Here is a 55,078-nt window from a genome sequence, read left to right as displayed (position 1 = left end):
CGCAGGGTTCGAGCGTCACATAAAGAGTCAGCCCGGTGAGCCTGTAGTTGCCCAGCTTTTGGGCGGCGGCGCGCATGGCGACGATCTCGGCGTGGGCGGTCGGGTCATGGGCGCCGATGGGGCCGTTGCGACCCTCGGCCACCACCTGACCGGTGGATTCGTCGACGATCACACAGCCGACCGGAGTCTCTCCGTTGTCCGCCGCCGCTTGCGCGCAGGCCAAGGCCATGCGCATGAACCGCTCATCATGGCCTTCCATCCCCGAGACAACGACAAGAAGCCGCGCCCGCGTCAAGACGGCGACCGCGACGGCCCCCGCAAACCCTCCGCCAAGGGCCCCCGCGCCGACGGCCCGCGCGGTGACAAACCCGCCGGAAAGTTCGGCGCGAAGCCGGGCGCCAAACCGGGCGGCAAGCCCGCCGACGAGGCCCCCAAGCGTAGCGAGCGCATCGCCAAGGCCATGGCCCGGGCGGGAATCGCCTCGCGCCGTGAGGTCGAGCGCCTGATCGGCCTGGGCCAGGTGGCGGTGAACGGCAAGATTCTGGACACGCCGGCGACGCTGGTGACCCGCGACGACGTGATCACGGTCAACGGCAAGCCCATCGGGGCGGCGCAGGCGACGCGCGTGTGGCGCTATCACAAGCCCGCCGGGCTGGTGACCTCGCACGGCGACCCGCAGGGCCGTCCGACCGTGTTCGACGCCCTGCCCAGCGGCCTGCCGCGGGTGATCTCGGTCGGTCGTCTCGATCTGAACACCGAGGGCTTGCTGATCCTGACCAACGACGGCGAGTTGAGCCGGGCGCTGGAGCTGCCGTCGACCGAACTGGTCCGTCAGTACCGGGCGCGGGCGCGGGGTCGCATCACCCAGGCCGAACTGGACAAGCTGAAGGACGGGGTGACCGTCGACGGAATCCGCTACGGCCCGATCGAGGCCACCCTCGACAAGGCAAAGGAGAAGGCCGAGGGCGAGAAGTCGTCGGCCAATCTGTGGATCAGCGTCTCGATCACCGAGGGCAAGAACCGGGAAGTCCGCAAGGTGCTGGAGAGCATCGGCCTGACCGTGAACCGGCTGATCCGTCTGGCCTATGGCCCGTTCCAGCTGGGCACCCTGCCGGTGGGTTCGGTGGAAGAGGTCGGCCCGCGGGTGATCCGCGAACTTCTGAGCGAGCATATCCGCCCCGAGAACCTGCCGACCGGCAATACGGTCAGCACGCCTGCGCCGATCCCCGGTCGCCGCACCTCGGCGCCCATCGTGAAGGGCAGCTCGGGCTCGGCCATGTCGGACCCGTCGCGCAAGCCGAGCCGCGTCCGCGCCGCCGAGGCCGCCGCGACCGAAGGCGGCGAGACCGGCCGCCGGGCGCCGAAGGGCGAAGGCTGGGCCAAGGCCAAGCCGAAGTTCGAGCACACCAAGACCTTCAAGCCGCGTGAGCGCACCGCGCCCGCCCGCAAGGACGACCGCACCGGGGACGGCGAGCGGCCCAAGCGCGCCTTCACGCCGCGCGACGACCAGTTCATCGACGACCGGCGCAAGCCGGCGGGCGGCCCCCGCAAGACCGGGGGCAAGCCTGCGTTCGGGGACAAGCCGCGTAGCGGCGGCGCCGGTCGTCCTTCGGGCGGCTTTGGGGCCAAGCCGGGTGGATCGCGTCCTTCGGGCGGCGGCTTCGGCGGCAAGCCGGGCGGCGGCGGTGGTCGTGGCGGGCCGCGTGGTCCGCGCTCGGGCGGCTGATCCATGCGGATCGTCGCAGGCAGCCTGAAGGGGCGGGCCATCACCGCGCCCGAGGGCCAGAACACCCGTCCGACCTCGGACCGGGCCCGTCAGGCCATCTTCAACGTGCTGGAACACGCCAGCTGGGCCGAGCCGCTGAACGGGGCCCGGGTCATCGACCTGTACGCCGGCTCGGGCGCGCTGGGCTATGAGGCCATCAGCCGGGGGGCGGCCTTCGCCCTGTTCGTCGAGATCGAGGACGAGGCGCGTGGCGCCATCCGCGAGAACGCCGACGCCTGGGGGCTGATGGGCCGGACCCGCGTGCATCGCCGCAGCGCCACCGACCTGGGCGTCCGCCCGGGCTCGGCGGGCGAGGCCTTCGACATCGCCTTCCTCGATCCGCCCTACCGCAAGGGACTGGGGGAGCAGACGCTGGCGCGACTGCTGGAAGGAAACTGGCTGAAGCCCGGAGCGACCGTGGTGTTCGAGCGCGGTTCGGACGAGCCGGAGATCGAGACGCCGGGTTATGAGCGGCTGGACGCCCGCGACTATGGCGCGGCGCGGGTGCTGTTCCTGCGGGTCAAGGCGGCGTCGGAGAGCTGATTTCAGGCTCAGGGACCGCCGGGTGGACGGCCTTCGCGGCCCCTGAGGCGGCGGGCGGCCCGTTTCGAGGGGCGGTCAGTCTCCAGAATGTGCACTCCGGAAAAAATGGAGTGCACATCGTGCACATTTTCTAGCGTGGCGGGGGCTGACGAGGGCGACTCGCGCACAGGTGAGGACAAGGCCACGGCTTCATCCGGATGTTCGTCGTCCGGCGTATCCGCCGCCAGCAGGGCGATGATCTCCCTGCGGCTCATGCCCGGAAAGAGGTCGGCGTCCAGGGTGTCGCGCTCGTCCCGCAGTTCGTACCAGAGCCGGCGCCAGCGCAAAGCCTCCGTCGACTTGCCGTGTTCGAGCGCATGGATGAAACGCAGGCGGGCGATCTCGATCTGCTCGTCGCCATTGATGTCGCCGTAGATCGAGAAGTCCGGGTCGGTCGGCGACGGATCGTCCTGATCCACACGACGCCAGCCGTATTTGCGGGCGCGTCGACGGAAGGCCGATAGGCCCAGGTCGTGGCGGCGGCAGACCGCTTCGGCGTTGAGACCCGCAACGTAGTCATCACGGGCCTGGGCCCAGGTTTCAGGTGAGCGGATGCGGTAGGGTTCGGTCATCTGCATATCGTAGAACGTCGGTACGTCATTTTTGGTCGTACGGGATCGGACGCGCGCGCTTTTGACGTCGCGCGCGTCCTTGGCCCGCTACCAGCGGCGGACCGTCACCCGGTTGTCGAGTTGGGCTCGCATGCGGCTCAGGCCGTCACGGTTGACCCGGTAGGGGCCGCCGTTGCGGCTGACGATCAGCCCCTTGGTCTTCAGCTTGCGCCAGACCGCGAGGGTGCAGTCCTCGAGACGGTAGCCGTCGCGGGTGATGCAGTCTGCGCTGACGAGGCGGCCGTCGTCGTCGCGTTCGAGGATGATCCCGCCGCCCTGGGCCAGGGCGTGCAGGGTGCGTTGCTCCGCACGGGAGATGTTCATGTCGGAATGTCCGGAAAGGCATGAAGAGACGCGCCAGCGCAGTCACGCTGACGGGCGGTTCAGAGGCGTTTCACAGGCGATGCTGCGAGGCCTCAGGCCTGTCGCACAATCTCGGACATACACTTCCCGACGGGGGTTGAGGTCGGGGATATAGCGCGGATGGGCGTTGAGGGCGAGGGGAGCTCAGAGCACCTCGTTTACACCGAGGGGGCCGGGGCGTCTGGCGCAGACGCGAGAAGCCGTGTCAGGGTGTCTGCATGACCCGGATCGACCGCCGCGCCTTCATGGCCGTTTCCGCCGCTTCCGCCGCCGTGATCGGCGCGGGCTCCCGTGTTCAGGCGAAGGAGGCGGGCTGGACCGCCCGCGCGTCCCTGCCGTGGATGGCGCAGGAGATCTATGCGGCGGTGCATGAGGGGAAGATCGTCACCGCCGGCGGGCTGGTGATGCGGCGGGGCCAGCCCCTGCACGTCGAGGACCGCGTCGGCGCCTACGATCCGGCGGCGGACGCCTGGAGCGAACTGCCGCGCCTGCCGGAGGCCCGGCACCATCCGATGATCGTCTCGGCGGGCGAGGCGGGGCTGTATGCGCTGGGCGGCTATGCCCGGGTCGGCGGGGACGAATGGGTCAATACGACGGACTGTCTGGTGCTGGAGGGGGACAGCTGGCGACCTATGACGCCGATCCCCGCACCGTTGAGCGAAACGGTGGGAGCCTGCGTGGACGGGCGCATCCATCTGATTGGCGGTCGCACGCCGGGCGGATCGGCCAACGGCGACTGGAACGATCAGGCCGACACGCCGATCCATCGCGTCTTCATCCCGGCCGAGAACCGCTGGACCGACGCCCGCCCCCTGCCGATGGCGCGCAACAGCGCCGCGGCGGCGGTGCTGGACGGGGCGATCTGGGTGGCGGGCGGCCGCACGGTCGGCGGCGGCGGGACGGGACGGCTGGATCGGTATGATCCGGCGGCGGATCGCTGGGACACGCTGGCGCCCATCCCCCGCTCCTATGCCCAGAACAGTCAGGTCGGCGGCGGGCTGGCGATGGCGCCAATTGGTTCGGGGGCGGGCGGCAAGCTGGTCGCGTTTGGCGGCGAATGGTTCGCACGCGGGGGCGGCGGCGGAGTCTTCGCCGAGACCTGGATCTACGATCCGGCGCGCGACGCCTGGGCGGCGGGACCGGATATGAAGACGCCGCGGCACGGGCTGGCGGCGGCGGCGGTGGACGGGGCGGTCTATGCGATCGCCGGCGGGGCCGTGGTGTCCGGCGGGCAGGCGGTCGGGGTGGTGGAGCGGTTCACCCTCTGAACCTGATCACTCAAGCTCGGCCAGCGCGGCTTGATGGCGGGTGATGCGGGCGCGGCAGCGGCGGGCGTGGCGCTCGTAGAAGGCGGCCATGGCGGCGATGAAGGCGAACGAGATCAGATAGATCACCGGCAGGGCCGTGCTGGGGTGGCTCAAGCCGAGCACGAGGATGAAGGCCAGGGCTCCGGCGCAGATGGCTTGACCCGCGCGCGCCCAGTGGACGCCCGAACGGGCCTGACGGATGGCGGCGTGAAGGGCGGCGGCGGGGGTGTCCGCCTCGCCGGGACGGGCGCCGCGACGGGCCCAGAGGGTGGCGGCCAGGGCGAAGACGCCGAAAGCCGCGCCGGCCAGACCCAGCACGGGCGCGTCATGGCGCAGGGCCACCCAGACGGCGACGCCCCCGGCGGCCACGGCGCCCCAGGCCTCAAGATGGAAGTTCAGCGTCGCCAGCGTCGCCCGGCGGCGCACGGCGCGGGCGAGTTCGGGCGCGGGCTCCGGCGTCTCAGCAGGCGCGGTCCAGACCTCGGCCAGATCGGTCCAGTCTTCCGGTTTCGGATCGGTCATCGGGAGGCCTCCGGGTTCATCAGGGCGCGCAGTTCGGCGCGGGCGCGGGTCAGGCGGATGGAGACGGTGTTGGCGTTCATCCCCAGCATCTGGCCGATCTCGGCGGGGCTGAAGCCTTCCAGCGTCAGGCTGGCGGGCTGGCGCAGGGACAGGGGGAGGGCGCGGACGGCGGCGGCCAGCCGTTCGCGCAGATCCTCGGCCTCGACCCGGTCGTGCGGGGTGGGCTCGCCGGAGGGCAGGGCCTCGTCCAGCGGCGAACGGCGCGGGGCGGCGGCCTCGCGCGAGACATGGGTGACGGCGCGATTGTGGGCGACGCGGGCCAGGAAGGCGCGCACCGGGGCGTCGCCGCGGAAGCGGGGCAGGGCGCGCCAGACGGCCAGCAGGATGTCCTGCTCCAGCTCGCGACGCACCTCCGGATTGGCCTCATAGCTGCCGGCGATGCGGCGCAGCATCGGGCCGTGTTCGGCGACCAGCGCCTCGAACCCCTGATCCCTGCCCAAATCGTCGGCCCTCATACGCGACGCCGCCGGAATGCGCCGTCGATGTGAAAGACTCTCCGAACGGGCGGGACTTTCAGATCGAGAGCGAGATTTTCACAGGAGCGTATCGCCATGACCGCCGACCATATCACCCCCGTCGAACCCGCCGCCGCCTCCGAGACCGGAGCGGGCGTGCGAAAGGGACGCAAATTCCTCTGGACCCTGGCCGGGCTGGTCGGCGTCTGCGCCGTGTGCGGCTGGGTCTCGCTGGGCGTGGGCTTGTATCTGGACGTGCCGAAGAGCACCCGTCTGATCCTCGCCGTGGTGGCGGCGGTGGCGACCGAGGTGACGTTCTGGACCTGCGCGGCGGCGCTGGGCATGTCGGTGTTCGAGGCCCGCACGCGCATCTGGCGCAAGATCACCGGTCGCGCCTGAGCGCCTCCGCCAAGGTGCGGGCGGCGGCCGAGACCTCGGCCCAGGTAATCTCGAACCCGGCCTCCTCGCCGAACCAGGGATCGGTCACCGCCTGCCCCTCGCGCCCGGGGACGTGATCGAGCAGCAGGCTGAGTTCGGCCGTCGCATCGGGCGGGGCCAGCTTGCGCAGGTTGGCCAGGTTCTCGTGGTCGAGGGCGATGATGTGGCTGAAGCGGCGGAAGTCGGCCCGGGTCACCTGACGCGCGCGCAGGGCCGAGATGTCGACGCCGTGCTTCAACGCCGTGCGCTGCGCCCGCTCATCCGGGGGCTCGCCCGCATGCCAGTTCCCGGTGCCGGCGGAGTCGACGATCAGGTCGAGTTTCAGCCGCGCGGACTCGGCCCGCAGGGCGCCCTCCGCCAGCGGCGAGCGACAGATGTTGCCGAGGCAGACGAAGAGGATGGAGGCCATGGGGTCAGGGTGAACAGCCCCGTGTCCCGCGGCAAGTCCGGAGGGGAAGGATCGGCAGGGGGCGCCGATCCTTCCGTTGTCGATCAGGCCTGACCGTCCGGGGCGGCCCGCTCGGTCAGCGCCTGGGCCGAGATGGCCAGGACGAAATAGGCCGCGGTGGCGATCAGGGCGGTCACGGCGAAGGCGGCCTTGAGGCTGTCATAGGCCGGTCCGGTGTCGGCGTCGGCGACCCGCCAGGCCGCAAACACCATCACCGCCAGCGGAAGCCAGGACGCCCAACCAAGCAGGGCACCCAGCCGGGACGGACCGTGGGGCTTGTCTCCGGCCTCGGCCCGGTCCTGTTCGAAGGCGGCCAGGGCGTTCTCGCGGGCCGTCTCGCGCGCCTCTCGGCGCGGGAAGCGTTCGCGGGCCCCGGCGATCGCCGCCAGCACCGGATAGAGGGCCAGGGCGAACACATAGTCGACGGCGAAGACCCAGTAGTAGCTGACCCAGCCGGTCAGGATCAGCACCGCCGCAAGCACCAGGGTGGCCGCCCAGGTAGCGACCGCCGGCCAGCTGAGCGTCAGCCCGCGATGCTGCACCCAGTAGCGGGTCAGGCCCATGCGCGGGAAGAGATAGTGCTCGGCCATGACGATGGCCCCGATCGGCGACAGCAGGATGCCCGAGTAAACTAGGATGGGCAGGGCTGCGCGATAGACGGCCGGGAAACAGGCCAGGGCGACGATGAAGACCCCCAGGGCCAGGGTGGCGGTCCGGCGGTCGAGCTTCGGCGCCAGGTTGGAGGCGGCGAGGCCGGCGCGATACAGGCTGGCGTTGGCGGTCGTCCAGCCGGCGACGATCACCACCAGGATGCCGGTGATGCCGAGGGCGGCATGGGCCACATCGCCGGTGTCGAGCCGGGCCAGGCTTTCGCCCGCGACCAGGGCAGCCCCGGCGCCCATGACGCCGGCGGCCAGCCAGCCGATCACATGGCCCAGGAACATGCCGACCGACGACAGATAGCCGTAGGAGGCCTTTCTGGCGAAGCGGAACAGGGCCATGTCGACCAGGCCGAGGTTGAGGGCGGCGATGGCGCCGAAGGCGTAGCCGGCCACGGCCCACATGCCCACGCCGGGCTCGCCGTCGGGGTTCAATCCCGTCCAGATGGCGCCATTGGCGATGCCGCCCAGTTCGGACAGGGCGCCGATGTGGGGCGTCCCCGTCACCGACTGGGCCAGGGCCGGCATCAGGGTCAGGGCGCCGCAGACGAAGGCGGCCAGCATCCAGGGGGCGCAGGCGCCGGAGAAACGGGCCAGGATGTTGAAGCCGAAGGCGGCGACGGCGACGACCACGGCGCCCAGGCCGATGACCACGGCGACGAAGCCGAGGCTCTGCGGATACCACTGAAGCTGGACCGGAATGTCGAGCAGGAAGCGAACCGCGGTGGCGGAGACGTTGATCATCGCTGCGGCGATCGCGCCATAGACGATGATATTGGCCAGGTTGAACAGCTTGGTGATGCCGGGGCCGGCGATTTTCTCGAGGTAGGCGTAGAGCGACAGCCGGGTCTTGACCGCGATGGGGGCGGTCAGCAGGGCCCAGGCCAGAACGGCCATTCCGTTGCCGATGACCAGACCCAGCAGGAGGTCGCGGGTCGAGACGCCCATGGCGACGAAGGCGGCGCCGATGACGAACTCGGTGGCGGCGATGTGCTCACCGCCGAACATGCCGGCGAAATGCTTCCAGCCGTGCTGCTTGCGGGCCGCTTCGGGGATGATGGGGGTGGCAGGAGCGCCGCCGGGCAGGACGGCGTCCGGGGCGATGGGAAGGGAGGGATCGCGCAAAAAGGCTTCGCGCGCGGGCGGGGGAGCGCTCGCGACTACAGTCATTCATTCGTTTTGTTGCGCCGCGCGATCAGACCTGGCCGGAAACCGCGCGCCTGGGACAGAAGATACAGGCTGCTGGCCCCCGGCAGGGTCGCCCGCGATCACGGGCGCAGCACGTATATGAACACCGTTTAGTTATAGTCCCGCCACGAAGCAAACCGTCACGGTTCACGATCGCTCACGGCGGCGTGTTTCAGCCCTGACATCCGGCCGAAACGCGGACCCTGTCCGGATGGGGCGTTTCCAGCGGGCCCGCGCGGGGCGCCGGCGTGTCGAGGGGGATGTCATGAGGAGAACACGGGGCCTGCGGACCTCGCTCTGCCTGCTGCTGGCGGTCGCCACGGCGGGCTTCACCGCGCCGCCACAGGCGGAACCGGAGGCGCAGCGCCACTCGCTGCAGCTGGATCCGGCGGTGCTGGTCAGCGTGGCCCAGGTCTGGGCGGTCATCGGGTCGGACGACAATCCGGTCTGGCCGGGCTGGAACGCCGCCGAGACGCCGGTGCTGGTCTATTTCCCGGGGGAGCAGGAGCTGCTGTTCAACCACCCCGATCCGCCGGAGGGATTTGTCCCGCCCGGCGATCTTGTCCCGCTGGCCCGGGCGCCGCTGGAGCGAGCCTGGGTGCGCAACGGGGTGACGCATTTCCCTTCGGACGGGCAGAACACCCGGACCGAGATCAACGGCGTCTCGACCCTGGTGCTGGCCGACACCCTGTCGAACCGGCGGTCGTGGATCAGGGGGTTGCTCGGGGCCCCTGGCACGCCGGCGGAGCGGGGCGAGCGGCTGACCCTCGCGCGGCTGTCGGGCGATCCCTACAGCCAGATGGCCATGGTGGCGCATGAGGCCTTCCACGTCTTCCAGCACGCCCGCGCGCCGCACAAGGCCGTGCCCGAGACGGCCCTGCTGACCTATCCAACCCTGTCGGTCGACAACAATGTCGGGGTGGCTTTGGAGGGACAGGCCCTGGCCCGCGCCCTCAACGCCGGAAGCCCGGCGGAGGCGGTGCGGGCGGCGCGAGAGGCGATCGCCCTGCGCCACTGGCGGCGTCGCCAGCTGACCCCGGACCAGATCGCCTATGAGGACGGCACGGAGTTCACCGAGGGACTGGCCAAATTCGCCGAATACCGCCTGACCTCGGCGCTGGAGGGGCGGACGCCGATCCCGGAGATGCGTTGGGTGCGGGGTTTTCAAGGGTTCGACGGCATGGCGGCCGTGAGGGCGGCGTTGATCCAGGACCTGCTGGACACGACCGACGGCACCCGCGTCGTCAACAACGACGCTCACGGCGCCGCCCCGGTGCGCTTCCGCCTCTATTCCAGCGGCATGGCGATGGCCGCGACCCTGGACCGGCTGGAGGCGCCCGGCTGGCGCGACCGGATCCTGCAGGACGGGACGACGCTGACAGGGTTGCTGGCGGAGCATCTGGGCGTCTTTGACGAGGCCGGGGTGCTGGCCCCGGTTCTGGCGACCGAGGAGGCGGCCCGGCAGCGGGCGCGGGCGGAGCAACTGGCCGAGACGGGCGAACAGGCCAACGCGGCCCTGCTGGCCTCCATCTTCACCGCCGCCCCGGACGGCCCCAGCTGGCGTCTGGTGCTGGACTACAGTGCGCTGGGGCCCGAGGTGGAGCCGGGGTTCGGCTACACCCCCTTCGGCACCACGGCCATCGCCCCGGACCGGATCATCTACCGTCAGGTGCTGATCTCGGGCGAGCTGGCGGGGGCGGGGCGATTCCGGCAACAGCGCGCCACGCCCCTGCTGCATGACCGGACGGCGCGGACCGTCACCTTCCGGATCGAGGGCGCGGCGCCGACCCTGACCGGGCCGATGGCGACGCCGCGCGCGCTGGACGGTCTCGCCCTGCCCGGCGTGGACTTCGCCTTCCGCTATGGCCGGGTGGAGACGGAGGGGGGTGTGGTCACGGTGCGGCTGCTGAAGGCGCCGGGCGGGTCAGGGGGCGCCGGGACCGGGCCATAAAAGGGTGGCGTCCGGAAAGGCGGCTGCGTAGCTTCGCCGCCCGGGGGGATACGCATGACAGAGGCTGCGCCTGAAGAGGTCGTGAAACGACGGTTCAGTTGGCCGATGAGCCGGCAGCGGCTGATCGAGCTGGGCGTCGTGGTGTTCGGCGTGATGATCGCGCTGGCGCTGGAGAATCTGGTCCAGGAGGTCCGGCTGCGCGGCGACGCGCGCGATCTGGAGCGCGCCTTTGACCAGGAGGTGATGGCGGCGGTTGTCTACAGCTTGGAGCGTCAGGTCTCGGCGCCCTGTTTCCGGCAGGACCTCACCCGGATCGAACAGAGGGTCCTGCAGTCCGGCGGCGCGGCGGAGGCGATGACCTTCCCGCCGGCCGTGGGGAACTACGTCTATGTCATACCGCAGCCGTATCGGCCGGTGACGCGATTCTGGACCACGGCCGCCTTTGACCGGGCGCTGGGCAGCGAGGCTTTCAAGCGCATCCCATCAGAGCGCGCCGCTGAGTACGCGATGATGTTCGCCCTGATCACACGGCGCGGCGTCGAAAACGGGGAGGAGTTCATGGTCGCCTCGCGCCTGACGCCCGCCGCCTACGCCCAGGCGGAGATGGGCGAGGAGGTGCGGGCCGACACCCTGCGCGACCTGTCGCTGCTGGACCGGTACAACGCCATCGCCGCGGGTTCGGCCGACCAGTTGATCGCTCTGGCCCTGTCCATGTCGGGCGGCAACCGCATCGCCGCTTCGATCGTCGGGGGGGAGGCCGACATCCGGCGGATGATCACCCCCACGCGCCCGGACTACGGCGCCTGCGCCGACCTGGGCGCGATCGACCGGCTGATGGAGCAGGCGAGGCAGCGGGTGGGGTGAGTTCGGGCGCTCAGCAGCCGGGAATGAGGCCGGCGGGGTAGTTGTCGACTTCCCCGGCGTACCAGACGTCGGTCGCGCCGATGCCATGGTGGGTGACGGACCAGCGGCCGTTGCGTTTGGTCAGGATGGCCTCGGTGCGAACGCCGTCCATCTCCTCGCTCGGCGTGGCGATGACGCCGCCGCCGGGGCGCTGGGGCGTGACGATCAGGAAGGCGTAGGGCTGGATCACGCGGATCTGGGTGACGACGAACTCCACCGGCCCGCCAAGCTCTTTCACCACCACGGGCCGCAGGGCGTCGAGGATGGCGCGCCGCTCGACGGGGCTCGGGAGCAGGGCCGGGGGCTGGGCGCAGGAGGACTGCGGTTGCGCCGGCAAGAGAGCCAGCCCGGGCGCCGGGGACGTGGAGGTCAGCGCGGTCAGGACGGCGAGGGCGAGGGCGGTCATGGGCGTCAGCCTGTCAGAAGGGCGCCGATCCGGGGCCGGCCGCATGCTCGCCGAGATCGGCGGAAGCGACAAGCGGGGCGCGACGCCCGCGCTCCGCCGCCGCACTTCCTGCCCATCCGCCGGTGACGTTCGGTCGCACCCCCGCTAAGGAGGGGCCCCGTCCTCCCCCCGGTTCGTGTCCATGCCTGCAACTCGTCGCCTCGCCCCCGTGTGGATCATCGCGGGCATATTGCTGTTCGCGGCCAATCTGAGGGGGCCGTTCACGGCGGTGGGGCCGGTCCTGGATGTGATCCAGTCGGCGTTCGGGATTGGAGCCGGGGCGGCCGGAGCGCTGATCACCCTGCCGTTGCTGACCTTCTGTCTGGTGTCGCCGTTCGCGGCGGGACTGGCGCGGCGGCTGGGGCTGGAGCGGGCGCTGTTCCTGGCGCTGGCGCTGATCGGCGGCGGGATCGTGGTGCGGTCGGTCGGGCCGATCGGGCTGCTGTATGCAGGGACGGCGGTGCTGGGGGCCGGCATCGCCATCGGCAACACCCTGCTGCCCAGCCTGCTGAAGCGCGACTTTCCCGACCAGATCACGAGGCTGACCGCCGTCTACGCCCTGACCATGGGGCTGGCGTCGGGCGTGGGCTCGGCGGTCGTGGTGCCGCTGACCGAGGCGTTCGACTGGCAGGTGTCGCTGGGCGCCTTCATCGTCCTGCCGCTGGCCGGGGCGCTGCTGTGGGCGCCGCAGTTGCTGCGACGGACCGATCCGGCGGCGGAGACGGCGGAGGCGGGCAAGGGGCGGCCGATCTGGCGTTCGCCGCTGGCCTGGCAGATCACCGTCTTCTTCGGGGTCAACTCGTTCCTCTACTACGCCATGGTGTCCTCGCTGCCGTCGGTGCTGGTGGCGGCGGGATACGCGCCCGAGGCGGCGGGCGGCCTGCATGGGGTGATGCAGCTGGCGACGGCCTTCCCCGGACTGGTGCTGGCGCCGCTGGTCAAGCGGATGAAGGATCAGCGGGTGTTGGCGGCGGGACTGGCCCTGATGGCGTTGACGGCCATCGGCGGGCTGTTCCTGGCGCCGATGCTGGCCGTGGTCTGGGTCGCCCTGTTCGGCTTCGCCAACGGCGGCACCTTCATCCTGGCGCTGGCCTTCGTGGGGCTGCGGACGACGACGGCGCCCCAGACGGCGCGGCTGTCGGGCATGACCCAGTCGCTGGGCTATATGCTGTCGGCGATGGGGCCGCTGGTGGTCGGGGCGCTGCATGACGCGACCGGCGGCTGGTCGGCGTCGCTGACCATCTGCTGCCTGCTGTGTCTGGTGCTGGCGGGGCTGGGACTGGCCGTCGGGCGCGAGGGCCGGCTGGCCGACTGACGGCTCAGCGCCGCCCGAACAGCTTTTCCAGATCCCCCAGCTTGAGCTCCACATAGGTCGGGCGACCGTGGTTGCACTGGCCGGAGTGGGGGGTGGCTTCCATCTGGCGGAGGAGGGCGTTCATCTCGGGGGCGCTCAGGACGCGGCCCGCGCGGACGGAGCCGTGGCAGGCCATGGTGCCGCAGACCTCGGCCATGCGTTCCTTGAGCGACAGGGCGGCGCCGTGTTCGGCGAGGTCGTCGGCGATGTCGCGGATCAACCCTTGTACATCTGTGTCGCCCAGCAGGGCCGGGGTCTCGCGGACCAGGACGGCGCCGGCGCCGAAGGCCTCGACGATCAGGCCCAGCTCAGCCAGTTCGTCGGCGCGGGCGGCGACGCGTTCGGCCTCGGCGGGGTCGAGCTCGACCACCTCGGGCGCCAGCAGGGCCTGACGGGTGACCGAGCCCTCGGCCATCTGGGTCTTCATGCGTTCGTAGACCAGCCGCTCGTGGGCCGCGTGCTGATCGACGACGACCAGGCCGTCGCGGGTCTGGGCGACGATGTAGGTGCCGTGCAGCTGGGCGCGGGCGGCGCCGAGGGGGAGATCAAGCTCGGACGGCGGCGCGTGGGGCGTGGGGTATGGGGTGCGGGGTGTGGGGACGAAGTCCGAGATGGTGTCGAGGGTCTCGACGCGGGCCGAGCGGTCGTTGAGGCCGGGGAGGATCTGGGCGGCCTGGCTGGCCGGGGCGGCCCATTGCTGCCAGCCGGACCAGCCCTGCGCCGAGGGGGCGCTGGGGCTCCAGGCGGGGGCGGCGACGCCTTCGTGGGCGCGAAAGCCCGAGAGGGCGTCGGCGGCGACCGTGGTGGAGGCGCGGTGCCCCGCGGCGGCCAGCGCGTGGCGCAGGGCGCCGACGATGAGGCCGCGGACGAGGGCGGGGTCGCGGAAGCGGACCTCGGCCTTGGCCGGGTGGACGTTGACGTCGACATAGAGCGGGTCGATGTCGAGGAAGAGGACCGCCGCCGGGTGGCGGTCGCGGGCGAGGAAGTCGGCGTAGGCGCCGCGCAGGGCGCCTTGCAGCAGGCGGTCCTTCACCGGGCGGCCGTTGACGAACAGATACTGGTGGGCGGCGTTGCCCCGGCTGTAGGTGGGCAGGCCCGCGTAGCCGCTGAGGCGCACGCCGTCGCGCTCCTGATCGATGAGCAGGGCGTTGGCCTCGAAGTCACGCCCCAGCAGGGCGGCGAGGCGCTTGAGCCGGCCGTGGTCGCCGGGGTGTTCGGCGGGCAGGCGCAGGGTGGTCTTGCCGTCGAGGTCGAGGGTGAAGGCGACGCCTTCGTGGGCCATGGCCTGGCGCTTGATCTCCTCCGAGATGGCCATGGCCTCCGACCGCTCGGACTTCATGAATTTCAGGCGGGCGGGGGTGGCGTAGAAGAGGTCGCGGACCTCGACGCGGGCGCCGTGCGGACCGGGGAAGCCGGCGGGGGCGACGGCCTTCTGGTCGCCGCCCTCGACGGTGATCTGGTGGGCGTCGCCGCCTTCACGCGGGCGGCTGGTGATGGTCAGGCGGGCGACCGAGCCGATGGAGGGCAGGGCCTCGCCGCGGAAGCCGAGGGTGTGGATGCGCAGCAGGTCCACGTCGCCGGCGTCGTCGGGTTCCAGTTTGGAGGTGGCGTGGCGCTCGACGCACAGGGCCAGCTGGTCCGGGGCCATGCCGTGGCCGTTGTCGGCGATGAGGATGCGCGACAGGCCGCCGCCGTCCGCCTGGATCTCGATGCGGGTGGCGCCGGCGTCGAGCGCGTTCTCGACCAGCTCCTTGATGGCGCTGGCCGGGCGTTCGACCACCTCGCCGGCGGCGATGCGGTTGACGGTTTCTGGGGGGAGGCGGCGGATCGGCATGGATTCGGAAGTATGGCCTGGTCCGGGGGGCGCAAGAAGGTGTTGCGCCCTGTTTTCCCTCCCCGCCTCGGGGAGGGATGTCGGCGCGCAGCGACGACAGGGTGGGGGCGGCCCGGCGACGAGAACGCGGATGCCTTGCCTCAGCCCTCCCCACCCGGCTTCGCCTGCGGCTCAGCCACCCTCCCCGGGACGGGGAGGGAGAATTCTGCTCACCCCGCCTCCGCCACGAACGTCAGCGTGTGGCTGTAGCTCACATACGGCGTCGGCGATCCCGCCGGGGCCGCCATGCGGTGGCGGATCAGGGTCATGTAGGCGCCGGGGTCGCCGGCCTTGAGGGTGAAGCGTCCATCGGGGCCGGTGACCAGATCGGCCTCGACCTTGCGGCCGTCCCAGCGGCCGGCCTCGCGGAAGACGGTGACGGGGGCCCCGGCCAGCGGCTGGCCGTTCAGCAGCAGTTCGAAGACGGCGTCCTCGCCGGCGATGATCTGGTTCGGGTGGGTGACCGGCTTCAGCTCAAGGCCCCGGCCCGTGGGCTGCAGCGCCTCGGTCGAGGCGGCGCCGCGGGTGACATAGACGTCGGCGACGGTGATGCTCTGGACGTTGACCAGTTCGGCGCCGGGCGGGGGTGTGCCGTCCTCCTCGCCGACCATTTTCCACTCGCCGGCGGCGTTCTGGTACATCTGGGCGGTGCGGCCCTGACGCGGGCCGGAGGACAGGCGGTAGGTGCCGTCCACGGGCGTCGCGGCCTCGAACACGGCCAGGTCGCGCAGATAGGTGACGCTGGCGATGGGCGTGTCGCCATTGGGGCCGACAACGTGGAAGAAGTCGGAGCGCATCACCACCTCGGCGGCGAAGACATCCTCGGTGAAGGAGGCCTCGACGGTGACGTGGTCGCGGCCGGTGGCGTCGAAGACGTTGGGGCGCAGATAGGGCTGGTGGGCCAGGGCTGCGCCGCCGTTGAGGGCCAGCATCACCCCGGCGAGGAAGGCGGCGGTCAACTTTGTCTTGGTCATGGTCGGAGCCCCGAAATGTTCGGTGGGAAACTATAAGATTGCGAGGCGTTTGCAATGGAGGAGGCTTGCGCGAAGCGGGAGCGTCGGCTCAACCTGAGGGTCTTCGAAAACCCCCGTTTTGAGGTTCCCATGCCCGTGAAGACCGTCGCCGAGTTCGTCGCCGCCTACAAGGAGAAGGATGTCAGCCCTGAAGCCTTTGAGCTGGAGAGCCAGTATCTGCTGGAGGTGAAGCTGAACGGGTCGATCTGGGCCAAGGCGGGCGCGATGGTGGCGCGCACCGGATCGGTGAAATTCACCCGTCAGGGCCTGATGGAGCAGGGCATCGGCAATCTGCTGAAGAAGGCCGTCAGCGGCGAGGGCATGGTGCTGATGAAGGTGGAGGGGCAGGGCCGCGTCTACCTGGCCGACACCGGCAAGAAGATCACCCTTCTGCGCCTCGACAACGAGACCATCTTCGCCAACGGCAACGACGTGCTGGCGCTGGAGACCGGCGTCAGCAACCAGATCACCATGATGAAGCGGGTGGCCGGGATGATGTCCGGCGGCCTGTTCAATGTGAAGCTGAGTGGCAGCGGCATCGTGGCGATCACCAGCCACTACGATCCGCTGATCCTCAAGGTCAGCCGCGAGACCGGTCCGATCTTCACCGACCCGAACGCGACGGTGGCCTGGTCGGGCAATCTGTCGCCGGAAATCGCCACGGACATCTCGTTCAAGACCTTCGTCGGACGCGGCTCGGGCGAGAGCATCCAGATGAAGTTCGAGGGCGAGGGCTGGGTCGTCGTCCAGCCGTACGAGGAAACCTACATGCAGCAGGGCCAGTCGTAAGACCCTGACGGATCTCCTCCCCGTCGCTGATGGGGAGGAGACGCTCGGTCAGTTCGGAGAGGACGGGACCGGCATTAGCGGGACGATGTTCATTCGCAGAACATCTCCGGCCTCGTCGCCGATGCCGATGCCGGCGCCTTGGTTGCGCAGGAAGGTCAGACGCGGAGCCGCGATCTGCTCGTTGTCCCGGGACAGCTTCGCCTCGACCATCATCTGGGTGTCCGTGCCGTCGCCCTGGACGGTGAACAGATTGGCCTCAAAGTCGTAGGTCACGTCGCCAATGACGGCGGTCGCGCTGGCCGGAGCGCCTTCGGCGATCTGGGTGCGGGTGGAGATCACCGTCACGCCATTGCGGACGACAGACATCTGGAGCTGGTAGCCATCGACGGTCGGCTCCTGCGCAAACGCAGGTGTGGCGACCAGCAAGGCGGCGGCAGTCAGGGCGGCGCGGATCATGGGATGGCTCCTTCAGGTTGTATGGAGCATCCGGAGATTCGCGTTAGATGAACATTACCGCCCGCCCGGCTTCTGTTCGAGGCCGTAGATGAGGTCGGCGACGTCTTCGGCCTTGGCGGTGAAGACGGTCTGGGCGTCGCGGAGGCCGCGATTGTAGAAATAGCTGCCGACCTCGCGGCCGAAGAACTCGATCAGCATTTCGGCGGGGAGGGCGGGCAGTTCCTGATCCAGCTCGGCGTCGAAATAGTCCTGCACGCGGCGGACCATGTCGCGCATCTCTTCCTTCGAAAATTTGATTGGCTCGACGGGCTTCACGCGGTGGCCTCGGCGAGGGCTTCCTCGGCCTCCATCCAGGCGGCCTCGGCGGCGTCGAGGTCGGCCTGGGTTTTCGCGCGAGAGCGGCTGAGGCCTTCCAGCTTCTTCGGATCGGTGGCGGCGGCGTTGGCGAGGTCGTCGTCGAGACGGCTGAGATCAGCCGCCAATTGAGTCATCTTCTCCTCAGCTTTCTTGACCGCATGGCGCAGCGTGGACGGCGACGGCCCGCCCTTCTTCTGCTGGGCCTTGGGGGCGGGAGAGGCGGCGGCCGGAGCGGCTTCCGCCGCCGGTTCATGCTTCACCTGCGACGGCTTCATCCCGGCCTGTTTGGCGCGGTCGAGGACGAATTTGGCGTAGTCATCCATGTCGCCCTCAAACGGGGTCACGGTGCCGTCGGCGGCCAGCCACAGGCGGTCGGCGACCAGTTCCATCAGCGAGCGGTCGTGGGTGATCAGGATGACGGCGCCGGTGTACTCGTTCAGGGCGTCGAGCAGGGCCCGGCGGCTGTCGATGTCGAGGTGGTTGGTCGGTTCGTCGAGGATCAGGATATGGGGCGAGTCCATCGCCACCAGATTGAGCAGCAGGCGGGCGCGCTCGCCTCCGGACAGGCTGGCGACCGTGGTCTCCTGCTTCTGGAAGGGCAGGCCGAACTGGGCCAGCTTCGAGCGGCGGCTGGATTCCGACGCTTCCGGCATGGCCCGGCGGATGATCTCCAGCGGGGTGTCGGTCGGGTCCATCGCCTCGATCTGGTGCTGGTGGAACCAGCCCACGCGCATCTTGCCGTCGCGGTGGAACTCGCCGGTCTCGACCGTCAGGGCCTTGGCGATGAGCTTGGCGAAGGTCGACTTGCCGGCGCCGTTGACGCCCAGCAGGCCGATGCGGTCGTCCAGGTCCATCCGTAGGTTGAGATTGCGCAGGATCGGCTTGCCCGGCTCATAGCCGACATTGGCCTTCTCCAGCCGGATCAGGGGCGGGGGCAGGGGACGTTCGGGCGAGGGCAGGACGAAGGGCGCGACGCGCTCCTCGGGCGGCAGCTCGATCCGCTCCATCTTCTCCAGCTTCTTGACGCGCGACTGGGCCTGGGTGGCCTTGGAGGCCTTGGCCTTGAAGCGGTCGATGAATTTCTGGAGGTGGGCGCGCTCGGCCTCCTGCTTGGACTGGGTCGCCGCCATCAGGCGCAGCTTCTCGGCCCGCGTCTTTTCGAAGGTGTCGTAGTTGCCGGTGTAGAGGTCCAGCTTGCGGTTCGAGAGGTGCAGGATGTGGGTGCAGACCTCGTTCAGCATCTCGCGGTCGTGGGAGATGATCAGGGCCGTCGCCGGATATTTCTTCAGGCGGGCCTCAAGCCACAGGGCGCCTTCCAGATCGAGGTAGTTGGTCGGTTCGTCGAGCAGCAGCATGTCCGGCTCGGCGAACAGGGCCGCGGCCAGAGCCACGCGCATCCGCCAGCCGCCCGAGAAATGGGCCATGGGGCGGTGGATGTCTTCCTGGGAGAAGCCCAGGCCGACGAGGATTTCGGAGGCCTTGGCCGGGGCGGCGTCGGCGTCGATCTCGATCAGGCGGCCCCAGATTTCGCCCATCTCCTCCGGCTCGGCGGTCTCGAGGCGGGTGAGCAAATCGTGGCGCTCGACGTCGGCCTCCAGAATCGTCTCCAGCACGGAGACGGGGGTGGCCGGGTGCTCCTGATCGACCGAGCCGATGCGGGCGGTCTTGGGCAGGGAGACCTCATCGCCGCCCGCGACCAGTTCGCCGAGGATGACCTTGAACAGGGTCGACTTGCCGATGCCGTTGCGGCCGACCAGACCGACCTTGGCGCCCGGCGGCAGGCTGACGGAGGCGTCGTCGAGGAACGAACGGCCCCAGGCGTTGAGGGTCAGGCGGTTGATCTGCAGCATCGGTACGTCGTTCTTCGCGTCACTCCCGCGAGACGGGAGCGATCGAGGCAAAATTGTGAGGCGGTTGGAAACCGGGGAGGTCGCGTCTATAAGCCCGCGACCTTCAATCTCCCAAACCAGAAGTCATCCCATGACCGAACGCACCTTCTCGATCATCAAGCCGGACGCCACCCGCCGCAACCTGACCGGCGCCATCAACGCCGTGATCGAAGGCGCCGGCCTGCGCATCGTCGCCCAACGCCGCGTCAAGCTGTCGACCGACCAGGCCAAGAAATTCTACGAAGTGCACGCCGAGCGCCCGTTCTACGGCGAGCTGGTCGAGCAGATGACCGCCGAGCCGGTCGTCGTTCAGGTGCTGGAAGGCCCGAACGCCGTCGCCGCCTACCGCGAAGTCATGGGCGCCACCAACCCGGAACAGGCCGCCGAAGGCACCATCCGCAAGCAATTCGCCCTGTCGATCGGTGAAAACTCGGTCCACGGCTCGGACAGCCTGGAGAACGCGGGCATCGAGATCGCCCAGTTCTTCACCGAAGACCAGATCGTCGGCTAAATCCGACGTCGCTTCGGCGACTGATGCGACGGCCGGACCTGAAAGGGTCCGGCCGTTTTGCATTTCGGGTCAGGTCTTCAGACGGGGCGGCGACGCACGGCGACGATGCCCGCCACCGTCATGCCGGCGAAGCCCCCGGCGATCAGGCACAGGAGCAGCAGAAGGACCGACGGCTGCGGCAGGAAGGACGGCAGGGCCGAGCCCAGTCCCTCTTGCAGTCCGCCTCCATCGCTGTTCGAGGCCCGCGCCGCGACGACCAGGGCGGGCGCCACGCCGCAGGCGAGGCCCTGCAGACTCCCGATCAGCATCTTGTCGGTGGGGCGCAGGAACAGGTTCAGGATCAACGCCAGCAGAGCCCAGAGCAGGGCCGCGAAAGCGATGACGGGCGCGAACGACGCGAGCAGCGGCAGGATGATGACCGGCCCGGCGGGCACGGTCAGGATCGCCCAGCCGATCTGGCCTGAGTCCTCGGCCATGACCCAGCCGGCCCAGAAGCCGAAGACCAGCCACACGGGGATCATCAGGCCAAGGCCGGAAAGGGCGCCGGCAAGGGGCGTCCAGAGTGGAAAGTCGCGTCGGGCGGCTGTCATGGCCCCGACCCTGACAGCCTTGCCCTAACGGACGATTGCGGCCTGTCCGGAACCGGACGCAGACCTGCGCCGTTTTCAGAGGGTCTTTCTCTCCCAAGGAACAGAACCATGAAAACGATTCTGAAGCTGACCCCCGTGATCGCCGTCGTCGGCCTGCTGGCCGCCTGTGGCACCACCATGGAACAACGCGCCGCCACCGGCGCCATCGGCGGCGCGGTCGCCGGTCAGGCCATCGGCGGCGACACCGGTGCGACGGTCGCCGGCGCGGCCATCGGCGCGGTGGCCGGCGCCGCCACCACCCCGCAGCGTCCGCGCTAAACGGCGCAGAATGAAGAACGGCCCCGGTGAGCGATCGCCGGGGCCGTTGTCATGTCAGGAAAGCTGCAGTCCGCGACAGAAGTCGGCGAGCGCGCGCGGATAGAGTTTGTGTTCCGCCACCAGCACCCGCTGGGCCAGGCTTTCCGGTGTGTCCATGGGCAGGACCGGCACCGTCTCGTGATCCAGAACCGGGCCTTCATCGACGCCTTCGGTGACCAGATGGACGGTGCAGCCGGCCTCGGCGTCGCCCGCCGCGATGGCGCGGGCGTGGGTGTCCAGCCCCGGATATTTCGGCAGCAGGCTGGGGTGGATGTTGATCATCCGCGCCGCCCACAGCCGGACGAGGAAGGGCGTCAGCAGGCGCATGTAGCCCGCCAGCGCCACCACATCGATCCGGTGCTCCATCAGGGCGGCGTCGATGGCGCGCTCATGCGCCTCGCGATTCTCGCCGTGGAGGCGATGATTCACCACCAGCGTCTGCACGCCCTTGGCCTGGGCGATCGCCAGTCCGCCCGCGGTGGGCTTGTTGGAGATCACCAGCGCCACCTCGAACGGCGCGCCGGGCTTCTGCGCGGCGTCGATCAGGGCGGCCATGTTGGAACCGGCCCCGGAGATCAGGACAGCGACACGGGTCGGGCGCGGCGGGGAGGATGTCATCGCCGGGCCTTTCGCGCGGTTCAGGCGGCTTCGAGCTGGCCGCAGACGAAGGCGACCTCGCCCACGTTGAGCAGGGCGGCCAGAACCGGTTCGGCGTCTTCCGGCGCGACGATCAGGATGAAGCCGACGCCACAGTTGAAGGTGCGGCGCAGCTCGTGATCCGAGATGCCGCCGACCTCGCCCAGCCACTGGAAGACCTTCGGCATCGGCCAGGCGTCCCAGTCGAACTTCGCCTGCAGGCCCTCGGCGATGCAGCGCGGCGGGTTCTCGATCAGACCGCCGCCGGTGATGTGGGCCGCGCCCTTGACCAGACCGGCCTTCATCAGCGGCAGGACCGGCTTCACATAGATGCGGGTCGGCTCCATCAGGGCCTGGGCCAGCGAGCGGTCCTTGGCGAAGGGCGCGTCATCGGCCCACGACAGGCCGGACTTCTCGACCACCTTGCGGATCAGCGAATAGCCGTTGGAGTGCGGACCGGACGAGCCGATGCCGATGATCAGGTCGCCCGCCTGCTGGCGGTCCAGATAGGGCAGGGCCTGACCGCGCTCGACGGCGCCGAGGCTGAAGCCCGCGAGGTCATAGTCGCCGCCCGAGTACATGCCCGGCATTTCGGCGGTTTCGCCGCCCACCAGGGCGGCGCCGGCCTGGCGGCAGCCTTCGGCGATGCCGGCGACGACGCGACGGGCCGCGTCGATCTCGAGCTTGCCGGTGGCGTAGTAGTCGAGGAACAGCAGGGGCTCGGCGCCCTGGGCCAGCAGGTCGTTGACGCACATGGCGACCAGATCGACGCCGACGCCGTCGTGGCGGCCGGTTTCGATGGCGATCTTCAGCTTGGTGCCGACGCCGTCCGTGGTGGTGACGATCAGCGGATCTTCAAAACCGGCGGCCTTGAGGTCGAACAGGGCGCCGAAACCGCCCAGCGAAGGCTCCGATCCGGGGCGGGCCGTGGACTTGGCCAGCGGCTTGATATGCTCGACCAGCATCTCGCCGGCGTCGATGTCGACCCCCGCATCCGCATAGGTCAGGCCGTTCTTGAGGCTGTCGGAAGTGTCGCTCATCGGTCACGGGCCTGAATCAGTGGGCGGAAATATGCTGCGGCTCTTGCCACAACGGGCGCGCGGGGGGCTATAGCATCCGAATGACGCCGATCACCACCACCGAGGCGCTGCGCGAGTTCTGCGCGCGTCTGGCCACCGAGCCCTTCATCACCGTCGACACCGAATTCATGCGGGAGACGACGTACTGGCCCAAGCTGTGCCTGATCCAGGCCGCTTCGCCCAAGGACGCCGCGATCATCGATCCACTGGCCGAGGGGCTGGATCTGGAGCCCTTCCTGGAGCTCCTGCGCGACGAATCGATTCTGAAGGTCTTCCACGCCGCCCGTCAGGACGTGGAGATCTTCGTGAAACTGGGCGCCATGCCCAAGCCGATGTTCGACACCCAGGTGGCCGCCATGGCCGCCGGATTCGGCGATCAGGTCTCCTATGAGGCGCTGGTCCGCCAGATGATCCGGCAGGAAGTCGACAAGGGCAGCCGCTTCACCGACTGGGCGCGGCGTCCGCTGTCGGAGGCCCAGTTGGTCTATGCGCTGGGCGACGTGACCCATCTGGCGGCCCTGTATCCCAAGCTGCGCGACCGCCTGCAGAAGGACGGCCGTCTGGAGTGGGTGACGGCCGAGATGGGCGACCTGACCGACCCCGAACTCTACAACACCGATCCGGAGAAGGCGTGGAAGCGCCTGAAACCGAAGAAATTCTCGGCCAAATACCTGGCGCCCTTCGTGGCGACCGCGATCTGGCGTGAGCGGGCGGCGCAGGAACGCGATCAGCCGCGCGGCCGCATCCTGAAGGACGAGGCCATCGACGAGATCGCCGCCCAGGCGCCGCTGGACCCGGACGCCTTCAACCGCCTGCGCTCGGTGCCCAAGGGCTTCGGCGCCTCGCGGCTGGGTCTGGAGCTGATCGCCGAGCTGAAGCGCGTGATGGCCGATCCGGAGGCCCATGCGCCCAAGCTGGAGCGCCCGGCGCACAACCAGCCGGCGCCGCCGTCTGTGGTGGAACTGCTGAAGGTGCTGCTGAAGGCCAAGAGCGATAACGCCGGCGTGGCCACCAAGCTGATCGCCAATGTCGCCGATCTCGAGAAGATCGCGCTGGACGACAACGCCAATGTCGAGGCCCTGAAGGGCTGGCGCCGTCAGCTGTTCGGCGAGGACGCGCTGAAGCTGAAGCGGGGCGAGATCGCCCTGGTCCTGAACGGACCGCGGGTCGAGGTGGTGGAGATCGAGTAGAACGAAGGGCCGTCCGGTAGGGCGGCCCTTTCGCTTTCAGGCCGTGAGCTCGGCGATCTCGCGCGCGATGTTGGCGCGGGCCTGCGCCTCATACCGCTCCGCCCAGGCCGGATCGGCGTAGAGCGCCGGGCTTTCCAGAAAGCGGCCCATGATCGCCGCGCGGCCGGCGCGATACAGCGGCTCGGGGACGTGGGCGTACTCCTCGCGGATGGCGCGGGCGTAGGCGTCGTAGCGGTCGGGCTCGGAGCCGAGGATCGACAGGTCGATGGAGACGAGACGGGCGCCCAGGGCGTCGCCGTCGCCGACCGAATGGCCCGCCGTCAGCAGGATCAGCCGCTCGACCTCGGCGACAAAGGCCGGATCGGCGCCGTCAGCGGACAGTTGCTCGCGCGCCAGAACGGCGCTGGCGGCTTCGTTATCGTTTCGGGTGGGGTCGTAGATCGCGTCGTGGAACCAGATCGCGGTCTCCAGCAGGTCGCGCTGGTCGGCGGTCAGGTCGGTCGAGGCCCGGATCTGGGTCAGGCAGTCCTCGATATGCGCCATCGCGTGATAGCGCCGGTGCGGTTCGCTGTAGCGCGCGATCAGCGCATCACGAACCGCACCGGAGATCATGATCAGGCCACCGTGGCCTTGACGATCTTGCCCGGAGCGCGCGGCGGCTCGCCCTTCGGAAGGGCGTCGACGTGTTCCATGCCCTCGATGACGTTGCCCCAGACGGTGTACTGGCGGTCCAGGAAGGTGGCGTCGTCGAAGACGATGAAGAACTGGCTGTTGGCCGAGTTCGGGTCCGAGGTGCGGGCCATCGACACGGCGCCGCGGGTGTGCGGCTCGGCCGAGAACTCCTGCTTGATGTTCGGCTTCTTGGAGCCGCCGGTGCCGGTGCCGGTCGGATCGCCGCCCTGGGCCATGAAGCCCGGGATCACGCGGTGGAAGACGACGCCGTCGTAGAAGCCTTCCGACGCCAGGTCGGTGATCTGCTTGACGTGGTTCGGCGCCAGGTCCGAACGCAGCTTGATCACGACGTCGCCGCCGGCACCGTCGCCGTTGTCGAGAGTCAGGGTGAGGGTTTCGGCCATGGGCGCGCTCCTTTGAAATATCGCGGGGTCATAGCCCGCAAACGCTGTCGCGGCTATGTGGGTGTCATGAGTGAAGACGAAAAGCCCGCCGAACGCCGCAGAATGGTGCGTCCCCCCTCGGGCGGCACGGCCGCCGGGCGCGGCATGGGCACCAAGATGAAGACGGCGGACACCAAGTCGATGTCCAGCCAGCAGTGGATCAAGCGCCAGCTGTCGGACAAATGGTCCGAGAAGGCGCGGGCCGAGGGCTGGCGTTCGCGTGCGGCCTTCAAGCTGATCGAGATCGACGACCGGTTCCGCCTGATCCGGCCGGGCAGCCGGGTGATCGACCTGGGCGCGGCGCCGGGCGGCTGGGTGCAGGTGGCGCTGAAGCGCGGGGCCAAGGCGGTGGTGGGCGTGGACCTGCTGCCGATCGAGCCTGTCCCGGGCGCGGAACTGATCCAGGCCGACTTCACCCATCCGGGCGTGGATCAGCAGATGATGGACCTGCTGGGCGGGCCGCCCGATCTGGTGCTGTCCGACATGGCCCACAACACGGTCGGCCACCGCAAGACGGACCACCTGAAGATCATCGCCCTGATCGAGATCGCCGCCGACTTCGCGATTCGCACCCTGCGGCCGGGCGGGAATTTCGTGTCCAAGAATTTCCAGGGCGGTGACGCCGGCGGCGTCCTGGCGCGCCTGCGCGAGGAGTTCGAGACGGTGAAGTATGTGAAGCCGGAATCGAGCCGCAAGGACAGCGCCGAGGTGTTCCTGGTGGCGCTGAACAAGCGCTAGGCGGAGGCCAGCTTCTCCGCCGCTCGCCGGGCCTTGCGGGCCTCGATGCCGGTCCAGATGCGGTCGTGCAGGGTGAAGAAGACCGTCTGCACCAGCGGCTCGACCAGACCGATGGCCAGGGCGATGCGGATGTCCCGCGTCAGGGCGAAGGCGACCAGCACCGCGACGGTGAAATGCATGGCGCCGTAGGTCATCGACTTCAGCGCGATCTGCTTCAGCGAACGGGGCAGGGCGTGGCTGTGCCCGTGGTGGCCATGGCCGTGATGACCGTGGGCGCGGCTCTGCTCTTCGGGGTTCATGACGCCCAGGCGGGCGGTGAAGGCCTCGGACGCCTCCTCGACGCCGGACAGCATCCGGCGGCGCTCGATCCGGTGCCAGACCCGGTCGTGGATCGAATAGGCGATGGTCTGGAAGAAGGGCTCGACCACCCCGACCGCCAACGCCAGCCGCCAGTCGCGCGTGATGGCGAAGGCCACCAGGATGGCGACCACGAGGTGCATCACGCCATAGCTCGCGATCTTGAGCGCGAGCTGGCGGGCCGTGGTGAGCAAGATGCGAACCATTATCGCCAGATTGGGTCTAACGCCCCGCGACGCAAGGCAATTTTTCTTATCAGTCCAATAGGGCGTCAGCAGGCCTTGCGGTTCCGCCCCCGCTGCGGTTATACGCGGCCCGCAAAACGGAGACTCCTCATGGAGATACGCGAAGGCTTCACCTTCGATGATGTTTTGCTCGAACCCGGCGCGTCCGAGTTCATGCCGGCGATGGTCGATGTCTCGACCCAGCTGACCCGCGACATCAGACTGAACATCCCGCTGCTGTCGTCCGCCATGGACACGGTGACCGAAAGCCGTCTGGCCATTGCGATGGCGCAGGCCGGCGGTCTGGGCGTGCTGCACCGGAACATGACCATCGAGGAGCAGGCCGAACAGGTCCGCGCCGTGAAGCGCTATGAAAGCGGCATGGTGGTGAATCCGGTGACCGTCGGGCCGGAGACGACGCTGGGCGAGGTTCGCCAGATCGTCGAGCGCAAGAAGATCACCGGCTTCCCGGTCGTCGATCCTAAGACGGGCAAGCTGGTCGGCATGCTGACCAACCGCGACATGCGGTTCGAGAGCGATCCGACCATCAAGGCCGCGGCCCTGATGACCACGGGCGACCTGATCACGGTGCGCGAAGGCGCGAGCCGCGAGGAAGCCCGCGAACTGCTGCGGACCCGCAAGATCGAGCGGGTCATCGTGGTGGACGAGGATTATCGGGCTGTCGGCCTGATCACGATGAAGGACATCGAGAAGGCCCAGGCCTTCCCGAACGCCGCCAAGGACGAGCAGGGCCGCCTGCTGGTCGGCGCCGCCTCGACGGTCGGCGATTCCGGCTTCGAGCGGGCGATGGCGCTGGCCGACGCCGGTTGCGATGTGGTGGTGATCGACACCGCCCACGGTCACTCGGCCTCAGTCGCCGCCGTGGTCGAGCGCATCAAGCGCGAGAACAACCGCCTGCAGATCATCGCCGGCAACGTCGCCACCTATGACGCCACCCGCGCCCTGATCGACGCGGGCGCCGATGCGGTGAAGGTCGGCATCGGTCCGGGCTCGATCTGCACCACCCGCATCGTCGCGGGCGTGGGCGTGCCGCAGCTGACCGCCGTGATGGACTCGGCCCGCGCGGCCAAGGGCACCGGCGCCTCGGTCATCGCCGATGGCGGGATCAAGTATTCGGGCGATCTGGCCAAGGCCATCGCGGCCGGCGCCAATGTGGCCATGATGGGCTCGATGTTCGCCGGCACCGACGAGAGCCCCGGCGAGGTGTTCCTGTACCAGGGCCGGAGCTACAAGTCGTACCGCGGTATGGGCTCGGTCGGCGCCATGGGCGCGGGCTCGGCGGACCGCTACTTCCAGAAGGAAGTGTCGTCCGAGAAGCTGGTGCCCGAGGGCATCGAGGGCCAGACCCCATACAAGGGGCCGATCAGCCCCGTCCTGCACCAGCTGGTCGGCGGCCTGCGCGCCTCGATGGGCTATGTGGGCGCCGGGACCATCAAGGACTTCCAGGATCGGGCGCGCTTCGTGCGCATTACGGGGGCGGGGCTTCGCGAGAGTCACGTCCATGACGTGATGATCACGCGCGAGGCTCCGAACTATCGTCAGGGCTGAACCAGAGAGGGCAAGCCATGGATATGACGCCTGAATTCATTCTGCTGGCTTTCACCCTCATCCTGGCCCTGATCCAGATCGGCGCGGCGGGGATGGCCCGCACCGCCGAGCTGGGGGCGAAGTGGAACGCGGGCCCGCGCGACGGTGAGAATCCGCCGCCGGGCAAGCTGGCCGGTCGCCTGATGCGGGCGCAGTCCAATCTGTTCGAGACCCTGCCGCTGTTCATCGGCGCGGTGCTCATGGCGCATGTGGCGGGGAAGGACGGGGGAACCCTGACCTTCCTCGGCACGCACCTCTATTTCTTCGGGCGGCTGATCTATCTGCCGCTCTACGCCTTCGGCGTTCCCTATGTCCGCTCGCTGGTCTGGCTGGTCGCCACCGGGGGGCTGGTGATGGTGATCGCCGCCCTGTTCGTTTGAAAGACCTGACTTGACCCCAGCCGCCCGCCTCGCCGCCGCCGCCTCGATCCTGGACAGCATCGCCCAGGGCCGTCAGCCCGCCGAAGCCGCCCTGAAGGCCTGGGGCGTCGCCAACCGCTACGCCGGGTCGAAGGATCGGCGGGGCATTGCCGACCGGGTCTACAAAGTGCTGCGCGCGCGCGGCCGTCTGGCCTGGGCCATGGGCGGGCGCGAGGACGGCCGGGCGCTGGTGATCGGCTCGCTGAGCCTGATCGACGGCCTGTCGCTGGACGAGATCGAGGCCCTGCACTCGGGCGACGGCTATGGCCCGCGCCCGCTGTCGAAACAGGAGCGCTCGCGCCTGACCGTCGCTGGTGAGGGTGATCTGCCCGGCTGGGTGACTTCGGGTTTGCCCGAGTTCGTGGTCGAGGACTTCAAGACGACCTACGGCGACCGCTGGGCGGAAGAAGCCCGCGAGCTGATGGCGCCGCGCGCGCCGATCGACCTTCGGGTCAACGGCCTGCTGGCGACCGTCTCGGACGTCGAGGCCGAGTTGAAGGATGCGGAGCTGGCGCCGGAGCCGACGCCCTTCTCGACCTTCGGCCTGCGCCTGCCCAGCGAGCCGCCGCCGAATGTGCAGGCGCTGGAGGTCTTCAAACAGGGCCATATCGAAATCCAGGACGAGGGCAGCCAGATCGTCGCCTGGCTGGCGGGCGCCAGGCCGGGCATGACGGTGGTCGACTATTGCGCGGGTGGCGGCGGCAAGACGCTGGCGCTGGCCCAGGCCATGCAGGCGCAGGGCACGCTGGTCGCCTGCGACGTGGTGCAAAAGCGTCTGGACAACATCCGGCCGCGACTGGCCCGCGCGGGCGTGGCGGCCGACCTCTGCCTGCTGGGCCAGAACGGCGGCGGCATCGAGGATCTGAACGGTCAGGCCGATCTGGTTCTGGTCGATGCGCCGTGCAGCGGCTCAGGCACCTGGCGTCGTCGTCCGGAGGATGCGTGGCGGCTGACCCCGGAAGAGGTGGAGCGGCTGCACGCCCTGCAGGTCCGCATCCTGTCGCAGGCCTCCCAGCTGGTGAAGCCGGGCGGGCGTCTGGCCTATGTGACATGTTCGATGCTGAGCCGCGAGAACGAGGCCTCCATCACGGCCTTCGAGGCGGCGCATCCGGAGTTCACGTCGGTGACGGTGGCCTCGGCCCTATCGGAAGCCGGTCTGACGGTCCCGGGCGGCGAGACGCTGGCGGCGAAGGCGGACGGACATCGCCTGCGCCTGTCTCCGGCGTCCACGAACACCGACGGCTTCTTCGTCGCCCTGTACGAGCGCGCTTCGTGAGCGGCGGCTGGCGCATGGAGCGATACGGCGACGTCTCGGTCCTCTGCGTCATGGCGGCCCCGGCGGAGTACGGCGTCCATCTGAAGGCGCGCATCCAGCCGCTGATGACCGGCATCGGTCCGGTGGAAGGCGCCGTCGCCCTGACCGCCGAACTGGCGCGGCTGGAGGCGAGGGGAGCGCTGCCCGATCTGGTGCTGTCGCTGGGCTCGTGCGGCTCGCCGACGCTGGAGCATGCGGCGGTCTATCAGGCCTGGTCGGTCGGCTACCGCGACATGGACGCCAGCGCCCTCGGCTTCGAAAAGGGGAAGACGCCCCTGCTGGACCTTCCGGCGGTGATGCCCCTCCCGTGCCCGATCCCCGGCGTGCCGACGGCCACCCTTTCGACTGGCGGCAATGTTGTCTCCGGCAAGGCCTATGAGGCCATCGAGGCCGACATGGTGGACATGGAGACCTTCGCCCTGCTGCGGTCGTGCCAGACTTTCGGCCTGCCTCTGGTGGCCCTGCGCGGGGTGTCGGACGGGCGCGCCGAGTTGAAGGCGCTGGAGGACTGGACGTCCACCCTGCATCACGTCGACGAGAACCTGGCGGCGGCGCTGGATCGCCTGATCGCCGTGCTGGAGGCCGACGGCCTCGCCGCCCTTGCTATTGCCGTCTCAGACGGCCAAGACCCCGCCCATTCCACGCCCTCCCCGGAATCGCTCGCATGACCCAGCCGACCCACCAGAAAGTCCTCATCGTTGACTTCGGCAGTCAGGTGACTCAGCTGATCGCGCGGCGCCTGCGCGAGGCGAGCGTCTATTGCGAGATCCATCCCTACGCCAAGGCCGAGGCGGCGATGGCGGCGATGAACCCGGCGGCGATCATCCTGTCGGGCGGACCGGAGAGCGTGCACGAGGAGGGCAGCCCCCGGGCGCCGCAAGGCGTGTTCGAGGCGGGCGTGCCGGTGCTGGGCATCTGCTACGGCGAAATGACCATGTGCGAACAGCTGGGCGGCAAGGTCGAGGGCGGCCACACCCGCGAGTTTGGTCGCGCGGCGATCACGGTCGAGAAGACCTCGCCCCTGCTGGCCGGTCTGGCTCCGGTCGGCGAGGACGAGGAAGTCTGGATGAGCCACGGCGACAAGATCGTCGCCATCCCCGAAGGTTTCGACGTCGTCGCCTCGTCGTCGGGCTCGCCCTATGCGGTGATCGCCGATGAGAAGAGACGCTTCTACGGCGTTCAATTCCATCCGGAAGTCATGCACACGCCGCGCGGCCACGAAATGCTGAAGAACTTCACCCACGGCATCGCCGGGCTGAAGGGCGACTGGACCATGGCGGCCTATCGCGACGAGAAGATCGCCCAGATCCGCGAACAGGTCGGCGACGCCAAGGTGATCTGCGGCCTGTCGGGCGGCGTGGATTCCTCGGTCGCTGCGGTGCTGATCCACGAGGCCATTGGCGACCAGCTGACCTGCGTCTTCGTGGACACCGGCCTGCTGCGCAAGGACGAGGCCAAACAGGTCACGACCCTCTTCCGCGAGCACTACAACATCCCGCTGATCCACGTTGATGCGTCTAAGGAATTCCTCGGCGAGCTGGCCGGCCAGTCGGACCCGGAAACCAAGCGCAAGACCATCGGCCGGGTGTTCATCGAGATCTTCGATCGCGAGTCCGCCAAGATCGAGGGCGCTGAGTTCCTGGCGCAGGGCACCCTGTATCCGGACGTGATCGAGAGCGTCTCGTCGTCCAGCGGCAAGGCCCACGTGATCAAGAGCCACCACAACGTCGGCGGCCTGCCGGACTATATGAAGCTGAAGCTGGTCGAGCCGCTGCGCGAGTTGTTCAAGGACGAGGTCCGGGCGCTGGGCCGCGAACTGGGCCTGAGCGAAGCCTTCGTAGGCCGCCACCCGTTCCCCGGGCCGGGCCTGGCCATCCGCATCCCGGGCGAGATCACCCCGGAGGCGGTCGCCACCTTGCAGGACGCGGACGCCATCTATCTGGAAGAGATCCGCAAGGCGGGCCTGTACGACGACATCTGGCAGGCCTTCGCCGTACTGCTGCCGGTCAAGACCGTCGGCGTCATGGGCGACGCCCGCACCTATGAGAAGGTCCTGGCTCTGCGCGCCGTCAGCTCGACCGACGGCATGACCGCCGACTTCTACCAGTTCCCCTGGGATGTGCTGGGCAAGACCGCCACGCGCATCATCAACGAGGTCCGCGGCGTGAACCGCGTTGTCTATGACGTGACGTCGAAGCCGCCCGGGACGATCGAGTGGGAATGATTCAGAGCCTTCTGAATCTTTCCGGAGCGCTTTCAAAAGTCACTTTAAAGCACTGACTTATAAGATAAATGATTTCGCAGCCTCTCGATACCTTTCGAGGGGCTGCTTTCGTTCGCGTCGGTCAGTCTGACGGTCCCGCCGCCATTGCCCGCCCGGACTCCGCTCCGTACCGTCAGAGGGCCGAGAGAGTCCCGACGGTCTTTTTTTGAGCCAAGATACGGATTTGGCGAAGGAAAACGATCCCGAAAGACCTCGAAAGCGCCTGACGGTCTTTTGGAGTCAAAACGGCATGCTTACCGACGCCGCACTGCGGAATATCCGCCCAAAATCAAAAGCTTACAAAATGACCGACAGGGACGGTTTGTACCTGCTGATATCGCCCAAGGGCGGCATCGCATTCAAGTACGACTACCGGTTCAACGGGCGGCGAGAGTCGGTGACCCTTGGCTCCTATGGGCCGGCGGGCCTGTCGCTCGCCAAGGCCCGCGAGAAAGTCATCGATGCCAAGCGGATGATCGCCGAAGGCGTCTCGCCCGCTCTGGAGAAGCAGCGGGCCAAACGGCGCCTGCAGCAGGCCCGCAGCTTCGAGCATGTGGCCCAGCGCTGGATGGATCACGCGCCGATGGCGGACAGCACCCGCAACATGCGGCGGTCCATCTTCAACCGGGAAATCCTGCCGCATTGGCGCAACCGGCTGCTGAACGAGATCACCCCGAACGACCTGCGGGCCCACTGCAAGACGATCGTCGATCGAGGGGCGCCGGCGACGGCCGTCCATGTCCGGGACATCGTCAAACAGATCTACGCCTACGCCATCCTCCATGGCGAGAAGATCGAGAACCCCGCAGACGGGGTCGGGCCGGCCTCCATCGCCACCTTCCGGCCGCGGGACCGTTCGCTGTCGCCGACGGAGATCCGCATCGCGCTGAACCTGCTGGGGGAGGTGGCGACCCTTCCGACGATCCGCCTTGGCCTGAAGTTCATCCTGCTGAGCATGGTCAGGAAGAGCGAGCTCCAGGATGGGGTCTGGGACGAGGTCGATTTCGCCAACGCGGTCTGGTCGATCCCCAAGGAGCGTATGAAGCGATCGCGGCCGCACAACGTCTACCTCTCGACCCAGATGCTCGACATCCTGATCGCGTTGAAAACCTGCGCCGGAAACTCCCGCTACATCCTGCCGTCCCGCTATGACGCCGATGCGCCGATGTCGCGGGCGACCTTCAATCGGGTGACCATGGCGATCGCCGAACGAGCGCGGGAGCGGGACCTGCCGCTGGAGCCCTTCACGGTCCACGACCTGCGGCGGACGGCTTCGACGCTCCTGCACGAGATGGGCTTCAACTCGGACTGGATCGAGAAAAGCCTCGCCCACGAGGAGCGGTCGTCGCGCGGGGTCTACAACAAGGCTGAGTTCGAGGCCCAACGTCGGCACATGGCCCAGGAGTGGTCGAACGCGGTGGACGCGTGGGAGGCGGGACGGGCGTTCACGCCCGTGCTGGTCATCCCGGAAACGGCCGGTCCTCGGTTCGATCCGCGGCTCTGACGGGTCGCGTAATCCGCTTGCGAACATCCGGCGGCGGCGCCCGCCGGATGGGTTTGGCGCGACGGAGAGCAAGCCAGGCCTCGACCTCGGCCAGGTCCCAGACGACGCACCGCGGCGTCAGCAGGAACCGCCGGGGGAACTGACCCCGCTGCTCCATCTCCCAGATGGTGCTGTCGGCCAGCGGCACCATCTGACGGAGCTGCGGCTTCTTGATCGTGCGCTTCAGCGGCGGGTCGGCCTGGGCCATCGGTCTCTCCTGGCGTTGCGACTCGATGGAATCCGAAAGGCGGCGAGTGCGCCATGCGCAGGTTCGCCCAAGGCGATCTCCGCCCGGCTCTCTACGGGTTGCGGGGATCGGCCGACGCCGTTGCCGGCAAGTCTCGTGTTCACTTTCTGTTCTAGTCCTGTTATGCCGAGGGCATGACCGACGGGCCGGTTCGCAAGATCATTCACGTCGACATGGACGCCTTCTTCGCGTCGGTCGAACAGCGCGACGACCCGGCGTTGCGCGGCCGTCCGGTGGCCGTGGGATACGCGGCCCAACGCGGCGTGGTGGCGGCGGCCAGCTATGAGGCGCGGGTGTTCGGGGTGCGGTCGGCCATGCCCTCGACCAAAGCCCTGCGGCAGTGCCCCGACCTCGTCTTCGTCCCGCCCCGGTTCGAGGTCTATCGCGCCGTCTCGAAACAGATCCAGGCGATCTTCGCGGACTACACGCCTCATGTGGAGCCGCTCTCCCTCGACGAAGCCTATCTCGACGTGACCGACAACCTCCGCGGCCTTCCGACCGCCTCGGAGACCGCCGTCGAGATCCGGGCCCGCATCCTCGAGGAGACCGGCCTGACGGCGTCAGCGGGGATTTCCTACAACAAGTTCCTGGCCAAGCTGGCCTCAGACCAGCGCAAGCCGAATGGCCAGTTCGTCGTGCCGCCTGGACGGGGCGAGGCCTTCGTCGAGGCCCTGCCGGTGAAACGCTTCCACGGGGTCGGACCGGTGACGGCCGCCAAGATGACCCGGCTGGGCATCGAGACCGGTGAGGACCTGCGGCGCCAGTCGCTGGCCTTCCTGCAGCAGCATTTCGGCAAGTCCGGCCCCTGGTACTACGCCATCTCGCGAGGCGAGGATCATCGCGCGGTGAACCCGAACCGCGAGCGCAAATCGTCCGGATCGGAGACGACCTTCGGAAGCGACCTGACCGATCCCTCGGCGATCGAGGCCGGCGTCATCGCCATGGCGGGCGATGTCTGGGGCTGGTGCGAGAAATCGGACGCCTACGGGCGCACGGTGACGGTGAAGGTCAAATGGACCGACTTCCAGCAGTCGACGCGCAGCCGGTCCTTCCCCGAGCCGGTGACGTCCAGGGAGCGGTTGGAAGAGACCAGCCTCCTGCTGGTCCGCTCCCTCTATCCGCCCGCCAGGGGCATTCGCCTGGTCGGCGTGAGCCTGTCCAACTTCAAGGCGCCGGCGCCCTCGGCGTCCGACCAACTCGCCTTGGCCTGATGGGCGTGCAGACCGACCTCTTCGGCGAGCCGGTTCCCACCACGCCCGCCGCCCCGGCCGGGTTCCGCTATTGGCCTGATCTCCTTTCAGAGCCCGAGCAGGCAAGGGTGGAGCGCGCTCTGCAGGCCTTGGCCTTCAAGCCCTACGAGCACCTCGGCTATCTGGGTAATCGTCGCATCGCTGCCTTCGGGCGGCGCTATGATCTGGCGCGTCAGGCGCTGGAGGCGGCGGAGCCCTGGCCGGCGTTCCTTCAGGAACTGCTGGGCCAGTTGACCGACCGGGCCGGTCTGCCGGCGGAGGATTTCGTGCAGGCGCTGGTCAACGAATACCAACCCGGCGCCGGGATCGGCTGGCACAGGGACCGGCCCGTGTACGGCCGGATCCTCGGTGTCTCGCTGCTGTCGCCCTGCATCATGCGCCTTAGACAGAAGCGCGGCGCCGGCTGGACGCGGGCTGGCGCGCCGCTGGCGCCCGGCTCGGCCTACCTGCTGTCGGGCGAAGTGCGGCGGGACTGGGAGCATTCGATCACGCCGATGACCGCGCTGCGCTATTCGATCACGTTCCGGACGCTGGCCTGATTGACGCCTGGGACGGGATGGACATGCATGTCAGCGTCGCCATGGGCCGGCTTCAGATCAGGTGAGGATCGTATGGACGACGAAGAACGGCAGAGGCGGGTCAGAATCGTCGTCGGCGAATGCGAAGGCATCCAGCCGCACTACGTCGCCTTCTACATCGAAGCGATCTTCTACGCCGCCGAGCGGGGAACGATCGCTTTCGACCGTTTCTCAGAACTCGTCGCGACCGGCGGCACGGCATCCGACATCGTCGCGAGCGCTCACGAAGCCTTGGGGCACGCCGCCGCGCTGTCGCGCTTCTTCTTTCCCGTCGACCGAAAGGCCTTGGCTCGGGCCCGGGCAGGGCAACTTCGGCAGATCTTCGCTGTAGGCAACAGTTCAGCCTTGCAGGATCGTGACCTGCGCAATGCGATCGAGCATTTTGACGAGCGGCTCGACGAGTACCTTCTGGAGGATATCGCAGGCTACCTCTTCCCCGGTCCGAAGGTCGGCGACGCGAGTCTCGCCGACGACCCCATCGGTTATATTTTCAGGCTCGTCGATCCGGCGACCGAGACCTTTGTACTCTTGGGCAAGAAGCACGCCTTTGGCGCGATGAGGGCGGAAGTCGCGCAGATATCCGAGCTCGCAGCCAGGCTGCGATAGAAGGGCAGTCAGTTCTCAAGAACTAAGGGCTCCGCCCTCGCGCGGGCCAGGGTGAAGCGGCTCCGCCGCCGGACCGGCCGGTCTCCCCGACCTTCCGCGCCGGCGAAAATCGTCACGGTGATCATCAGGGTCAGGCTTGTGCAGGTCGGGCGATCCCCCTCCGGCCGGTCCGCCCTGGCCCTTGCTACCCCGGTCTCGCCGACGGGCAGGGTTTCAGGCGCGCGGTTCGCGTGCCTGCAACCCTTGCCCAAAGGAGGCAGACATGAGTGCCCAACCTGTCGAAACCACCGTCACCGAAGCGACCGCGCCGCAGCATGGCGCGGTGATCACTGTGCCGCTCAACCGGCTCAAGGCCTCGCCGAAGAACGCGAGGAAGACGCCGCACAGCGCGGCGACCATCGAGGCCTTCGCCGCTTCCATCAAGGCCAAGGACGTGTTGCAGCCGCCCGTGGTCGAGATCGAGCGGGACGGGGAGGGCGTCCCGACCGGAAACTACCTCGTCACCATCGGCGAAGGGCGCCGTCAGGGGCTGCGGCTGCTGGCCAAGCGCAAGGCGATCAAACGCAGCCATCCGGTGCGCGTCGTCGTGGACGCCGAGAACGACGCCCATGAGATCAGCCTCGATGAGAACATCACCCGCGAGGCCATGCACCCCGCCGACCAGTTCGAAGCCTTCCAGCGGCTCGCCGTGGAGAAGGGCTATGGGCCGGAAGAGATCGGCGCCCGGTTCGGGGTCTCGGCTCAGGTGGTGCGTCAACGGCTTCGGCTGGGAGCGGCGGCGCCGGAGCTGATGGCGGCGTATCGGGAAGGAGCGTTGGCGCTGGATCAGTTGATGGCCTTCTGCGTTAGCGCGGATCAGGACCGTCAGCGGCAGGTGTTCGAGCAGATCGGCCCCCACACCCCGGTCTACGCCATCCGGCGCGCCATGACCGAGTCCAAGGTGCGGGTCGATGACCGGCGCGTCCGCTTCGTCGGCGTCGAAGCCTACGCCGAGGCGGGCGGCGAGGTGCTTCGGGACCTGTTCACCGAGGACGGCGGCGGCTGGCTGGAGGATGTGGTCCTGCTGGACCGGCTGGTCGGCGAGAAGCTGGCCGGGCTGGCCGAAGAGGCGCGCGAGCGCGAAGGCTGGAAATGGGCCGAGGTCAGCCTCGACTATCCCGACGTGTCCGCGTTCGGGCGGGTCTATCCTGTGGCGGTCGAACGGTCGGAGGCGGACGCCGCCGAGATCGTGGTCCTGTCGGAGGAGTACGACGGTATCGTCTCCGAGGCGGGCGTGGAGGGTCTGTCGCCGGAGGCGGATGCGCGGTTGGAGGAGATCGACAAGGCCTTGCAAGCCTTCGGTCCGGACTTCGCCTACGCCGAAGAGGCCAAGGCGCGGGCCGGGGTGGTGGTGACGCTGGGTCACGACGGCCTCGCCCGGTTCGAGCGCGGACTGGTCCGCATTGAGGACGTGCCCGCCGATCCGCCGTCGCCGTGGCAGGAGGACGATGCGGCGGATGAGGGGGCGGACAACCGGCCGGGCTCCGAGGCGGAGCCCTCCGAGGAGGAGGCGCCGTCGACCCTGTCGGATCGTCTGCTGATCGACCTGACGGCTCACAAGACCATGGGGCTGCGCGACGCGGTGCAAGCCGATGTGAATGCGGCGCTGGCGACGGTGGTCCACGCGCTCGCCTTGCAGGTCTTCTATCCGGGCTACGGCGTCTGGACGCCGTTGCAGCTTCGGCTGACGACGACCGGACTCGAGCGGCTGGCGCCGGGGGTGGACGATGGCCCCGCCGGGCGCCGGGTCAGCGACCGGTGCGAGGCGTGGGGCGCGCGCCTGCCCGAGCGCCCGGAAGCCCTCTGGGGCGTGGTGGCCGCCTTGCCGCCTTCGGAGCAGTTGGACCTGATGGCCTGCTGCGCGGGGGTCGGCCTCTACGCCGTGCGCGATCCGCACGACCGGCGGCCCGGCGCCCTGGCGCAGGCCGAGACGCTGGCGACGGCGGTCGGGCTCGACATGGCCGGAACGTGGACGGCGACAGCGGCCAGCTACTTCACCCGCGTGTCCAAGGCGCGGGTGCTGGAGGCCGTGACCGAGGCCGTGAATCCGGAGGAAGCGGGCCGGATCGCCGGCTTCAAGAAGGCGGACATGGCCGAGGCCGCCGAACGGCTGGTGGAGGGAAAGGGGTGGCTGCCCGTTCCGCTGCGGACGGTGTCGGATGCAGCCGAGCCGGACGATCAGGGCGCGGACGAACCGCGTGACCACGACGCCTATTCGTTCGCCGCTGAATAGCGTTCCGTCTTCAAAAACTCGCCGCGCGCCCTTTGGGGGCGCGCGGCTTTTTTATGCCTAGAGGCTCGCACGGAGGAAAACCACTCGACGAAGCGGCCTTGAAACAAGCCTTCATCACGTGGTCCGCAAGCATTGGGACGCTTCGGTAGCTCGCAGTTCACACTCAAGACATTGAAATGCCTAGCGGACCTTCTTTGGCGTTCACATCGATGACCCGATGCCCGTCGTAGAATGCATTGGGCTCTATCCGGGTGATCATCGGGATGATTCCGGTCTCGAGACCCTTCAGGCATTGAGACGCGGCGGTGTCGGCGATGCCGAGCGCCTGATTGATCATATTCTCCTTCCCCGTATCCGCGCTGGCGTAGATCAGAGTCACGTTGGACATCAGGAACTGCTCATTGAGCACTGGCTTGGTGCGCTCATTGTAGGCGCGCAGGTTCCCGAGGTCGGAATCCACCACCACGCCGATCCGGTGGGCGGGCCTCAGAAATCCGATCTGACGTAGCTGGAGAATGGCGGCCAGCCAGCCGAAGTTCTCCGGAGGCACCTTGAGGTCCAGATATTCGAGACAGAACGGCACATCGAACCGCCAAGTCTCCTCCAGACCCTTCGGGCCGGGGATGACCTCGGGGTGAATTGTGGTGACCCCGGTCATCGAGATTGTCTGCCCGTGGATGACACGGGTGTTGGTGTCGATCGCACACAGCCGATCGAAGTTCGCCATCAGCGCCGGCGTCTCGTCGAACGACAGCTCGGGCTGGCCTTGGGGAATACGGGAGACGACCTTGGGCCCCTTGGCGCGCCCATAGGAACGCTCCGAATAGACGTTCGTCATCTCTTGGCCGAAGCTGAGCGCTCCGGTCCTCTGATCGACCGTGACGACAATCTCCGAGATCGGGCCTGCGGTGGTCGCATAGATGTATTCGTCGCGGGGCTTACGCTCCTGGCCGCGCTTTCGCTTCCTGCTCAAAGGCTCTCTCCCGGTCCCAGTTGAAGGGCGCGGGCGGGATCCTCCGGGTCCAGCAGGATTACCCGATCCCACGGCGCGATCTCGATATGGTTGGGCAGGTCGTTGCGCTCGGAGGCGTTGAGCCTGGGACCGATGCGATCGACCAGAAGCAGCCACCACTCCGGATAGCGGTCCTTCACCCGCGCCATCTTGGCCGTCTTTTCCGCGATGCAGAGGGTAGCGTTCCGAATGATCTCCGATCCGACGAAGCCACCGGCCTCATAGTCGTTATAGGCACCGAGGAGGAAACGCGCCTCGCGGGCATCGGTCGTCGGCTGGAGGTCGATCCCGAAAATGGGCTGGAGCTGCAGGGTATGCCGGCCGTCGGACGGAACGCCCGCGAATTCGCGGAGCACCCGCGGGATGTCGCGCTTCAGGGCCTTGAGATCCAGCGGGCGCTCGAAATGGTAGGAGACCCACCAACTGCCGTTCCGGTCCGCCGGTCCCAGCTCCGGCAACAGTTTGTCGATGAACCGGACCAGCCCAGCCTCGATGGTCTCCAATCCCTCCGGTTCGCCGGAGGCCATGGAATGCTGGTTCAAACGGCGGACCTCCACGGCGATCCGGCCATCGACCACGAAGTCAGGCATGCGGTTGCCGTCGGGTTCGTGGACCACCGCGCCAAGGCCTAGGCTCTTCAGATAAAATTCGGCGATGGCCTCCTCGCGGTTCACCCTCAGGTCCCCAACCTGCGCGCCAGCTCGGCGAAGACGCCAGCCTCGCGCCAGACCTTGCGATTGCCGACGACATAGAGTCGTTCCTGGGCGCGGGTGATCGCTACATTCAGCAGGTTGGGCTGGCCGCCAGCCCACCCCCGGGCACCGCGCTGCTGGGCGAGGGGCGCGCCGAGGACGAAGATCACCGCCTCGGCCTCTCGGCCCTGGACGGTGTGGACCGTCCCGACCCGATCCGACACCCACTGGCCGGGATCGGACACCCAGTCGTGCAGGACGCGGCTCTCAAGGATGGCTTGCCGCAGGCCGTCCTTCACGATGACGAAGGGGGTGACGATGAACAGGTCCGGCGTCACGCCGTGCTCGCGCAGGGCGGACAGGAGCGACACGGTCGCCTCGCCTTCCGCGGGCGACCATTTCTCGGTTGCGCCGCCGTCCACGTCGAGCCAGCGGGACGGCCCCAGGACTTCGCCGATGGACGAGCGCGCCGACTGCTTGGCCTGGACCATCTGCCGATCGTAAGCCACGGCGTTGGCGATGCCGAACATGGGTTCGGCGCACCGTCTATGGACCAGCAAGGGCACGCCCACGGACCGTGACCCGACTCCGGTCGAGAACTCGGCCGTATACGCTGTGGCGGCGTCCGCCAGCGTCTGGGCCGAGGCGGCCGGCGCGTTGAAGCGGTCCGGATCGACGCCGAAATGCCGTTGGACTGAATCGGTCAGGGTGTCAGGCAAAGTCACAACAGGTGGGATCTGGATCGGATCGCCGACGACGACGGCGCGGCGGCTGCGGATCAGGCCGCCGACGGCCGATTGGGGCGTGGCCTGGCCCGCCTCGTCGATCAGGAGCCAGCCCAGGCTGTCGGCGGGGAGGTCCGCCAGCATCCGGTCCATCGAGGCAAAGGTCGTCGAGATCACGGGCGTGATCAGGAAAAGGGAGGACCAGAGGTCCGGCAGGATCGCCTTCTTCTCCGGCGTCGTTAGGGCTCCGCCGGCGAACACATTCATCAGAGCTCCAATGTTGTGGCGGATCGGCCGGGCGGCGGCGTCGATGAAGGCCTTGTGTAGCTGGATCGCGGAGATGAACACCTGGTCGCGCAAGCGCTGGGTCGCCGGGTCCATCCACGGCGTCGTCCGGTGCAGGTCCTCATGCGACTGATCGAAGAAGGGGTGGTCGACGAAGCGCGCGCCAATCGCCTCGCGGCGATGGAGCGTGGCCTTCACCACCGTCGCCAGCGCCTGCAGCACCAGCTGGCCCTCATGGACTGGAGGATCCCAGAGACCGCTCCAACGGGCGATCCGCCCCAGGAGTGGCGCCGGCAGGGTCTCGCCCTCGGTTGTGGCGGCCAGCGGCGTCTCCAGGCCGTTGCGGGCTTGGGCAAGCGCCGCGCGCCAAAGTCGCCAGCCGCTGAGCCGGAACAATCGACTCCAGAAGCCGGGGCGTAGCGCCGAGGCCGCCTGCAGGGCCTGCAACGCCTCCAGCAGGCGGGGCAGTGTGGCCCACCGGCGGCGGACCTCTTCCAACTCCATCAGCGCCGTTTCGCTCTCGGTCACGGCGGCCCGGAACCGCCGCCGGGCCTCGCCCCAGCGGCGCAGGGCGTCGGCGCGGCTCGCCGGCGGATTCTCTGCCGTGACGATCCGGGGCGGCCGTTCCGTCACCGCGCCGGTCTCCGGATCGGCCGCCTCTTCGATCATCTGCGGCGACCCGGCCGCCGCCGCCAGATAGGTCTGAAGACCCACCTCCTTGTCCCACCAGAAGGTTTGGCGGAAGCGATTGCGGTTCGCCCCGTTGCCGAGCACGGCCGAGATCAGGCCCCAGCTGTCGCGCTGGAGCAGGGCGTCGGCGGTCGTCTTGAAATAGGTCAGGTCGGACGCGTCGTGGGCCACCGCCGTCGCCACGGGCAGTTCGGCGCTGACGTTCTCGGCCGCCTTGTTGGTGTTGCAGGCCACCAGAAGCTCATGGCCGCGCAGCGACGGCGCGAGCGCATAGAGGTGGATCCAGCCGTTGCCGACCCGCAGCTTCTGGTTCGTGGTCGAGAACCCCTTTTCGGGATCGTCCAAGGTCGCCATGGCGCGGGCGCGGTCCGTAACCACGGCGGCGACCAGATCGCGCAACAGGGTGGTCTTCCCCGTGCCAGGCGGACCGTTGACGCCCAGAACGCCGCCGTCCCGCGTCTCGGACCTGGCTAGGTTCACCGCCGCCTGTTGCAGAAGCACCAGCGAATGACGACCGCGACCCGGCCAGCGGCCGGGCGGGTAAAGATAGGGTGCCACCGCGCTGCTCAACGCCACCCGGCTGTCCAACAGGTTCCGGCGCGTCGCCGGCGCGACGACGCCGAGATACTGCTGCAACGTTAGCGGCGCCTTGCCCTCCCGGACCATGCCGCGCGCGGTCGCCAGATCGTGCAGGAAGAAGCTGTTCACCAGCAGAGGCTCGGGTGCCTCCGAACTCTTGAAGCCGACATAGCTGCGCACAGCGAAGGCCGGTGGACTAACCAGATCGACGGGCAGGTCGAGGGTCTCGACCAGTCTACGCCAGGCGCGCGTCAGGATCTCGCTCGTCACAGGCAGGGGCTCGCCAGTGTAGTCCTGTCGCCGGACGGCCTGTTCGACGAGCTCGACCAGCGACCGTTCCACGTCTGCCCAGTCGGCCAGCGATCCGACCCGTCCGGCCAAGGCCTGCGGAAGCCCCCAGGCGAAGCTGGCCACGACTACGGGGTCGTCCTCGATCGGCCGGCCCTTTTGATCGACGATGAGGATCGCGATCGGCGCCTTGCCGCGAGCTGACGGCCGTTCGACGCGGGTGTCGTTGAACATGCGCGTGAGCCGCTCGATCGCCTTGGGAAGGTCCACCGTCCCCAGCACGATCTGATAGTAGACCCGCGTGCCCGGCTTTGCCTTGTCGCCCCGGTCCCAAGGCAGGCCGCGATCCAGCTGGGCGATGTGGCGGCGGTCTCCGCCGGCCAGCTGTTCGGGCTGCACGAAGGACGGCGGCGACAACACTTCCAATGCCATCCAGGCCCGCAGGATGTCCTCCGGATCGTTGGCGATCGGTTTGGCGGCTTGTGGCTCCGGGTGGCGGAACGGCGCGCGGGGTGCCTCTTGCTGTGGTGGTGGTGTTGGTGACGGCGATCGGGTCGCCCCCACTATTTCGATGAGATCCGTCGGATCGATCAGGGCCTCTTCGACTCGGGCAGCGAGGGCTCGCGCCCGATCCGTGGACCGATGAACCAGTTCGTCAGCCAGAGTCTGCAGGCGCACCGGGTCCTGTGCGCTTTCTTCGAAGACCCGTTCCAGATCGGCGATGCTGGTGTTGAAATAGGGCCGCGACACAAGGTCTCCCGATGGCGTCGATTACGTCTGGCGCGTCACGCCGCGGTGTCAGGGGCTATTCGCCTTCGGTGGCGCGGCGGAGTTCGATCAGCCGGGCCTCGCAGGCTTCGCGCACGATCTCCCGAAGAAGTTCGACCCGTTCGGTGAGGTAGGCGAGTTCCTCGTCGGTGATCCGGTAATGGCGCGAATAACGCGACTTCACATAGGCGGCGCGCAGCAGTTCGAAGCAGCGCTTCTGAAACTTGGTCTCATGCGGCCACACTTCAGCCAGGCGCGGCTCCAGCGGCTCGGTCATCTTGCGGAGCCGGACGAGGTTGTGGGCCCTCGGCGCGTAGAGGGTTAGAACAAGAAGGAGGCCCTGATAGAGGGTCTCGGTCGCCTGATGGAGCTGAAAGGCTGCCTTTCTGGTGTAGCCTCGTGACCGCGTGAATTTCGCGGTTTCGAGAAACTCCTCGAGGCTTTCCGTCCAGTCCCCGAAATACTCCTCGGCTTCCGCCAGGGCGGTCTCCGGCGGAAGGGGCTGTGAGGCGACGAAGGGCGTCTCAGGCGTATCCTTGAGCACCAGACCGTCGCGGACGATGTCGATGAAGAAGGCGCGCCCGTGCTCCAGCTTCCAGTTCACATCCTCCAGACTGTGCACGATCAGGCTGACGGGCGTTCGCATTGCGCCTGACGACAGTTCCTCGAGCAGGCGGGCCTCGGCTTCTTCCCAGAAGTCGATGTCGAGAAGGTCCTCGTGATCGACGACGATCAACAGGTCGAAATCCGAGAAGTACCGCCCGACCGGGTCGTCGACCCAATCGCCTCGCGCATAGCTGCCGTACAGAATGATCTTCAGAATCCGGCCGTCGCGCAGCCGGTCCGCCTTGCGCGTCGCGGTGGCCTTGGCGAAGCTCTCCACGATGATGGCCACGGCGCGATCCAGTTCGCGTCGTTTGCTCGCCGGCAGCTTTCTCAGGGCGCGTTTCATGGCGCGAGTCTCGGGGATGCGTCGGACTGGTGCAAGGCCAAACCAACCGGAACGGGTATCTATCTTGGCTTGTCCACCAGAGCCGGGCTAGGGTGGTCAGGCGGGCGCTGGCTCCATAGGACGCCGCCTGATCAGCGAGGGGTTCATGATCCGAGAGGGCGTGGACAATCGATGCGGCGGCGCCTGAAAGTTCCAGGCCTTTTCGCAGAGGTTCCAACGCCCGCGCCCGCTCTCTCGACGACGTCTCGGTTTGACTCATCAGGGACGTTCGGAACGTCGGCTTTGCGGAATGGCCTGATCGCAGGAGCATAAGCGGCCCAAAAACTTGGCACGATGCTGAGTTGCTCATTTTCGATTGAGGGAACGCGCCGGGAACTTCCAGAGAGGTCGGACAAGCACTACCGTATCATTGGCATCTAGTGGCTGGCCTTAGGATTGTGTCCGCCACAAAAAGAGGTGCGATGACGCAGGCCACATTGTTCGACCAGCCGGTAACGCTGGATATGCCGTCACTAAGCTACGGCCCCAGCGCATCAGGCGTGGGCACGATGCAGCTGATACTGCGCGCAGGCGAAACCGTTAACGCGGAGCCGCATGGCTAGGTCGCGGTTTCGGCGCGGACCTCGGGGACGGGGGCGTAGCATCGCTCATCGAAGCGCTCGCTGAGGATGCCCCGATATTTCCGAGATTGCTCGACGGCTTCGTGCTTTACACGCTACGGGGAATGTCGGATCCGCATGATGCTAGCCCTTCCTCTGACGTATCGATCCTCTATTGCATGGTGGTCCTCAAAATCGGGTGCACAGGCCGGTCGGCGCACGCACAACCTCAGGCATTTGAGGGCAATATCGTGATCCGCAGTGCGCAAGAGCTCGTCGACCGGTTTTATGGCTTGCCCGTTTCGCGGAAAGCAGAGCTTATTGAGCGCTTTCAGTTGCTCGAGCCGGCGGAGAATCGCCTACCCGAGCACGAACAGTACAATCTGGCGCTGATGCGCGCCCGTGACCGCGGGAAGTTGCTAGCGCTGGCTAGAGGAATTCTAGAACTAGGGGGGTGATACAGTGAGCTTCGACTTCAGCCGTTTGGGCCCGATGTACGGTAAGGCTGGCCTGCAACCGACCAGCGAATTCATAGCGATCCGAACCGCTGCCGCGACGAAGGCCGCTACGACCTTGGAACTCTCGGACCTCGAACCTGCGATCCGCGCAGCCTATGGGCTGAAGACGGATGGGGAAGAACTCGCTCAGTTTCTGCAGCTCTTCCGGGAGGCCGATCCGACGTTCCAGGCCGATCTGAAAAGCGCGGAGGCAAGGATTCTCACCAGCGCAGTCGTTTCGGCGGTGGTCGAGAGCGGCAAGGCGCAAGGCGAGACGCTTGCCCTTCTCGCCGTAAGCGGGGGGTTGGCGGGCCACCGATCCCCTCCCGAAGATCCCGAGTTTTTCGTGAGAATGCAGCATGGGCTTCAGCTGGCGCAGCGCACGTCGGCGGCCGACGTCAACGGCATGGCGAAGTCGAACGCCTACGCGCTTCCGAAAGCTGCGGCTGACGCATTCAAGCAGAAGGCCGAAGCCAACGATTGGGGCGGGCTCGGGGGCGAACTGACGGGTATGGTGCAGGGCTTGGCCAATCACGCAGCAACGTCCGATGAGAAGCTTCGCACGGGCCTCAACAGCGTCATCAACCGTGTAAACGCCTTGTCTGAGCAGATGGAAATGCAGTGGCTGGTTGCTAACGGATACAGCTTGGAAACCCAGACGCCGTTTTCAAAGGTCATGCCGCTTGGGCATCAGGTCACCGTGGCCGCGCGCGAGCTTTCGGAATTGACACGGCGATCCGCAGGGGTGGCGGCTGCGCCGGCGCTGCTGGACCAGATCCTGGAACGCGGCAAACAGTCCGCGAAAAAGCTCACGTTGGCGAAGCTTGCAACGGCGTCGCCCCTGGCATTGAGGACGACCTGGGCGGAACATCTGCCGCCTCAACCCTACTCCCAGCTTTTTCCGGTGACGTACGCAATGAAGCTGGCCGCCGAATCGGACGATCAGATCGACTGGGAAGGCCGATATCACCGGGAGATGGGGCTGGCGCCCGGCCTGGAAATGGATGCCCTACAATGGGCTTGCCAGCTTTACATCGAGTTCGTTGCCGCGAAGGCGTTGGGCTAGGTCGTGGTGGACGCCATCCAAGGGCACTGCCGCGAGCCCGGCTGCGCCGCGGGGCAAGGCGGATCGTGCATCGAGAATTTTGATCTTGAGGAGTGCGCGAATTTTGTCATCGGCGAGCCCCCAGAGGATGTCGAGCTCGAGACACCCCCGCAGACGGAATCGGAAGAGGCCTATGAGATCGTCCCGACACGTGTGAGCGTTGGCTTCAGCCAGACCGAGGCCGACGCTTTCCTCCGCGAGACGGGCGGGCCTGTCCGGACCGTGGCAATCGTCGGCGATCCCGATTCAGGAAAGACGACGCTTATCGCATCGCTCTACGAACTGCTCCGGGCTGCGCGGCTGAATTTCGGCTTCGCGGGCTCGGATACCGTTCGGGGCTTCGAGCATCGCTGCTACCTGTCCCGCACGGCTTCTGGCCGTCGCAAGGGCGTCACCATGCGCACTCGACTTCTCGACGGCCTCGCGTTCTTGCATCTCCGCGTCCTTGGCGACCAGGCGGAGCCTTTGGAACTCATATTGGCCGATAGGCCCGGGGAGGATTTCGAAGGCATGCTGACGCGGCCAGACGAGGTCGTGAACATGGCTGAGCTTCAGACTTTTCACGTGGTGGCTTTTCTGATCGACGGCTCAAAACTCGCTGATCCCGCTCAACGCCACGCTCACACCGCGCGGATACGGCGGATGATCTTGGCGATGGCGAGAAGCGGGATGCTTCAATCCTCGCGCCGGTACCAACTGATTCTCACCAAGTCGGACGAGCTGGACACCAGCGAGCAGAAGGATGCCGGTCGAGACGCGTTCCGCCGGTTCGCGGACGACTTGGGATCGCGGTTCCCCGATGCCAGTTTCGATGTGCACGAGGTGGCGGCGAGACCCGACGAAGCCGGGGGCGTACCTTTCGGATTCGGTCTTGAGGCGATGGCGACCCAGTGGCTTGCGAGGAGTTCCCCGCCGACGTCGCGTTCGCTTTTCCGCGTGATGCCGACCGGGAGTGTGTTTGATCGGATGTCGGTCCGATTTGTCGGGCGAGGCGTCTAAATGCAGCTTCTGTTGATCGGCATGCCTGTCTCAGGAAAGAGCACCTACCTCGGCGCGCTCAGCCACGTTCTCACTGCCGGGACCGTCGAGACCGCCCTACGGATGAAGGAGCTGGCGGACTACGAAGGACATGCCTCTGCGCTCGAAGAGCGGTGGCTGGCGTGCGAAGAGGTCGATCGAACGGGGGTCACCTCCCGGCGCGACGGTCAATTCAGGCTTCAATCTGCTGCTACTGGTGTGGAGGCAGATTTGTCCATTCCCGATCTGTCGGGAGAAGCCTTCCGGCAGCTCGCCGCGAGAGGGCGATGCCTCACGGGCGTCTTCACGACGATGCTCGAAGCGGACGGCCTCGTTCTGTTCACCAACGCAAACCGTGGGATCGACGATCGGCTGATATTCGACGCCGCGCAGCAATACGACGCGCTTGAAAGCGCATTCGAAGCGGAAATTGCCGCCGCCGGTGTTGAAGACGATTTGCTCAGCGCTCCGCCTGAAGAAGACAAGCCCTTCAATCCGGAAGAGATGCCGGAAGAGGTGTTGATCGTCGAGGTGTTGCAGATGCTCAACCGCAGGCCCGCGATTGCCCGCCAACGCAGGGTCGCGGTGGTTGTCTCCGCTTGGGACGTCGTGAAAGGCGACGAGGCTCCGCGCGACTGGCTTCGGCGAGCACGACCGATGCTGTTTCAATTCCTTGAGAACAACCCTCGGCTTTGGGATGTCGAAGTGTGGGGCCTGAGCGCCCTAGGCGGAGGGCTCCCTGAAGCAGCCGAGCGACTTCGCCGCGAAGCGGTTCCATCCATGCGCATCCGCGTGCAGGGCCCTGCTGCTTCAGAACACGATCTGACCGCTCCCTTGGCTTGGCTACTCGAGCAGCCGACTGGCGGGTCATGACCAGCTCCGCCGGTGTCATGTGGGTGGATCAGGTCGTACACGGCTACAAGCACGGGCATCGGCAGCTCGCGGCCACCTTGGAGCTCGACGAGAGCTCTGCGGCGACGATGCTCAGTCTGTCGGACCTGCTCGTCGAGCCAGGGACCGTATCGACCTACCTGACAGGCTATCCTCTTCGCCAAGCCAATCGGTTTGTACTGGCGCGCACTTGGTTGGCGCCGGAAATGCCTCGCCCCGGTTGCGTTTGGACCCATTCACTGATCATCGACTACGCGGCGCTGGCTCGGCTGGAGGACCCGAGCCGGCTGAACGGGCTGTTCCGCCGGCCCTCGACCAGCCTTGCAGACACCTTCACGGAGCGAGTGTCCGTGCGCTTGGAAGCGGATCGCGGGATGACCTCCGTGCCCGAGGAGCGGCTGTCAAACATCCTTGGCCAACTCTACGCGGGCGCGGGTCGCGGACTGTTTCCTGCCGGCGATCAAGAAGAGGATGAAGCGCTGGCGTTGACCGCTTGGCGACAGATGTGGCCGCGCCTTCGCCGAGGCTTTTTCTTTTGCACCGCGACAGCGACCGAGCTGAGAGCGAGAGATGCTGAATGCGTTCTGCTCTTTCTTGCCTCGCGGGCCGATCCTCCTCGGATGTCGAAAGTCTCGCGATCCGAGGGCCTCGAGCTATTGACGAAGGATGCGCCTTCGCAGAAGCCGACTTCCCTGAGGAAGTTCATGGCGAGGTATGCTGCGGATCTCTCCGCGCCGCGGCTCTCTGCCTTCGCCTTGGCGGAGATACACAGTCGGCTGGCGAGCGCTCGCAGCGAACAGGCGATGGCGGACGCGATTCAGTTCATCGCAAAGGCGTTGCCTGCTGAGGACGCGAAACTTCTCAAATCAGATCTGTTACTCGGAAAATTCAGGGGATCCGCCAATCGGGAACTCGTGGTCCGGGATTTCGTCTCCGCCCTCGAAGGGTTTGCGGCCTCTCCCAACGTTTTGGACACCAAGCTGTTTGCCGATCATCTGATTCAGTTAGTCACCAATCGGGAAGTGTCCCTCGAGACTGCAATCCAATCGATCGGCACGCCAACCGTGGGGACGTTGGGGGACGTCGCGCTCCAGGTGATCGCGACCGAGCTTCCCGCTGCCTTCCTCGGCAAAGTCGATGTCGGCGAAGACCTGAAAATTCACTTGGCCTCCCTGAACCCTGCGCTCTACGCATTGCCTGCGTTCTGGCCGAACGGACCCGCTGATCGTCAGGGTCTGCTCCAAGCCGCGCTCTCCGCCGGCTGCTCGCCCCTAGACCTGTTCCATCTGCTCAAGCCGACGATCTCCGGCCCCGAGGTCGCGCACTTGCTTCGGCGAGGCGACAGTAAGGTGGCCTCAGCCGTTTTGGCCGGCCTCCCAGAGAGCCCCGCGCTTGTGGAGGCTGCGGCTCTTTGGATTCCGGCTCTCAAGGACCAGCCGGCGAGCTTTGCTGTCGGTGTCGAACGCCTCACCTCCCATCCCGAGATACTCGAAGTCTTGGCGGCCGAGGTGACTGGAAGCCCGCTGGAGCGAGCATTTAGCGAGAACCTTTTTCTGCGTCTGGCGAAGCTCAAGCGTGGCAGCGACCTGCCGCCGCCAATGCTTTCCGTGATCGCGTTGGTCCGAGCGCTTGAGCGGCAGACCGCAAATCCCGGCGAACTCATCCGATACGGCCTCGATGCTACAGTCCAGCGGTCGCTCCAGCGCACGCTCCCGTCCCTCGCCCAATTGTACCTGGATCGAAGCCTGCCCCCTGGCGGCTATTTGACGGATCATCCTCTGCTCGCCCGGCTCATCAGGGAGATTGTCGGCCGCTATGTGGATGGGGATCGCCCTGATCAGTGGATCTTGGACGCGAGCGACGATCTGCATGTGCTCCATCGATTGCTGAGCGACGTGCAAGATCGGCTCTACGGTCGGCGGTTGCTCAAGGGGTTGCAGGAGCGGACAAAGAGAAAGCGTTCCGGCGTCCCCAAGGCGAAGTCCCGGATTTTGGACGATGTTCTGAAGCCCTTCAGGTTTTGGTAGGTAGGATGGCCAATACCCAACTCAAACAAAGTGTCGGCGCGGCGGATGCGTCCCCTTTGATCGGTCGTGTGTTGGACACCTGCACGAGCGCCTCCGGCGTCGCCACCGTCGGAGATTTTCTGACCGCCGTTGAGCGTGTGGCCAGCAGGGAGCGGCAACTCTCTTCGGCGACGGCTTGGAATAGTGTCGTCCGCGCCTATGCGGATCGCGTAAAGCGAACTGCGCCACCTTTGGTGCAGCCGACCGATGCTTCTCGATCTTTGAAAGCAGCTTTCCGCAGGGCCCGAGAACTCAGATCAAATATTGGAGGCCGCGACCGCTTCATCGGACTACGGCACGTGCTTGCAGCGATTATTACGGCTCGAGGTGGGGCAAGCCAGAGCGAGTTGAGGATCTATCTCGCGGAGTCCGGTGTCCCTCTCCAACTCTTCCGTGACGCTCTGTTGCGAGACGTGCTCTCCGCCCCGGAACCTCAAGAGAATCCGGATCGATGGGGACAGGTGTTCGGCTCGCCTTCGACTCCGGAGACGTCGCCATCCGCTCAAGCGGCCGCAGCGATTGTGAGGGAAGGTCCGGCCGGTCAAACAGCGCCCGAGCCGGAGACGGCTGATACCGGCCCTTCGCTGCCAACGACAGTGAGTGAGCATCACCGACCTGACGATGGTCCGTCTGACTTTTTGGAATCCTCAACACAAGCAGTTGCAGATGCCAGACCGGTTTCCACCAGGACGGTCTTCGCGATTACCGGAGCCGACGATCCCAATCATCCGGAGCTACGTGATCGAACCGGCGCCGACCGCGAGGCCGAAGCATTTGCGATGCTGGCCACTGCTCGCGAATTCGTCCCGCCTGTCGCGTTCGGCGTCTTCGGTGAATGGGGCGCCGGCAAATCCTTCTTCCTTCGCCTCATCATGGACCATGTGGCGCGTCTGTCCTCTGAAGCCGACGATCAGTCGCCGTTCCACAAAGACGTTGTGCCTATCGTCTTCAACGCTTGGCACTATGCCGAGACAAATCTCTGGGCGAGCCTGGTCGATCACATTTTCAACAAACTCGACCAATGGTCTGTCGCCGACCAACCCACCTCGTCTCTGCTCGACAATCTATTGTCTTCGCGGTCCTTCACCCTTGAGGCGGCGGAGGCTGTCGTCGAAACCCGGCGCGAACAGCACGCCGCCGCGGCGCTCCTTACCGAAGCCGAGGCAGCACAAGCTTCTGCGGAACAGGATGCTCTCGTTCGGATCCGCCAGATCACTTCCGGCGCTTGGGAAGCCATGTGGAGCGATGGGGAGGGTCGAGCCGTCCCCAAAGAAGAGATCGAAAAGGCGGCTCAACAGCTCGGCCTGAGCGAGGCAACGGCCTCGGTGGAGGGCGCCGCCAAAGCTCTTCAACAGCTTGATGGAGAGATTGAAGGATTCGGCTTTGTACGCGGCCCCTATCTCCGCACCGCAATGAGCGCCGGTCTGTTGATCTGTTGCGCGATTGGCGTGGTACTATTGCCCCCACTCATCGCCTGGGTCACCAATCTGGTCGCCGGGCCCGCAGCAGCATTCGTGGCAGCAGTCTCTGGCTTTGCTGCGCCTCTCGCTCTTGGCGCTGCCTGGGTGCGCGTCACTGCCAAGAAGGCGGTTGAGCAGATCGGAAAGCTACGCCCGCTCGTCGACGCTACCCAGGCAGAGATCAAAAGGCGCAGGCAGGAAGAACTGAGCCCACAGCGAACTGAGCTGGCCGACAAGACGGCGATCGCTGACGAGGCTCGCGCCCGACTGCAGGTTGCTACCGATCGCTTGGCACAGGCCTCGAGCGACTATGCCGCAGGAACGGGACGCGCCCGACTACTGAACTTTATTCGCGAGCGCGTGACTGCCGATTCATATGGAAAGCACCTGAGCTTCGTTGCGACGATCCGTCGAGATTTCGAAGCGCTGTCCAACTTGATGACTGATGCGAGTGCATCCGATCTTGAGGCCCAAACAGCGGCGTCGCGTCACAACAAGGCTGTCGAGGAACTGATCGCCCGATCGGCGAACCTCCTGACGCCTGAAGAGACAGATCGCCTGAGAGCCACGACGAAATCCGACGCCACTCAAGGGCGGTCGTTCGAGCGGATCATCCTGTATATCGACGATCTCGACCGGTGCCCTCCTGAAAAGGTCATGGAGGTCCTCCAAGCCATTCACTTGCTGCTGGCCTTCAAGTTGTTCGTGGTCTTTGTCGCCGTCGACGTTCGCTGGCTCGAAAATGCCCTGACAACAAAATACGGAAACGCCTTCGGCGATGAGGCGTCGCCCTCACTTGCGACGCCATACGACTATCTGGAGAAAATCTTCCAGATACCGTACTGGGTCCGAAGGCTGAACGCCGGAAATGTGGCCGACGTGCTCGCCGATCGCTTGGCGCCCAATTTCAGCGTCGACGGTACACCTCCGACCCTGCCGATTGCCCCCTCGCTCGAAGACGTCGCTACCCGATCCGACCAGGCCGAAAGCGTTTCAGTCGAACCGGCTGAGGAGCCCTCGACCGTATCCGGAAGCGATGAAACGCCGCTGCCGCTCCGCATCTCACGCGCGGAGGCGGACTATATGACCCAACTGGCTCCCGCGCTCGATGTGTCTCCGAGGCGCGTCCTGAGGTTCCTGAACAGCTACAGTCTGATTAAGGCCAGCTTGGCGCCGGAGGAGCGAGGCAGATTGGAGACGGGATTCTTCCGGCCGGTATTGTCGCTGCTTGCGATCGCCGTCTTGGATGACAGAACAGCCGGGATCTTGTTCCGATCATTGTCTAACACGGGTAGCCGAAGCGCCTTTGAGGTTGGAGCAGGGGAGAGTCGCCATAGCCAAGCGGTCGCCCAAGCACTCGCGGTGATTCCCAGCGACGTCGACATTTCCGATCTTCAGGAGGCTTCAAAGCTAGTGATGCGCTTCACGTTCTGCGGCGATCTTCAATAAGGTGGGCTTTCCTGGGATACGCTCAACCCTACTCGACTAATTTGTCTGACAACCGGCGCCAATGTCGGTTTCGGTTGCTCTCACAGCATAAGATCGCGCAGGAGTGCCTCATATTGCGCGAGCGCTGCCTTCTTCTCGTCCAGGCGATCGTAGCGGTCGTAAATCTCATCCAGAACCGGCGGTACGGTTGATGAGCACCTCGCACACGTCTCGCGGAACCCGCAACGGGGCCATGTTCGAGCGGAAGGTTCGACACAGATCGCGCATTTGCCACCCTTCGGTTTTCGAAGCCGTGAGAATTTCGTCCTGCCATCTTTCCCAGTGACGTCGGAGACAGATGTTCTCAATGGCCAGCTCCATTGAGAACCGGATTGTCGCCCGTCAGCTTGCAGAGGCTCTTCGAAAGGCCGGGGTCATAGAGCCGGACGACATCTTCTGATTGCGGAGGCCCGTTAGAGCTAGTCGATCCCAGCCGCGTGCTAAATGTCGCCTTTGCGGCCCACAGTGAATGTCCGCTCATGGCGCGTTGCAGCTTGAATAGGCGTAAAAGGGTGGGGCAGGGAGGCCATCCCTTGGGAGGTTGGCCATGCGCCAGTCAGACCTGTTCATCATCCCGCGGCGGCCATGGAACGCGGGCCGTCTCATTGGACCCAAAGCACCGCTGAAGCCCAAGCACATTTGGGCGATCCGGCAGCAGTTGAAGGTCGCCAAGCGTGTCCGCGATCTTGCGATGTTCAACTGTGCGCTCGATGCCAAACTCAGGGCGTGTGACCTGGTGAAGCTGCGGGTGAGCGATGTAGCGCCGGGAGGATCTTTGCGACTTCGGTCGACCGTCATGCAGCAGAAGACAGGCAGGCCGGTTCCATTTGAGATCACTGAGCCAGCCAGGGAAGCGATAGCTGCATGGCTGGAGGTTCGTGGGCAGCGTGATGATGATTGGCTCTTTCCGAGCCGAAGCCACGACGGGCGCCACATCGGAACGCGGCAGTACGCGCGATTGGTCGATCAATGGGTCCGGCTCATCGATCTTGAGCCTGCGGCCTATGGCACCCACAGCCTCAGGCGGACGAAGGTCTCACTCGTCTACAAGAAGACCGGCAACCTCCGAGCGTGCCAACTGCTGCTAGGTCATCGGAAGTTGGAGAGCACCGTCCGCTACCTTGGAATCGAAGTGGACGATGCTCTGGAGATCTCCGAGCAGATCGACCTCTGACGCCTTGCCGGGTCGCTCAGCGGACCCGGCCACCGTCTGCAATGGGTGGAAAGCGGACGTTGGCCATGATCTGATGCTACGTTCTCCAGGGGCAACACAGACCCACTCGCTGAACCCCAACGGAAGCAACACCAATGACCGCATCAGTGGAAAACTATCGCCAAGCCCTCAATGAGATCGTCCAAGACGTGAAGGCAAAGTGGTCGATAGGAGCCGCGCGCGGAGACTCCTACAAGTTGGGCTACAACGCCGCCTGCTTTAACATCCTCGGCGTGATCGAGGACCTATCCTTCAATCACGGCATCGCTCGCGGTGAGATTGGCCTCGATACGGAACCCGACTTGACTGTGTGGTCCGATGAGGATGTAGCCACACACAAGGGGAAGGAGCCCGATGACCGCTAAGGGTCGAGGCCGTGTAGAAACGCGCTGAGCTACAGGGGCGCGGATGTGGCGACGAGGCGC

General features: G+C 67.1%; 54 protein-coding genes (1 of these 54 cut by a window edge). 30 read left to right on the top strand and 24 right to left on the bottom strand.

The window, feature by feature from the left end; genetic code table 11:
- Positions 1 to 259, bottom strand: the 5' portion of a protein-coding gene (gene tadA, locus ACFQQC_RS15035) for a tRNA adenosine(34) deaminase TadA (RefSeq protein WP_376863299.1). 227 nt of this gene lie to the left of the window's left edge; 259 of the gene's 486 nt are visible here — the first part of the coding sequence; the start codon lies at positions 257 to 259; its stop codon lies beyond the left edge, outside the window.
- Between tadA and ACFQQC_RS15030 the strand changes: the two genes are divergently transcribed.
- Both ACFQQC_RS15030 and rsmD read left to right on the top strand, forming a co-directional pair.
- Positions 248 to 1,726, top strand: a complete 1,479-nt coding sequence (locus ACFQQC_RS15030) for a pseudouridine synthase (RefSeq protein ID WP_376863298.1) — start codon at positions 248 to 250, stop codon at positions 1,724 to 1,726. The genes tadA and ACFQQC_RS15030 overlap by 12 nt on opposite strands.
- 3 nt (positions 1,727 to 1,729) lie before the next feature.
- Complete coding sequence (gene rsmD, locus ACFQQC_RS15025; protein ID WP_376863297.1) at positions 1,730 to 2,308, top strand: 16S rRNA (guanine(966)-N(2))-methyltransferase RsmD; 579 nt, start codon at positions 1,730 to 1,732, stop codon at positions 2,306 to 2,308.
- Between the two features lie 8 nt (positions 2,309 to 2,316).
- Here rsmD and ACFQQC_RS15020 read toward each other — a convergent pair whose 3' ends face one another.
- Together ACFQQC_RS15020 and ACFQQC_RS15015 are read right to left on the bottom strand one after the other, a co-directional pair.
- Positions 2,317 to 2,919 carry a hypothetical protein gene (locus ACFQQC_RS15020; protein ID WP_376863296.1) on the bottom strand — a complete coding sequence of 201 codons (603 nt, stop codon included), beginning with the start codon at positions 2,917 to 2,919 and terminating at the stop codon, positions 2,317 to 2,319.
- Positions 2,920 to 3,006: 87 nt separating this feature from the next.
- Positions 3,007 to 3,282, bottom strand: a complete 276-nt coding sequence (locus ACFQQC_RS15015; RefSeq protein WP_376863295.1) for a YjhX family toxin — start codon at positions 3,280 to 3,282, stop codon at positions 3,007 to 3,009.
- Between the two features lie 257 nt (positions 3,283 to 3,539).
- Between ACFQQC_RS15015 and ACFQQC_RS15010 the strand changes: the two genes are divergently transcribed.
- Positions 3,540 to 4,589, top strand: coding sequence for a Kelch repeat-containing protein (locus ACFQQC_RS15010; protein ID WP_376863294.1), 1,050 nt, complete (start codon positions 3,540 to 3,542; stop codon positions 4,587 to 4,589).
- Positions 4,590 to 4,595: 6 nt separating this feature from the next.
- On the opposite strand, the gene ACFQQC_RS15005 is transcribed toward ACFQQC_RS15010, so the two are convergent.
- Together ACFQQC_RS15005 and ACFQQC_RS15000 are read right to left on the bottom strand one after the other, a co-directional pair.
- Entirely contained in the window at positions 4,596 to 5,150 is a 555-nt protein-coding gene (locus ACFQQC_RS15005; protein ID WP_376863293.1) for a hypothetical protein, read from the bottom strand.
- The gene (locus tag ACFQQC_RS15000) at positions 5,147 to 5,665 is read right to left on the bottom strand and encodes an RNA polymerase sigma factor (RefSeq protein WP_376863292.1); all 519 of its coding nucleotides are present in this window, start codon (positions 5,663 to 5,665) and stop codon (positions 5,147 to 5,149) included. The genes ACFQQC_RS15005 and ACFQQC_RS15000 overlap by 4 nt, the downstream gene beginning before the upstream one ends.
- Before the next feature lie 96 nt (positions 5,666 to 5,761).
- Between ACFQQC_RS15000 and ACFQQC_RS14995 the strand changes: the two genes are divergently transcribed.
- Positions 5,762 to 6,064, top strand: a complete 303-nt coding sequence (locus ACFQQC_RS14995; RefSeq protein WP_376863291.1) for a hypothetical protein — start codon at positions 5,762 to 5,764, stop codon at positions 6,062 to 6,064.
- Here ACFQQC_RS14995 and ACFQQC_RS14990 read toward each other — a convergent pair.
- Both ACFQQC_RS14990 and ACFQQC_RS14985 read right to left on the bottom strand, forming a co-directional pair.
- On the bottom strand, positions 6,048 to 6,512 hold the full coding sequence (locus tag ACFQQC_RS14990) for a low molecular weight protein-tyrosine-phosphatase (protein WP_376863290.1): 465 nt from the start codon (positions 6,510 to 6,512) through the stop codon (positions 6,048 to 6,050). The two genes, ACFQQC_RS14995 and ACFQQC_RS14990, sit on opposite strands and share 17 nt — an antisense overlap.
- An 83-nt stretch (positions 6,513 to 6,595) precedes the next feature.
- Positions 6,596 to 8,335 (bottom strand): hypothetical protein, encoded by a 1,740-nt coding sequence (locus tag ACFQQC_RS14985; protein WP_376863289.1) that lies wholly within the window; start codon positions 8,333 to 8,335, stop codon positions 6,596 to 6,598.
- A gap of 328 nt (positions 8,336 to 8,663) precedes the next feature.
- Here ACFQQC_RS14985 and ACFQQC_RS14980 point away from each other — a divergent pair, with 328 nt between their 5' ends.
- On the top strand, positions 8,664 to 10,349 hold the full coding sequence (locus ACFQQC_RS14980) for a hypothetical protein (RefSeq protein WP_376863288.1): 1,686 nt from the start codon (positions 8,664 to 8,666) through the stop codon (positions 10,347 to 10,349).
- A gap of 81 nt (positions 10,350 to 10,430) precedes the next feature.
- Entirely contained in the window at positions 10,431 to 11,213 is a 783-nt protein-coding gene (locus tag ACFQQC_RS14975; protein ID WP_376863287.1) for a hypothetical protein, read from the top strand.
- 10 nt (positions 11,214 to 11,223) lie between these two features.
- Here ACFQQC_RS14975 and ACFQQC_RS14970 read toward each other — a convergent pair whose 3' ends face one another.
- Positions 11,224 to 11,658 (bottom strand): hypothetical protein, encoded by a 435-nt coding sequence (locus ACFQQC_RS14970; protein WP_376863286.1) that lies wholly within the window; start codon positions 11,656 to 11,658, stop codon positions 11,224 to 11,226.
- Between the two features lie 181 nt (positions 11,659 to 11,839).
- On the opposite strand from ACFQQC_RS14970, the gene ACFQQC_RS14965 reads away from it, so the two are divergent.
- Positions 11,840 to 13,012 carry an MFS transporter gene (locus tag ACFQQC_RS14965; protein WP_376863284.1) on the top strand — a complete coding sequence of 391 codons (1,173 nt, stop codon included), beginning with the start codon at positions 11,840 to 11,842 and terminating at the stop codon, positions 13,010 to 13,012.
- 4 nt (positions 13,013 to 13,016) lie between these two features.
- Here the strand turns inward: ACFQQC_RS14965 and mutL are convergent, their stop codons facing one another.
- Positions 13,017 to 14,885: a DNA mismatch repair endonuclease MutL gene (gene mutL / locus ACFQQC_RS14960; protein ID WP_376863283.1), complete on the bottom strand. Its 1,869-nt coding sequence runs from the start codon at positions 14,883 to 14,885 to the stop codon at positions 13,017 to 13,019.
- Positions 14,886 to 15,094: 209 nt separating this feature from the next.
- Positions 15,095 to 15,898: a DUF4198 domain-containing protein gene (locus tag ACFQQC_RS14955; protein WP_376863282.1), complete on the bottom strand. Its 804-nt coding sequence runs from the start codon at positions 15,896 to 15,898 to the stop codon at positions 15,095 to 15,097.
- Between the two features lie 129 nt (positions 15,899 to 16,027).
- Between ACFQQC_RS14955 and ACFQQC_RS14950 the strand changes: the two genes are divergently transcribed.
- Positions 16,028 to 16,726 (top strand): AIM24 family protein, encoded by a 699-nt coding sequence (locus ACFQQC_RS14950; protein ID WP_376863281.1) that lies wholly within the window; start codon positions 16,028 to 16,030, stop codon positions 16,724 to 16,726.
- Positions 16,727 to 16,774: 48 nt separating this feature from the next.
- Here ACFQQC_RS14950 and ACFQQC_RS14945 read toward each other — a convergent pair whose 3' ends face one another.
- The 3 genes from ACFQQC_RS14945 to ACFQQC_RS14935 are packed head-to-tail and all read right to left on the bottom strand — an operon-like array spanning position 16,775 to position 19,389.
- Positions 16,775 to 17,182, bottom strand: a complete 408-nt coding sequence (locus ACFQQC_RS14945; protein ID WP_376863280.1) for a hypothetical protein — start codon at positions 17,180 to 17,182, stop codon at positions 16,775 to 16,777.
- Positions 17,183 to 17,236: 54 nt separating this feature from the next.
- Positions 17,237 to 17,497, bottom strand: a complete 261-nt coding sequence (locus ACFQQC_RS14940) for a DUF2164 domain-containing protein (protein ID WP_376863279.1) — start codon at positions 17,495 to 17,497, stop codon at positions 17,237 to 17,239.
- Positions 17,494 to 19,389: an ABC-F family ATP-binding cassette domain-containing protein gene (locus ACFQQC_RS14935; protein ID WP_376863278.1), complete on the bottom strand. Its 1,896-nt coding sequence runs from the start codon at positions 19,387 to 19,389 to the stop codon at positions 17,494 to 17,496. Before ACFQQC_RS14935 ends, ACFQQC_RS14940 begins: the two co-directional genes overlap by 4 nt.
- A gap of 130 nt (positions 19,390 to 19,519) precedes the next feature.
- Here ACFQQC_RS14935 and ndk point away from each other — a divergent pair, with 130 nt between their 5' ends.
- Positions 19,520 to 19,939, top strand: a complete 420-nt coding sequence (ndk, locus tag ACFQQC_RS14930) for a nucleoside-diphosphate kinase (protein WP_343793486.1) — start codon at positions 19,520 to 19,522, stop codon at positions 19,937 to 19,939.
- Between the two features lie 77 nt (positions 19,940 to 20,016).
- Here the strand turns inward: ndk and ACFQQC_RS14925 are convergent, their stop codons facing one another.
- On the bottom strand, positions 20,017 to 20,529 hold the full coding sequence (locus ACFQQC_RS14925; RefSeq protein WP_376863277.1) for a hypothetical protein: 513 nt from the start codon (positions 20,527 to 20,529) through the stop codon (positions 20,017 to 20,019).
- Between the two features lie 108 nt (positions 20,530 to 20,637).
- On the opposite strand from ACFQQC_RS14925, the gene ACFQQC_RS14920 reads away from it, so the two are divergent.
- Complete coding sequence (locus ACFQQC_RS14920; protein WP_376863276.1) at positions 20,638 to 20,847, top strand: glycine zipper 2TM domain-containing protein; 210 nt, start codon at positions 20,638 to 20,640, stop codon at positions 20,845 to 20,847.
- A 54-nt stretch (positions 20,848 to 20,901) separates the two neighbouring features.
- Here the strand turns inward: ACFQQC_RS14920 and purN are convergent, their stop codons facing one another.
- Together purN and purM are read right to left on the bottom strand one after the other, a co-directional pair.
- Positions 20,902 to 21,504 carry a phosphoribosylglycinamide formyltransferase gene (gene purN, locus ACFQQC_RS14915; protein ID WP_376863275.1) on the bottom strand — a complete coding sequence of 201 codons (603 nt, stop codon included), beginning with the start codon at positions 21,502 to 21,504 and terminating at the stop codon, positions 20,902 to 20,904.
- 20 nt (positions 21,505 to 21,524) lie between these two features.
- A complete protein-coding gene (gene purM, locus ACFQQC_RS14910) occupies positions 21,525 to 22,562 on the bottom strand; it encodes a phosphoribosylformylglycinamidine cyclo-ligase (RefSeq protein WP_376863274.1) in 1,038 nt (345 codons plus the stop codon).
- An 80-nt stretch (positions 22,563 to 22,642) separates the two neighbouring features.
- Here purM and rnd point away from each other — a divergent pair, with 80 nt between their 5' ends.
- Positions 22,643 to 23,791, top strand: coding sequence for a ribonuclease D (gene rnd, locus ACFQQC_RS14905; RefSeq protein WP_376863272.1), 1,149 nt, complete (start codon positions 22,643 to 22,645; stop codon positions 23,789 to 23,791).
- A gap of 36 nt (positions 23,792 to 23,827) precedes the next feature.
- On the opposite strand, the gene ACFQQC_RS14900 is transcribed toward rnd, so the two are convergent.
- Positions 23,828 to 24,403 carry a phosphohydrolase gene (locus ACFQQC_RS14900; RefSeq protein WP_376863271.1) on the bottom strand — a complete coding sequence of 192 codons (576 nt, stop codon included), beginning with the start codon at positions 24,401 to 24,403 and terminating at the stop codon, positions 23,828 to 23,830.
- 2 nt (positions 24,404 to 24,405) lie between these two features.
- Positions 24,406 to 24,867, bottom strand: coding sequence for a peptidylprolyl isomerase (locus ACFQQC_RS14895; RefSeq protein ID WP_376863270.1), 462 nt, complete (start codon positions 24,865 to 24,867; stop codon positions 24,406 to 24,408).
- A 66-nt stretch (positions 24,868 to 24,933) separates the two neighbouring features.
- On the opposite strand from ACFQQC_RS14895, the gene ACFQQC_RS14890 reads away from it, so the two are divergent.
- Positions 24,934 to 25,644: an RlmE family RNA methyltransferase gene (locus ACFQQC_RS14890; protein ID WP_376863269.1), complete on the top strand. Its 711-nt coding sequence runs from the start codon at positions 24,934 to 24,936 to the stop codon at positions 25,642 to 25,644.
- Here the strand turns inward: ACFQQC_RS14890 and ACFQQC_RS14885 are convergent.
- Complete coding sequence (locus ACFQQC_RS14885) at positions 25,641 to 26,207, bottom strand: DUF2061 domain-containing protein (RefSeq protein ID WP_376863268.1); 567 nt, start codon at positions 26,205 to 26,207, stop codon at positions 25,641 to 25,643. The genes ACFQQC_RS14890 and ACFQQC_RS14885 overlap by 4 nt on opposite strands.
- 129 nt (positions 26,208 to 26,336) lie before the next feature.
- Between ACFQQC_RS14885 and guaB the strand changes: the two genes are divergently transcribed.
- From guaB to ACFQQC_RS14855, 6 genes are all read left to right on the top strand, one after another.
- Positions 26,337 to 27,794, top strand: a complete 1,458-nt coding sequence (gene guaB, locus ACFQQC_RS14880) for an IMP dehydrogenase (protein WP_376863267.1) — start codon at positions 26,337 to 26,339, stop codon at positions 27,792 to 27,794.
- 17 nt (positions 27,795 to 27,811) lie between these two features.
- A complete protein-coding gene (locus tag ACFQQC_RS14875; protein ID WP_376863266.1) occupies positions 27,812 to 28,213 on the top strand; it encodes an MAPEG family protein in 402 nt (133 codons plus the stop codon).
- Positions 28,214 to 28,223: 10 nt separating this feature from the next.
- On the top strand, positions 28,224 to 29,528 hold the full coding sequence (locus ACFQQC_RS14870; RefSeq protein WP_376863265.1) for an RsmB/NOP family class I SAM-dependent RNA methyltransferase: 1,305 nt from the start codon (positions 28,224 to 28,226) through the stop codon (positions 29,526 to 29,528).
- Positions 29,525 to 30,235, top strand: coding sequence for a 5'-methylthioadenosine/S-adenosylhomocysteine nucleosidase (locus ACFQQC_RS14865; RefSeq protein ID WP_376863264.1), 711 nt, complete (start codon positions 29,525 to 29,527; stop codon positions 30,233 to 30,235). The genes ACFQQC_RS14870 and ACFQQC_RS14865 overlap by 4 nt, the downstream gene beginning before the upstream one ends.
- On the top strand, positions 30,232 to 31,791 hold the full coding sequence (gene guaA, locus ACFQQC_RS14860; RefSeq protein WP_376863263.1) for a glutamine-hydrolyzing GMP synthase: 1,560 nt from the start codon (positions 30,232 to 30,234) through the stop codon (positions 31,789 to 31,791). The genes ACFQQC_RS14865 and guaA overlap by 4 nt, the downstream gene beginning before the upstream one ends.
- A gap of 289 nt (positions 31,792 to 32,080) precedes the next feature.
- A complete protein-coding gene (locus tag ACFQQC_RS14855) occupies positions 32,081 to 33,334 on the top strand; it encodes a tyrosine-type recombinase/integrase (RefSeq protein ID WP_376863761.1) in 1,254 nt (417 codons plus the stop codon).
- On the opposite strand, the gene ACFQQC_RS14850 is transcribed toward ACFQQC_RS14855, so the two are convergent.
- Positions 33,291 to 33,581 carry a helix-turn-helix transcriptional regulator gene (locus ACFQQC_RS14850; RefSeq protein ID WP_376863262.1) on the bottom strand — a complete coding sequence of 97 codons (291 nt, stop codon included), beginning with the start codon at positions 33,579 to 33,581 and terminating at the stop codon, positions 33,291 to 33,293. The genes ACFQQC_RS14855 and ACFQQC_RS14850 overlap by 44 nt on opposite strands.
- Before the next feature lie 173 nt (positions 33,582 to 33,754).
- Between ACFQQC_RS14850 and dinB the strand changes: the two genes are divergently transcribed.
- From dinB to ACFQQC_RS14830, 4 genes are all read left to right on the top strand, one after another.
- Complete coding sequence (gene dinB / locus ACFQQC_RS14845; RefSeq protein WP_376863261.1) at positions 33,755 to 34,831, top strand: DNA polymerase IV; 1,077 nt, start codon at positions 33,755 to 33,757, stop codon at positions 34,829 to 34,831.
- On the top strand, positions 34,831 to 35,409 hold the full coding sequence (locus tag ACFQQC_RS14840) for an alpha-ketoglutarate-dependent dioxygenase AlkB (protein WP_376863259.1): 579 nt from the start codon (positions 34,831 to 34,833) through the stop codon (positions 35,407 to 35,409). The genes dinB and ACFQQC_RS14840 overlap by 1 nt, the downstream gene beginning before the upstream one ends.
- Before the next feature lie 72 nt (positions 35,410 to 35,481).
- A complete protein-coding gene (locus tag ACFQQC_RS14835) occupies positions 35,482 to 36,054 on the top strand; it encodes a hypothetical protein (protein WP_376863258.1) in 573 nt (190 codons plus the stop codon).
- A gap of 262 nt (positions 36,055 to 36,316) precedes the next feature.
- Complete coding sequence (locus ACFQQC_RS14830) at positions 36,317 to 38,326, top strand: ParB/RepB/Spo0J family partition protein (protein ID WP_376863257.1); 2,010 nt, start codon at positions 36,317 to 36,319, stop codon at positions 38,324 to 38,326.
- A 163-nt stretch (positions 38,327 to 38,489) separates the two neighbouring features.
- On the opposite strand, the gene ACFQQC_RS14825 is transcribed toward ACFQQC_RS14830, so the two are convergent.
- From ACFQQC_RS14825 to ACFQQC_RS14810, 4 genes are read right to left on the bottom strand one after another with little or no spacing between them, the layout of a single operon-like run.
- On the bottom strand, positions 38,490 to 39,299 hold the full coding sequence (locus ACFQQC_RS14825) for a hypothetical protein (RefSeq protein ID WP_376863256.1): 810 nt from the start codon (positions 39,297 to 39,299) through the stop codon (positions 38,490 to 38,492).
- Positions 39,296 to 40,012 carry a hypothetical protein gene (locus tag ACFQQC_RS14820; RefSeq protein WP_376863255.1) on the bottom strand — a complete coding sequence of 239 codons (717 nt, stop codon included), beginning with the start codon at positions 40,010 to 40,012 and terminating at the stop codon, positions 39,296 to 39,298. Before ACFQQC_RS14820 ends, ACFQQC_RS14825 begins: the two co-directional genes overlap by 4 nt.
- Before the next feature lie 2 nt (positions 40,013 to 40,014).
- Positions 40,015 to 43,347, bottom strand: a complete 3,333-nt coding sequence (locus tag ACFQQC_RS14815; protein WP_376863254.1) for a DEAD/DEAH box helicase — start codon at positions 43,345 to 43,347, stop codon at positions 40,015 to 40,017.
- A gap of 55 nt (positions 43,348 to 43,402) precedes the next feature.
- Entirely contained in the window at positions 43,403 to 44,317 is a 915-nt protein-coding gene (locus tag ACFQQC_RS14810; protein WP_376863253.1) for a HEPN domain-containing protein, read from the bottom strand.
- Positions 44,318 to 45,041: 724 nt separating this feature from the next.
- On the opposite strand from ACFQQC_RS14810, the gene ACFQQC_RS14805 reads away from it, so the two are divergent.
- From ACFQQC_RS14805 to ACFQQC_RS14770, 8 genes are all read left to right on the top strand, one after another.
- Positions 45,042 to 45,374 carry a hypothetical protein gene (locus ACFQQC_RS14805; RefSeq protein ID WP_376863760.1) on the top strand — a complete coding sequence of 111 codons (333 nt, stop codon included), beginning with the start codon at positions 45,042 to 45,044 and terminating at the stop codon, positions 45,372 to 45,374.
- 4 nt (positions 45,375 to 45,378) lie between these two features.
- The gene (locus tag ACFQQC_RS14800) at positions 45,379 to 46,479 is read left to right on the top strand and encodes a GTPase-associated system all-helical protein GASH (RefSeq protein ID WP_376863252.1); all 1,101 of its coding nucleotides are present in this window, start codon (positions 45,379 to 45,381) and stop codon (positions 46,477 to 46,479) included.
- Positions 46,480 to 46,482: 3 nt separating this feature from the next.
- Positions 46,483 to 47,517 (top strand): hypothetical protein, encoded by a 1,035-nt coding sequence (locus tag ACFQQC_RS14795; protein ID WP_376863251.1) that lies wholly within the window; start codon positions 46,483 to 46,485, stop codon positions 47,515 to 47,517.
- Positions 47,518 to 48,408, top strand: coding sequence for a hypothetical protein (locus ACFQQC_RS14790; protein WP_376863250.1), 891 nt, complete (start codon positions 47,518 to 47,520; stop codon positions 48,406 to 48,408).
- Positions 48,405 to 50,453 carry a hypothetical protein gene (locus ACFQQC_RS14785; RefSeq protein WP_376863249.1) on the top strand — a complete coding sequence of 683 codons (2,049 nt, stop codon included), beginning with the start codon at positions 48,405 to 48,407 and terminating at the stop codon, positions 50,451 to 50,453. The genes ACFQQC_RS14790 and ACFQQC_RS14785 overlap by 4 nt, the downstream gene beginning before the upstream one ends.
- A 5-nt stretch (positions 50,454 to 50,458) precedes the next feature.
- On the top strand, positions 50,459 to 53,401 hold the full coding sequence (locus ACFQQC_RS14780; protein ID WP_376863247.1) for a P-loop NTPase fold protein: 2,943 nt from the start codon (positions 50,459 to 50,461) through the stop codon (positions 53,399 to 53,401).
- A gap of 586 nt (positions 53,402 to 53,987) precedes the next feature.
- Positions 53,988 to 54,614: a tyrosine-type recombinase/integrase gene (locus tag ACFQQC_RS14775; RefSeq protein ID WP_376863246.1), complete on the top strand. Its 627-nt coding sequence runs from the start codon at positions 53,988 to 53,990 to the stop codon at positions 54,612 to 54,614.
- Between the two features lie 134 nt (positions 54,615 to 54,748).
- On the top strand, positions 54,749 to 55,018 hold the full coding sequence (locus ACFQQC_RS14770) for a hypothetical protein (RefSeq protein WP_376863245.1): 270 nt from the start codon (positions 54,749 to 54,751) through the stop codon (positions 55,016 to 55,018).
- Positions 55,019 to 55,078: the final 60 nt, after the last annotated feature.

The sequence above is a fragment of the Brevundimonas sp. GCM10030266 genome, assembly GCF_042666595.1.
In the GTDB taxonomy this organism is placed as follows: Bacteria; Pseudomonadota; Alphaproteobacteria; order Caulobacterales; family Caulobacteraceae; genus Brevundimonas.
The sequence above is the reverse complement of the archived record's forward strand: the minus strand, read 5'-3'. Positions and strand labels throughout refer to the sequence as shown.

Excerpts from the sequence above, each read along its gene's own strand:
- ACFQQC_RS15030 (WP_376863298.1), top strand. The coding sequence starts at position 248 with ATGGCCTTCCATCCCCGAGACAACGACAAGAAGCCGCGCCCGCGTCAA.
- rsmD (WP_376863297.1), top strand. The coding sequence starts at position 1,730 with ATGCGGATCGTCGCAGGCAGCCTGAAGGGGCGGGCCATCACCGCGCCC.
- ACFQQC_RS15020 (WP_376863296.1), bottom strand. The coding sequence starts at position 2,919 with ATGACCGAACCCTACCGCATCCGCTCACCTGAAACCTGGGCCCAGGCC.
- ACFQQC_RS15015 (WP_376863295.1), bottom strand. The coding sequence starts at position 3,282 with ATGAACATCTCCCGTGCGGAGCAACGCACCCTGCACGCCCTGGCCCAG.
- ACFQQC_RS15010 (WP_376863294.1), top strand. The coding sequence starts at position 3,540 with ATGACCCGGATCGACCGCCGCGCCTTCATGGCCGTTTCCGCCGCTTCC.
- ACFQQC_RS15005 (WP_376863293.1), bottom strand. The coding sequence starts at position 5,150 with ATGACCGATCCGAAACCGGAAGACTGGACCGATCTGGCCGAGGTCTGG.
- ACFQQC_RS15000 (WP_376863292.1), bottom strand. The coding sequence starts at position 5,665 with ATGAGGGCCGACGATTTGGGCAGGGATCAGGGGTTCGAGGCGCTGGTC.
- ACFQQC_RS14995 (WP_376863291.1), top strand. The coding sequence starts at position 5,762 with ATGACCGCCGACCATATCACCCCCGTCGAACCCGCCGCCGCCTCCGAG.
- ACFQQC_RS14990 (WP_376863290.1), bottom strand. The coding sequence starts at position 6,512 with ATGGCCTCCATCCTCTTCGTCTGCCTCGGCAACATCTGTCGCTCGCCG.
- ACFQQC_RS14980 (WP_376863288.1), top strand. The coding sequence starts at position 8,664 with ATGAGGAGAACACGGGGCCTGCGGACCTCGCTCTGCCTGCTGCTGGCG.
- ACFQQC_RS14970 (WP_376863286.1), bottom strand. The coding sequence starts at position 11,658 with ATGACCGCCCTCGCCCTCGCCGTCCTGACCGCGCTGACCTCCACGTCC.
- ACFQQC_RS14965 (WP_376863284.1), top strand. The coding sequence starts at position 11,840 with ATGCCTGCAACTCGTCGCCTCGCCCCCGTGTGGATCATCGCGGGCATA.
- mutL (WP_376863283.1), bottom strand. The coding sequence starts at position 14,885 with ATGCCGATCCGCCGCCTCCCCCCAGAAACCGTCAACCGCATCGCCGCC.
- ACFQQC_RS14955 (WP_376863282.1), bottom strand. The coding sequence starts at position 15,898 with ATGACCAAGACAAAGTTGACCGCCGCCTTCCTCGCCGGGGTGATGCTG.
- ACFQQC_RS14950 (WP_376863281.1), top strand. The coding sequence starts at position 16,028 with ATGCCCGTGAAGACCGTCGCCGAGTTCGTCGCCGCCTACAAGGAGAAG.
- ACFQQC_RS14945 (WP_376863280.1), bottom strand. The coding sequence starts at position 17,182 with ATGATCCGCGCCGCCCTGACTGCCGCCGCCTTGCTGGTCGCCACACCT.
- ACFQQC_RS14935 (WP_376863278.1), bottom strand. The coding sequence starts at position 19,389 with ATGCTGCAGATCAACCGCCTGACCCTCAACGCCTGGGGCCGTTCGTTC.
- ndk (WP_343793486.1), top strand. The coding sequence starts at position 19,520 with ATGACCGAACGCACCTTCTCGATCATCAAGCCGGACGCCACCCGCCGC.
- ACFQQC_RS14925 (WP_376863277.1), bottom strand. The coding sequence starts at position 20,529 with ATGACAGCCGCCCGACGCGACTTTCCACTCTGGACGCCCCTTGCCGGC.
- ACFQQC_RS14920 (WP_376863276.1), top strand. The coding sequence starts at position 20,638 with ATGAAAACGATTCTGAAGCTGACCCCCGTGATCGCCGTCGTCGGCCTG.
- purN (WP_376863275.1), bottom strand. The coding sequence starts at position 21,504 with ATGACATCCTCCCCGCCGCGCCCGACCCGTGTCGCTGTCCTGATCTCC.
- purM (WP_376863274.1), bottom strand. The coding sequence starts at position 22,562 with ATGAGCGACACTTCCGACAGCCTCAAGAACGGCCTGACCTATGCGGAT.
- rnd (WP_376863272.1), top strand. The coding sequence starts at position 22,643 with ATGACGCCGATCACCACCACCGAGGCGCTGCGCGAGTTCTGCGCGCGT.
- ACFQQC_RS14900 (WP_376863271.1), bottom strand. The coding sequence starts at position 24,403 with ATGATCTCCGGTGCGGTTCGTGATGCGCTGATCGCGCGCTACAGCGAA.
- ACFQQC_RS14895 (WP_376863270.1), bottom strand. The coding sequence starts at position 24,867 with ATGGCCGAAACCCTCACCCTGACTCTCGACAACGGCGACGGTGCCGGC.
- ACFQQC_RS14890 (WP_376863269.1), top strand. The coding sequence starts at position 24,934 with ATGAGTGAAGACGAAAAGCCCGCCGAACGCCGCAGAATGGTGCGTCCC.
- ACFQQC_RS14885 (WP_376863268.1), bottom strand. The coding sequence starts at position 26,207 with ATGGTTCGCATCTTGCTCACCACGGCCCGCCAGCTCGCGCTCAAGATC.
- guaB (WP_376863267.1), top strand. The coding sequence starts at position 26,337 with ATGGAGATACGCGAAGGCTTCACCTTCGATGATGTTTTGCTCGAACCC.
- ACFQQC_RS14875 (WP_376863266.1), top strand. The coding sequence starts at position 27,812 with ATGGATATGACGCCTGAATTCATTCTGCTGGCTTTCACCCTCATCCTG.
- guaA (WP_376863263.1), top strand. The coding sequence starts at position 30,232 with ATGACCCAGCCGACCCACCAGAAAGTCCTCATCGTTGACTTCGGCAGT.
- ACFQQC_RS14855 (WP_376863761.1), top strand. The coding sequence starts at position 32,081 with ATGCTTACCGACGCCGCACTGCGGAATATCCGCCCAAAATCAAAAGCT.
- ACFQQC_RS14850 (WP_376863262.1), bottom strand. The coding sequence starts at position 33,581 with ATGGCCCAGGCCGACCCGCCGCTGAAGCGCACGATCAAGAAGCCGCAG.
- dinB (WP_376863261.1), top strand. The coding sequence starts at position 33,755 with ATGACCGACGGGCCGGTTCGCAAGATCATTCACGTCGACATGGACGCC.
- ACFQQC_RS14840 (WP_376863259.1), top strand. The coding sequence starts at position 34,831 with ATGGGCGTGCAGACCGACCTCTTCGGCGAGCCGGTTCCCACCACGCCC.
- ACFQQC_RS14835 (WP_376863258.1), top strand. The coding sequence starts at position 35,482 with ATGGACGACGAAGAACGGCAGAGGCGGGTCAGAATCGTCGTCGGCGAA.
- ACFQQC_RS14830 (WP_376863257.1), top strand. The coding sequence starts at position 36,317 with ATGAGTGCCCAACCTGTCGAAACCACCGTCACCGAAGCGACCGCGCCG.
- ACFQQC_RS14810 (WP_376863253.1), bottom strand. The coding sequence starts at position 44,317 with ATGAAACGCGCCCTGAGAAAGCTGCCGGCGAGCAAACGACGCGAACTG.
- ACFQQC_RS14805 (WP_376863760.1), top strand. The coding sequence starts at position 45,042 with ATGTCGGATCCGCATGATGCTAGCCCTTCCTCTGACGTATCGATCCTC.
- ACFQQC_RS14790 (WP_376863250.1), top strand. The coding sequence starts at position 47,518 with ATGCAGCTTCTGTTGATCGGCATGCCTGTCTCAGGAAAGAGCACCTAC.
- ACFQQC_RS14785 (WP_376863249.1), top strand. The coding sequence starts at position 48,405 with ATGACCAGCTCCGCCGGTGTCATGTGGGTGGATCAGGTCGTACACGGC.
- ACFQQC_RS14780 (WP_376863247.1), top strand. The coding sequence starts at position 50,459 with ATGGCCAATACCCAACTCAAACAAAGTGTCGGCGCGGCGGATGCGTCC.
- ACFQQC_RS14775 (WP_376863246.1), top strand. The coding sequence starts at position 53,988 with ATGCGCCAGTCAGACCTGTTCATCATCCCGCGGCGGCCATGGAACGCG.
- ACFQQC_RS14770 (WP_376863245.1), top strand. The coding sequence starts at position 54,749 with ATGACCGCATCAGTGGAAAACTATCGCCAAGCCCTCAATGAGATCGTC.